50 protein-coding genes and 1 tRNA gene (1 of these 51 running past the window's edge) are annotated in these 57,671 nt (G+C 45.2%); 29 read left to right on the top strand and 22 right to left on the bottom strand.

Annotation, left to right across the window (positions count from 1 at the left end):
• The 15 genes from R7E42_RS20850 to R7E42_RS20780 form a co-directional block, all read left to right on the top strand.
• Window positions 1-699: the 3' portion of a MotA/TolQ/ExbB proton channel family protein gene (locus R7E42_RS20850; RefSeq protein WP_171345943.1), read on the top strand. 669 nt of this gene lie to the left of the window's left edge; only the last 699 of its 1,368 coding nucleotides appear in the window; its start codon lies beyond the left edge, outside the window; its stop codon occupies window positions 697-699.
• Window positions 699-1,253, top strand: a complete 555-nt coding sequence (locus tag R7E42_RS20845) for a MotA/TolQ/ExbB proton channel family protein (protein ID WP_017635540.1) — start codon at window positions 699-701, stop codon at window positions 1,251-1,253. Before R7E42_RS20850 ends, R7E42_RS20845 begins: the two co-directional genes overlap by 1 nt.
• Window positions 1,250-1,654 carry an ExbD/TolR family protein gene (locus R7E42_RS20840; RefSeq protein ID WP_005374257.1) on the top strand — a complete coding sequence of 135 codons (405 nt, stop codon included), beginning with the start codon at window positions 1,250-1,252 and terminating at the stop codon, window positions 1,652-1,654. Before R7E42_RS20845 ends, R7E42_RS20840 begins: the two co-directional genes overlap by 4 nt.
• Complete coding sequence (locus R7E42_RS20835) at window positions 1,654-2,274, top strand: energy transducer TonB (RefSeq protein WP_318072967.1); 621 nt, start codon at window positions 1,654-1,656, stop codon at window positions 2,272-2,274. The genes R7E42_RS20840 and R7E42_RS20835 overlap by 1 nt, the downstream gene beginning before the upstream one ends.
• The gene (locus R7E42_RS20830) at window positions 2,271-3,443 is read left to right on the top strand and encodes a hypothetical protein (RefSeq protein WP_318072966.1); all 1,173 of its coding nucleotides are present in this window, start codon (window positions 2,271-2,273) and stop codon (window positions 3,441-3,443) included. Before R7E42_RS20835 ends, R7E42_RS20830 begins: the two co-directional genes overlap by 4 nt.
• Window positions 3,444-3,576: 133 nt before the next feature.
• On the top strand, window positions 3,577-4,206 hold the full coding sequence (locus tag R7E42_RS20825; protein WP_222711994.1) for a PepSY-associated TM helix domain-containing protein: 630 nt from the start codon (window positions 3,577-3,579) through the stop codon (window positions 4,204-4,206).
• A gap of 21 nt (window positions 4,207-4,227) precedes the next feature.
• The gene (locus R7E42_RS20820) at window positions 4,228-4,767 is read left to right on the top strand and encodes a DUF2271 domain-containing protein (protein ID WP_017635538.1); all 540 of its coding nucleotides are present in this window, start codon (window positions 4,228-4,230) and stop codon (window positions 4,765-4,767) included.
• A 15-nt stretch (window positions 4,768-4,782) separates the two neighbouring features.
• Complete coding sequence (locus R7E42_RS20815) at window positions 4,783-5,613, top strand: DUF4198 domain-containing protein (protein ID WP_005374252.1); 831 nt, start codon at window positions 4,783-4,785, stop codon at window positions 5,611-5,613.
• A gap of 42 nt (window positions 5,614-5,655) precedes the next feature.
• Window positions 5,656-5,976 carry a hypothetical protein gene (locus tag R7E42_RS20810; protein ID WP_005374251.1) on the top strand — a complete coding sequence of 107 codons (321 nt, stop codon included), beginning with the start codon at window positions 5,656-5,658 and terminating at the stop codon, window positions 5,974-5,976.
• Window positions 5,973-6,524, top strand: coding sequence for a DUF6162 family protein (locus tag R7E42_RS20805; RefSeq protein WP_149192199.1), 552 nt, complete (start codon window positions 5,973-5,975; stop codon window positions 6,522-6,524). Before R7E42_RS20810 ends, R7E42_RS20805 begins: the two co-directional genes overlap by 4 nt.
• Before the next feature lie 22 nt (window positions 6,525-6,546).
• The gene (locus tag R7E42_RS20800; RefSeq protein WP_149192198.1) at window positions 6,547-7,473 is read left to right on the top strand and encodes a metal ABC transporter solute-binding protein, Zn/Mn family; all 927 of its coding nucleotides are present in this window, start codon (window positions 6,547-6,549) and stop codon (window positions 7,471-7,473) included.
• Window positions 7,473-8,201 carry a metal ABC transporter ATP-binding protein gene (locus tag R7E42_RS20795; protein WP_025768067.1) on the top strand — a complete coding sequence of 243 codons (729 nt, stop codon included), beginning with the start codon at window positions 7,473-7,475 and terminating at the stop codon, window positions 8,199-8,201. The genes R7E42_RS20800 and R7E42_RS20795 overlap by 1 nt, the downstream gene beginning before the upstream one ends.
• Window positions 8,201-9,076, top strand: a complete 876-nt coding sequence (locus R7E42_RS20790) for a metal ABC transporter permease (protein WP_318072965.1) — start codon at window positions 8,201-8,203, stop codon at window positions 9,074-9,076. Before R7E42_RS20795 ends, R7E42_RS20790 begins: the two co-directional genes overlap by 1 nt.
• Window positions 9,077-9,098: 22 nt before the next feature.
• A complete protein-coding gene (locus R7E42_RS20785) occupies window positions 9,099-9,968 on the top strand; it encodes a metal ABC transporter solute-binding protein, Zn/Mn family (RefSeq protein WP_158155663.1) in 870 nt (289 codons plus the stop codon).
• Window positions 9,969-10,183: 215 nt separating this feature from the next.
• Window positions 10,184-11,179, top strand: a complete 996-nt coding sequence (locus tag R7E42_RS20780) for a porin (protein ID WP_017635534.1) — start codon at window positions 10,184-10,186, stop codon at window positions 11,177-11,179.
• A 215-nt stretch (window positions 11,180-11,394) separates the two neighbouring features.
• Here R7E42_RS20780 and R7E42_RS20775 read toward each other — a convergent pair whose 3' ends face one another.
• The 4 genes from R7E42_RS20775 to speA form a co-directional block, all read right to left on the bottom strand.
• Window positions 11,395-13,560, bottom strand: a complete 2,166-nt coding sequence (locus R7E42_RS20775; protein ID WP_081886414.1) for a S9 family peptidase — start codon at window positions 13,558-13,560, stop codon at window positions 11,395-11,397.
• Window positions 13,561-13,871: 311 nt separating this feature from the next.
• Window positions 13,872-15,077 carry a multidrug efflux MFS transporter EmrD gene (gene emrD / locus R7E42_RS20770; protein WP_005374234.1) on the bottom strand — a complete coding sequence of 402 codons (1,206 nt, stop codon included), beginning with the start codon at window positions 15,075-15,077 and terminating at the stop codon, window positions 13,872-13,874.
• A gap of 409 nt (window positions 15,078-15,486) precedes the next feature.
• A complete protein-coding gene (gene speB, locus R7E42_RS20765; protein ID WP_005374233.1) occupies window positions 15,487-16,407 on the bottom strand; it encodes an agmatinase in 921 nt (306 codons plus the stop codon).
• A 1-nt stretch (window position 16,408) separates the two neighbouring features.
• Window positions 16,409-18,319, bottom strand: coding sequence for an arginine decarboxylase (gene speA / locus R7E42_RS20760; RefSeq protein WP_031778854.1), 1,911 nt, complete (start codon window positions 18,317-18,319; stop codon window positions 16,409-16,411).
• Window positions 18,320-18,642: 323 nt separating this feature from the next.
• On the opposite strand from speA, the gene R7E42_RS20755 reads away from it, so the two are divergent.
• On the top strand, window positions 18,643-19,368 hold the full coding sequence (locus R7E42_RS20755; protein WP_195723061.1) for an MBL fold metallo-hydrolase: 726 nt from the start codon (window positions 18,643-18,645) through the stop codon (window positions 19,366-19,368).
• A 66-nt stretch (window positions 19,369-19,434) separates the two neighbouring features.
• On the opposite strand, the gene R7E42_RS20750 is transcribed toward R7E42_RS20755, so the two are convergent.
• From R7E42_RS20750 to R7E42_RS20740, 3 genes are all read right to left on the bottom strand, one after another.
• Complete coding sequence (locus R7E42_RS20750; RefSeq protein WP_005384193.1) at window positions 19,435-19,863, bottom strand: ATP-dependent zinc protease; 429 nt, start codon at window positions 19,861-19,863, stop codon at window positions 19,435-19,437.
• Between the two features lie 65 nt (window positions 19,864-19,928).
• Window positions 19,929-20,834 carry a 30S ribosomal protein S6--L-glutamate ligase gene (rimK, locus tag R7E42_RS20745; RefSeq protein ID WP_005374224.1) on the bottom strand — a complete coding sequence of 302 codons (906 nt, stop codon included), beginning with the start codon at window positions 20,832-20,834 and terminating at the stop codon, window positions 19,929-19,931.
• A gap of 329 nt (window positions 20,835-21,163) precedes the next feature.
• Complete coding sequence (locus R7E42_RS20740) at window positions 21,164-21,778, bottom strand: TetR/AcrR family transcriptional regulator (RefSeq protein ID WP_025768062.1); 615 nt, start codon at window positions 21,776-21,778, stop codon at window positions 21,164-21,166.
• Between the two features lie 155 nt (window positions 21,779-21,933).
• On the opposite strand from R7E42_RS20740, the gene R7E42_RS20735 reads away from it, so the two are divergent.
• A complete protein-coding gene (locus R7E42_RS20735; RefSeq protein ID WP_262652769.1) occupies window positions 21,934-22,947 on the top strand; it encodes an MBL fold metallo-hydrolase in 1,014 nt (337 codons plus the stop codon).
• 95 nt (window positions 22,948-23,042) lie between these two features.
• Window positions 23,043-23,387 (top strand): DUF5329 domain-containing protein, encoded by a 345-nt coding sequence (locus tag R7E42_RS20730; protein WP_262652602.1) that lies wholly within the window; start codon window positions 23,043-23,045, stop codon window positions 23,385-23,387.
• On the opposite strand, the gene R7E42_RS20725 is transcribed toward R7E42_RS20730, so the two are convergent.
• Window positions 23,355-24,254 carry a LysR family transcriptional regulator gene (locus R7E42_RS20725; RefSeq protein ID WP_017635526.1) on the bottom strand — a complete coding sequence of 300 codons (900 nt, stop codon included), beginning with the start codon at window positions 24,252-24,254 and terminating at the stop codon, window positions 23,355-23,357. The genes R7E42_RS20730 and R7E42_RS20725 overlap by 33 nt on opposite strands.
• A gap of 1,332 nt (window positions 24,255-25,586) precedes the next feature.
• Window positions 25,587-25,925 (bottom strand): YggL family protein, encoded by a 339-nt coding sequence (locus R7E42_RS20720; RefSeq protein WP_005374208.1) that lies wholly within the window; start codon window positions 25,923-25,925, stop codon window positions 25,587-25,589.
• 266 nt (window positions 25,926-26,191) lie between these two features.
• Here R7E42_RS20720 and R7E42_RS20715 point away from each other — a divergent pair, with 266 nt between their 5' ends.
• Window positions 26,192-28,228 (top strand): PhoX family protein, encoded by a 2,037-nt coding sequence (locus R7E42_RS20715; protein ID WP_005384183.1) that lies wholly within the window; start codon window positions 26,192-26,194, stop codon window positions 28,226-28,228.
• An 84-nt stretch (window positions 28,229-28,312) separates the two neighbouring features.
• On the opposite strand, the gene R7E42_RS20710 is transcribed toward R7E42_RS20715, so the two are convergent.
• From R7E42_RS20710 to R7E42_RS20700, 3 genes are all read right to left on the bottom strand, one after another.
• Window positions 28,313-29,704: a glycoside hydrolase family 1 protein gene (locus R7E42_RS20710; protein WP_137282872.1), complete on the bottom strand. Its 1,392-nt coding sequence runs from the start codon at window positions 29,702-29,704 to the stop codon at window positions 28,313-28,315.
• 191 nt (window positions 29,705-29,895) lie between these two features.
• Window positions 29,896-31,023, bottom strand: a complete 1,128-nt coding sequence (locus R7E42_RS20705; protein WP_262652603.1) for a conjugal transfer protein TraF — start codon at window positions 31,021-31,023, stop codon at window positions 29,896-29,898.
• Window positions 31,024-31,235: 212 nt separating this feature from the next.
• Window positions 31,236-33,308: a sensor histidine kinase gene (locus tag R7E42_RS20700; protein ID WP_262652605.1), complete on the bottom strand. Its 2,073-nt coding sequence runs from the start codon at window positions 33,306-33,308 to the stop codon at window positions 31,236-31,238.
• A gap of 178 nt (window positions 33,309-33,486) precedes the next feature.
• On the opposite strand from R7E42_RS20700, the gene R7E42_RS20695 reads away from it, so the two are divergent.
• Window positions 33,487-34,836, top strand: a complete 1,350-nt coding sequence (locus R7E42_RS20695; protein WP_262652606.1) for a sigma-54-dependent transcriptional regulator — start codon at window positions 33,487-33,489, stop codon at window positions 34,834-34,836.
• 43 nt (window positions 34,837-34,879) lie between these two features.
• Here the strand turns inward: R7E42_RS20695 and R7E42_RS20690 are convergent, their stop codons facing one another.
• Together R7E42_RS20690 and brnQ are read right to left on the bottom strand one after the other, a co-directional pair.
• The gene (locus R7E42_RS20690; RefSeq protein WP_053304666.1) at window positions 34,880-36,088 is read right to left on the bottom strand and encodes a GGDEF domain-containing protein; all 1,209 of its coding nucleotides are present in this window, start codon (window positions 36,086-36,088) and stop codon (window positions 34,880-34,882) included.
• 103 nt (window positions 36,089-36,191) lie between these two features.
• Complete coding sequence (gene brnQ / locus R7E42_RS20685; protein ID WP_053304665.1) at window positions 36,192-37,502, bottom strand: branched-chain amino acid transport system II carrier protein; 1,311 nt, start codon at window positions 37,500-37,502, stop codon at window positions 36,192-36,194.
• An 836-nt stretch (window positions 37,503-38,338) separates the two neighbouring features.
• On the opposite strand from brnQ, the gene R7E42_RS20680 reads away from it, so the two are divergent.
• The 5 genes from R7E42_RS20680 (at window position 38,339) to R7E42_RS20660 (ending at window position 43,743) form a co-directional block, all read left to right on the top strand.
• The gene (locus tag R7E42_RS20680) at window positions 38,339-39,349 is read left to right on the top strand and encodes a TAXI family TRAP transporter solute-binding subunit (protein ID WP_017635521.1); all 1,011 of its coding nucleotides are present in this window, start codon (window positions 38,339-38,341) and stop codon (window positions 39,347-39,349) included.
• Window positions 39,350-39,437: 88 nt separating this feature from the next.
• Window positions 39,438-41,561, top strand: a complete 2,124-nt coding sequence (locus R7E42_RS20675) for a TRAP transporter permease (RefSeq protein ID WP_318072964.1) — start codon at window positions 39,438-39,440, stop codon at window positions 41,559-41,561.
• A gap of 8 nt (window positions 41,562-41,569) precedes the next feature.
• Window positions 41,570-42,802 carry an L-2-hydroxyglutarate oxidase gene (lhgO, locus tag R7E42_RS20670; RefSeq protein ID WP_258673672.1) on the top strand — a complete coding sequence of 411 codons (1,233 nt, stop codon included), beginning with the start codon at window positions 41,570-41,572 and terminating at the stop codon, window positions 42,800-42,802.
• Window positions 42,803-42,946: 144 nt separating this feature from the next.
• A complete protein-coding gene (locus R7E42_RS20665) occupies window positions 42,947-43,264 on the top strand; it encodes a GrpB family protein (RefSeq protein WP_033906247.1) in 318 nt (105 codons plus the stop codon).
• Complete coding sequence (locus R7E42_RS20660) at window positions 43,261-43,743, top strand: hypothetical protein (RefSeq protein WP_033906248.1); 483 nt, start codon at window positions 43,261-43,263, stop codon at window positions 43,741-43,743. The genes R7E42_RS20665 and R7E42_RS20660 overlap by 4 nt, the downstream gene beginning before the upstream one ends.
• 46 nt (window positions 43,744-43,789) lie before the next feature.
• Here R7E42_RS20660 and R7E42_RS20655 read toward each other — a convergent pair whose 3' ends face one another.
• From R7E42_RS20655 to R7E42_RS20645, 3 genes are all read right to left on the bottom strand, one after another.
• Window positions 43,790-44,182 carry a cystatin gene (locus R7E42_RS20655; RefSeq protein ID WP_318072963.1) on the bottom strand — a complete coding sequence of 131 codons (393 nt, stop codon included), beginning with the start codon at window positions 44,180-44,182 and terminating at the stop codon, window positions 43,790-43,792.
• Window positions 44,183-44,356: 174 nt separating this feature from the next.
• On the bottom strand, window positions 44,357-45,355 hold the full coding sequence (cydB, locus tag R7E42_RS20650; protein WP_005374173.1) for a cytochrome d ubiquinol oxidase subunit II: 999 nt from the start codon (window positions 45,353-45,355) through the stop codon (window positions 44,357-44,359).
• 10 nt (window positions 45,356-45,365) lie between these two features.
• Complete coding sequence (locus R7E42_RS20645; RefSeq protein WP_005384173.1) at window positions 45,366-46,754, bottom strand: cytochrome ubiquinol oxidase subunit I; 1,389 nt, start codon at window positions 46,752-46,754, stop codon at window positions 45,366-45,368.
• 159 nt (window positions 46,755-46,913) lie between these two features.
• Here R7E42_RS20645 and R7E42_RS20640 point away from each other — a divergent pair, with 159 nt between their 5' ends.
• On the top strand, window positions 46,914-48,158 hold the full coding sequence (locus R7E42_RS20640; RefSeq protein WP_017819725.1) for an NADH:ubiquinone reductase (Na(+)-transporting) subunit B: 1,245 nt from the start codon (window positions 46,914-46,916) through the stop codon (window positions 48,156-48,158).
• Between the two features lie 298 nt (window positions 48,159-48,456).
• The gene (locus R7E42_RS20635) at window positions 48,457-49,857 is read left to right on the top strand and encodes a tryptophanase (protein WP_318072962.1); all 1,401 of its coding nucleotides are present in this window, start codon (window positions 48,457-48,459) and stop codon (window positions 49,855-49,857) included.
• 78 nt (window positions 49,858-49,935) lie between these two features.
• On the opposite strand, the gene R7E42_RS20630 is transcribed toward R7E42_RS20635, so the two are convergent.
• Both R7E42_RS20630 and R7E42_RS20625 read right to left on the bottom strand, forming a co-directional pair.
• Window positions 49,936-50,547 carry a DUF2913 family protein gene (locus tag R7E42_RS20630; RefSeq protein ID WP_005384170.1) on the bottom strand — a complete coding sequence of 204 codons (612 nt, stop codon included), beginning with the start codon at window positions 50,545-50,547 and terminating at the stop codon, window positions 49,936-49,938.
• Window positions 50,548-50,579: 32 nt separating this feature from the next.
• Window positions 50,580-50,663 (bottom strand) — tRNA-Leu (locus R7E42_RS20625).
• Between the two features lie 561 nt (window positions 50,664-51,224).
• On the opposite strand from R7E42_RS20625, the gene R7E42_RS20620 reads away from it, so the two are divergent.
• The gene (locus R7E42_RS20620) at window positions 51,225-52,433 is read left to right on the top strand and encodes a NupC/NupG family nucleoside CNT transporter (RefSeq protein ID WP_017635515.1); all 1,209 of its coding nucleotides are present in this window, start codon (window positions 51,225-51,227) and stop codon (window positions 52,431-52,433) included.
• Between the two features lie 54 nt (window positions 52,434-52,487).
• On the opposite strand, the gene R7E42_RS20615 is transcribed toward R7E42_RS20620, so the two are convergent.
• Together R7E42_RS20615 and R7E42_RS20610 are read right to left on the bottom strand one after the other, a co-directional pair.
• A complete protein-coding gene (locus R7E42_RS20615; RefSeq protein WP_005384167.1) occupies window positions 52,488-53,576 on the bottom strand; it encodes a DUF3541 domain-containing protein in 1,089 nt (362 codons plus the stop codon).
• 69 nt (window positions 53,577-53,645) lie between these two features.
• Entirely contained in the window at window positions 53,646-54,251 is a 606-nt protein-coding gene (locus R7E42_RS20610; RefSeq protein WP_053349380.1) for an alpha-ketoglutarate-dependent dioxygenase AlkB family protein, read from the bottom strand.
• Between the two features lie 132 nt (window positions 54,252-54,383).
• Here R7E42_RS20610 and R7E42_RS20605 point away from each other — a divergent pair, with 132 nt between their 5' ends.
• Window positions 54,384-55,739 (top strand): diguanylate cyclase, encoded by a 1,356-nt coding sequence (locus tag R7E42_RS20605; RefSeq protein WP_021035911.1) that lies wholly within the window; start codon window positions 54,384-54,386, stop codon window positions 55,737-55,739.
• Between the two features lie 387 nt (window positions 55,740-56,126).
• On the opposite strand, the gene R7E42_RS20600 is transcribed toward R7E42_RS20605, so the two are convergent.
• A partial coding sequence (locus tag R7E42_RS20600) for a DUF3612 domain-containing protein (protein WP_318072961.1) occupies window positions 56,127-57,671 on the bottom strand: 1,545 nt, incomplete at its 5' end.

Raw genomic sequence — 57,671 nt, 5'->3', positions numbered from 1 at the left:
GCGAATACTATTTCCTCTGGTGACATTGATGCACTTGTCATTGATCCGTCACGTGGCATTCTTCTTGAACAGCTTGCAAACTCACCGACTTTGGCTGATCGCCTAAATGCGGGTGGCGTTGTCGGTAAAATCATCCTTGGTTTATTGGCTATCGGCCTATTGATCGCGCTCGTACGTGGTGCATCACTGATGATTTCGCGCCAGAAAATCATGAAGCAACTGAAAACCCCAGCGCAGCCAGGAAACAACCCTTTGGGTCGCGTGCTTGCGGTATACCAGAAAGACAAGCATCGCAGCGTAGAAGCGTTAGAACTACGTCTTTTGGAAGCTGTTGTTGATGAGCAAACCCACCTAGAAAAAGGGTTGTCGATGCTTAAGCTTCTTGCTGCTCTAGCTCCTATGCTTGGCCTACTAGGCACGGTAACGGGTATGATCGAAACCTTCCAAGTCATCACTCAATTTGGTAATGGTGATCCGAAAGTAATGGCGGGTGGTATTTCAATGGCACTTGTGACTACCGTACTTGGCCTTGTTTCAGCCATGCCTTTGCTATTAGCGCACAACGTATTGAGCTCTCAAGCAGAAAATATTCGCAGTATCTTAGAAAAACAAGGCATCGGTTTAGTTGCAGAACAAGCTGAGCGTGATATGCCGAGTAACAAAAGTCACTCTAACACCTTAGCGGAGAACGCAGCGTAATGGAGCAGATCCTACTCAGCACATTGGGTTTGATCAGTGAGGATTGGGCCACAACCTTGATGAGCTTTATGCAGCAAGGTGGTCAAATCCTATGGTGGCTGGCCGCCGTCGTGGCGGTGTGCTGGCTGTTGGTTATGGAGCGAGTTATTTATCTCACAACGGTTTTCCCAGGGGTAAAAAAACAGCTTTGTGAGCAGTGGCAAGCAAGATCAGAGCACCACTCTTGGTACGCGCATCAAATCCGTGAAGGATGGATTGCAAAAGCGCAAATCGAACTGCGCCAAAACCTATCGACTATTAAGCTACTTGTGGCGGTTTGCCCAATGCTAGGGTTGTTAGGGACGGTGACAGGCATGATTACGGTGTTTGACGTAATGGCATCGCAAGGCAGCAGCAATCCGAAATTGATGGCTTCTGGTATCTCACTTGCTACGCTGCCAACCATGGCAGGTATGGTAGCAGCGCTTGCGGGCATGTTTATTCATGCTCGCCTTAGCAAAGTGTGTGAACGAAAAGCTATCCAGTTAGAACAATCTTTAAGGAGTCAAAAGTGAGACTCGGACGCAGACCTAACCAACAAGATGAAGCTCAAGTCGATTTAACCTCGATGCTTGATATCGTCTTCATCATGTTGATCTTCTTCATTGTGACCAGTTCGTTTGTACGTGAATCCGGTGTAGAAGTTAATCGCCCTCAGGCTTCTAATGTAGTAAGCCAAAAAGATGCGGGCATTTTTATCGCAGTAACGGCAGCGAATGATGTGTACATCGACAAACGAGTGGTTGATATTGAGCGTGTTGAGGCCTCTATTGAGCACCTGTTACTTGATCAGCCTGATGCCTCGTTAGTTATCCAAGCTGACGAGCATGCTTACAATGGCACTGTCGTGAAAGTGATGGACGCTGCAAAGGCGGCGGGTGTGAAGAACATTGCATTGGCGGCGGAGAAACCTTAATGGGCAGGCTGTTACTTGCACTACCAGCATCACTGTTAATTTCTGTGAGCTTGTTTAGCTTTATGGCGTGGATGGTTGATAAAGGCAACCAGCGTGCACCAGAAGCTTCAGAAGCCGTTCGTTTTGATATGGTGATGGTAGAGAATGAAGCAGACGTGCAGCGTCGTCAACGTTCAGTGCCGGAGCAACCAGAACCACCTCAAGCGCCGGAGCCAATGGAGCTGTCTCAAGCTGACACTCAAATGGAACCAATGAGTCAGATGACGCCAGTCAGTGCTTTAGGTTTAAACACAACCCTTGAAGGCATCGCGATTAGCGCCCCAAACTTGAAGGGAACAATGGGCAACCAGCAAGCACTGCCGTTGTATCGTGTTGATCCTCGCTATCCAAGTAAGGCGCTGAAACGTAGAGTGGAAGGTTATGTCATTATGCGTTTCACGATCGATGCAACTGGACGACCAAAAGATATTGAAGTGATCGAGGCTGAGCCCGAGCGCATGTTTGAAAGAGAAGCAATCCGTGCGCTTAAAAAATGGAAGTATCAGCCAAAAGTTGAGGATGGTGTGTCAATTGAGCAGTTCGGACAAACCGCTAAAGTGGAGTTCAAGTTAGCCAAATGATGAAAAAATTCTTAATCGGTACGGTATTAAGCCTGAGTGCACTCTCAACCATTGCCAGTGAGTTAAGCCAATACACCGCAGCGAGAGTTCAACGAGCACACAACTTGGCTCAAGAGGAGAAACTAAAAGAAGCGATTTCATCTCTTGAAGCTATGGAGCTTTCTCGTGGATATGATCAAGCTTATGTCGCTCGAATGTTGGGTATTTTTTACTGGCAGAATGAGCAAACTCAAGCGGCGATTAAGCAACTTGAGTTGGCAGTCAATAGTGGTTTGCTACAAGATGAGCAAGCATGGCAAACCCGAAAAATGTTGGCTGATATACTGCTGAACGAGCAACGTTTTTCTAAGGCGTTACCTCATTACTATGCCTTGAGCCAAAACATTCCTAAAGGTCAAAAAGCGCATGAGCTATGGCTGCGTATTTCCCAATCTCATTATCAACTGAGTCAGTGGCAAAAAGTGCTTTCAGCAATGGCTCGTTATGAGAAATTTGGTCAGCCAGACAAGCTTGGCGCATTGTCGATAAAGCTTTCTGCTGAGCTAGAACTGAAAAAGTGGAAGCCGGCAATCTCGACCATCAAACGCTTAATCGTGATTGAACCTGAGCGAATTGAATGGTGGCGTCAGCTTGTTGCTCTATACCTACGGGTTGATGACAACAAACGTGCCCTAGACTCTTTGGCGTTGGCAAAACTGAAAGGGTTACAACTTAGCCAAGATGACTTAAAGCTGCTGGCACAATTGTACGCGAAACGAGGTATTCCTGAGAGAGCTGCGTTGGTGATGAACGAGCTAGAGGATGTAAACTCGAATAGTAAGCTAAAAGCTCAGCAAGCAACGTATTGGCAAATGGCAAAAGAGTGGGAAGAGTCTATTGATAGCTGGCGTATTGCAGCTCAGCTAGATAGGCAGTATTACTGGAACTATTCTCAACTGTTGGTGCAAGAAGGCCATTATAAAGATGCCATTGCCGCGCTCGATAAGGTCAGAGGTCGTAAAGCGGATGTTGCACTTATCAAAACTCGCGCTTACTACAAACTTAAGCGGTTTGACGATGCGCTCGCTAATGCCAAAAGAGCGAATGAGATTAAGCCATCGAATCAGGCAAAAAGTTGGGTTAAGTATCTATCTCAGCTACGCAAAGTAGAATCGACGCAGGACTCATAGCGAACATTTTTATTAAATACCCGAGCTCAGTCTCGGGTATTTTTTTGTTTAAAGTAAACAATGTAAATTAAATGCCAATACGAATGATTATCACCTAAATTATGCCCCACATTTATTGGTGATGATTGTTTCTATGTTGCTTAAAAGCAAAGGTGTTCAAACTTGGGCTCGCCGCCTACATATCTATATTTCGATGGCTCTTCTCTTAGTTACGCTGTTTTTTGCAGTAACTGGTATTACCCTCAATCGCCCCGAATTGTTTGAACGCAGTGAACCTATCATTCAACAACATACTCTGACGGTTCCGCACTCAGTTCTATTCTCACATTCAGATACCTTTCAACCTAATCGTGAAGAACTGGTGGCTTTCTTGACTAAAGAAACCGAGCTTCGCGGTATTCCCTCCGCACTAGATGTGTATACCGAAGTTGAGCAAGGTGAGTTGTTACTCGGAGAGCTTTCTATGGATTTTAAAGGCCCGGGTTATAACGCTACGGTCTTTATTGATATGACTACTGGTGCAGCAGACGTCGAAACGACGCACTACGGTATTGTTGCGCTGCTGAACGATCTACATAAAGGACGCAACAGTGGTGGGATTTGGAAGTGGTTTATCGACGTCACTGCGCTTTTGATGGTGTTTTTTGTTCTTACAGGCGTGTGCTTGTTACTGCCTAAGAAGAAGACGCTCAGAACGTCAATGCAATGGATGAGCTTTGGTACGTTACTGTCGCTCGTAATTTATTTTGTTGCTGTTCCATAACAGCTTTTTTAGAGAACACTTATGTTGAACACAGGAAGATTTTTCCGCCGTAATCACTTTTGTAAAGCCGCTTTGATCGCGGCTTTTACTCCTTTCTCTCTTTCCGCGGCGCCTCTACCAGATAACGCGAAGGTCGACTTCGAACTCGAACTTCCAAAGATAGATACCTCAATGTATGCACGCCCTTATGTGGCGGTTTGGGTTGAAAACGATCAGCGTAAACCGGTTAAAACCATCCAGTTATGGGTAGGGAAAGACGAATGGTTAAAAGATCTACGCAGCTGGTGGAGAAAAGCGGGTCGTTATGATCGTGAACTTGTTGATGCGGTGACTTCTGCAACACGTCCTGCTGGTCAATACCGCTTTGTCTGGGATGGAACCAATGACGCAGGGGAGCGTTTGGAACAAGGAAATTACACGTTGTACGTCGAGGTCGTTCGTGAACACGGTGGGCGAAACTACTTACGTCAAAAAATAACGCTAGCGGACAGTGACGTGCGCTATGAGCTTAAACCAACACAAGAGACGGGTGTCATCACCGTCAATTATCAAGTTAAGTGATTAAAGGACACAACAATGAAAACCAAAATGAAAGCAGTGGCATTGGCGAGTGTAATGGCAATGGGATTGGCTGTAACCACCACCGCACAAGCACATCCACGTTGGGTTCTGCCCTCTCACTTTACGGTTTCTAAAGAAGGCGGTGACTGGCTGACATTTGATGTTACTGCCTCTCACGGAACGTTTGTTTTTGATAAGCCTGCGGGTAGTGATCAGGCATTTGTGGTGATGCCGGATGGCCGCTCTGAGCGTCCTAACTTTGTTGTTCGTGGCAAGCGTCGCTCTATGTTTGATTTCTTTTTTACAGAAGAAGGCACGCACAAAGTCGCGATTAATAATCAGCCGAGCTACTACACACAATACAAAGCGGGCCGTCGTGATACGGTGAAATGGGCGCGAGCAAACAAAGCTGAGCGTGGTGACGTGCTTCCTGAGCAAGCGCGTGATGTGGTTACTCAACTAAGTTACACCCGAGCAGAAAGCTACATTACGGTTGGTATGCCAACGGACAAAGCGTTGGAGATTGAAGGCAAAATGCTGGAGATGAAACCGATCACGCATCCATCGGACATCATTGAAGGTGAGCCTGTGACTTTCCAGTTTTTCTTTAACGGAGAGCCACAAGAGGGCGTTACTGCTGAGATTACACGTGAAGGTACCATGTACCGAAACCATCAAGAACAAATCGATGTGGTGAGCGATAAAGATGGCAAAGTGATCTTCACGCCAGAAGTCGCTGGGCGCTACTTAATGAAAGCGAACTACAAAGGTGAATTAAAAGATAATCCATTGGCGGATAAAGCGAGTGCCAATGTTCATCTTACGTTTGAAACTCAACTTAACTAATCGAATTAGGCTCAGCAATTGCTGGGCCATTTTGGAATTATCATGAATAACACTTCTCTTCTAAAAGCTGTTTTGCTTTTTTCTGGATTTGCGTCCTTTCACGCTGCTGCACATTTTCCTCTGATGAGCTGTCACTTGGCGCAAGATAAAGTGATTTGTGAAGCGGGCTACTCGGATGGATCGACAGCGGTCGACTACGATGTCGAAATGTACGATTACGACGACAATCTGATCGCCAAAGAAAAAACAGATAAGCGTTCCATCGCAGAATTTACTCACCCTGAAACAGATTTCTATTTGGTATTTGATGCCGGACATGAAAGCCCGGTGGAAGTGGATATCGTTGAGCTGAAAGAGAAATGAGTGTACAGAAAGTTCGCCCTGATGATGGTAACCGAGAAGGAAAGTGGGTCGCACTGACAATCGCAGCAATTCTCAGTTCAGCAGCCATACTTATGCCCTACCATCAGGTCGCGACTGAAAAGCCAGACATGCAGTCTCATCAAGTGTTAATCACGGATTTACATCAAAATGAGTTGGGGTTGATCGCTGAGCTTAAGCTCGCTCATGAAGAGATTCGTGATTTGCAGCTAGAAACTGGAACTTGGCCTGAGGTCTCTGACATGGAGGCGCTTTGGATTGCTCCATTCGTGAAAGACCAAAACTGGAAGCGTAAAGGTTCTCATCAGTGGCAACGAATTGATGACGGTGTCTACATTGGCGCGAAGACCAGTGCCCAAGGCTCTGCTTCCATGCTGTTGGATAGCCGCAGTTCTCAAGCTGATATTTGGTTTAATGATTCTAGCCGTTCGTTAAATGTGGAGGGACTAAGCGATCTAGCTAAACGCCACGATTTCGGCTGGAAACAAATCGTTCTGTCAGGCTCTTCTTCCCACTCTCACGCCCATTAAGACAACATAATTGATAAGTACTATGATCAAACGCTCTCTTTTACGTCGTATTCTTACAGCCACCGCGTTATTGGCGGTGTCTTCTACAGGCTTTGCTGCCGAAAAACTCAGTATTGGTATTACGCTACAACCTTATTACAGCTATGTTAAAGCTGTTGTTGATGACAAGGCGAACATCATTCCTTTGGTTGATGCTGGTTTTAATCCTCACAACTATTTACCACAACCTAATGATCTTAAACGCTTAAATGAAATGGACGTAATAGTGATCAATGGTATTGGTCATGACGATTTTGCACTGAAAGTGATCAAGGCTTCTCAGCGTGATGATCTCGTGGTTATCGAAGCGAACAAAGAAGTGCCTTTATTGCCCGCTATGGGGCAGTCTGTTGGTCAAGGAGCAGTGAACCCTCACACCTTTGTCGGTCTATCAACAACCATTCAAAAGGTTTACACCATCGCGAGTGAGCTAAGCCAATTGGACCCAGACAATGCTGCGTTCTATCGCCAAAATGCCCGTAAATACGCGAAAACATTTCGCCTGATGAAGCGTGATGCAATGTTGTCTCTTGGTGAGTTGGACACGGCTGGTATGAAGGTGGCGACAACCCACAATGCTTACGGATATATCCTTCAGGAGTTTGGTGTTGACGTTGCCGCTGTCATTGAGCCTGCTCATGGTGTAGAACCAAGTGCAAGTCAGCTACAGGAAACGATAGCGAAAATTCGTGAATCGGGCATTGATGTGCTGTTTTATGAGCTCAATATGCCGAATCGCTTTGTTGATACCATCGAAGAGGCGACTGGGGTGCAGCTTTATCGCTTTTCTCACATGACTCACGGTGAGTATGAGGCTGATAAAGTCGAGGTTGAGATGCGAGATAATGTGGAAACACTAATCGAAGCCATGAAATTTGTGGCGAGTAAGCGAGCAGGGGAAAAGGCGTAATGACTGGACCTTCCGTTTCCTTAAGTAACGTGGGCCTAAAATACGCCGACAATATCATTTTGCAGAACATCAGCGCCGAATTCGAGAACGCGAAATGTCACGTGATTATGGGACCGAATGGCGGTGGTAAAACCTCTTTGCTTCGTTCGGTACTTGGACTCACGCCATTTTCGGGAAACATAGCGCTCAATTGGCCAGAACCATCAGCTGCATCGGGGAAGATAGGGTATGTGCCACAAAAAGCGATGTTTGAAGCAAGCCTCCCGTTAACCGTGATGGATTTTGTACTGCTTAACCAAACTCGTATCCCTCTATTTTGGCGACGTAAAACGAAACAAACTCAACATGCCCTGGCCCAGCTGGATCGCGTGGGTATGGCAACGCGTTGCGATCGTCGTATGGGGCAACTCTCTGGCGGTGAGCAACAGCGTGTTTTGTTTGCGCAAGCTTTACTGGATGAGCCCAATTTATTGGTTTTAGACGAACCTACAACTGGTATGGATGAGCAAGGTGTTCGATATCTTGAAGGTTTGATTCATGAAGTCGTTGGAGAAGGCAAAACGGTACTGGCAGTGCACCATGACGTGACCGCAGTGCGCCGTTTAGATGCGCAGGTCCATGTTGTAAATCGTCAAATTGTGGCGTCAGGTCACCATTCAGATGTGCTAAGCCCTGATCGTATAGAAACATTATTCAAGCACTACACAGCAAAAGTGGAGGCTGCATAATGGATTGGTTGCGAGAGTTAGCGGTTAGCGGCGTTGAAGCTGGATGGTTAAGCGATAGCTTTTCTTATGCTTTCATGGTGAACGCAATCGTGGCAGCGCTGATATTAGGACCATTACTTGGTGGTCTTGGTACATTAGTCATCGCCAAGCGACTGGCTTTTTTCTCTGAAGCGGTTGGGCACGCTGCGCTTACCGGAATCGCGATTGGTGTGTTGCTCGGTGAGCCGCCAGAGAATCCGATCATCGGATTGTTTAGCTTTTGTATGATTTTTGCGCTGTTGCTTCACTTTGTTCGTAATCGTACGAATGTACCTTACGACACACTGGTTGGGGTTTTTCTTGCACTAGCGTTAGCGGTTGGTGCTGCACTGTTAATGTACGTTGCTCGCAAGATCAACATTCACATCTTGGAGAACGTGTTGTTTGGCTCGATCTTGACTGTGACGGACAACGATATCCTTATTTTAGCGATCAGTTGTTTGATCATATTACTGCTTCTTATTCCAACGTTTAACCGCATTTTGCTAACTTGTATCAGCCCGGATATTGCACGTGTACGCGGCTTTAATACCAGCTTTTATGATTACTTATTTGTCATGATGATCACCTTGGTCACCATCGCCGCTGTAAAGATTATTGGCGCGGTATTGGTTGGTGCATTGCTACTGATTCCTGGTGCAACGGCTCGGTTATTGACTAAACACATGGGCAGTTTTGTTCTCCTTTCTTCTTTATTGGCAACCATTGCGTGTTTAATAGGAACCATACTGCCGATGGAGCTTGAGCTACCAGTGCCATCAGGCGCATCCATCATCATTGTTTCTGCGGCATTTTTCCTAACAGCAACGGTTTACCGAATTATCCAAAAAGCGTAACCCTTTTTATAAAGTAATGAACATGAAGATAAAAAAATTAGCGATAACTTTTGGTTTGGTTATAGCGACAACACTTCCATCGTTGGCAAGCGCCAAAGACATTTTAACCAGCACTCCCGTCACGTACATGTTGTCTGAGCAACTCATGAAAGGTACAGGGATAGAGACTCAGTATCTGCCTCCAAAGCGTTACGGCGTTGAGCGTCTTGAAAACTGGTTCGCAAATAAAGGTACAGAGCAAGTTAAGCAAGCGGGTCAAGTCGCGACGGTTGCTATTACTCTTGGTGCGATTTGGAAACAAGACCCGACTTATGTTTACGCTCGACAGGGCAACATTCACTTGATTGAAATCGATGCATCGCAGGCCATTTCTCCTAGAGCTCAAGGAGTTGCAGTACTGACATTGGAAAACGGGTCAACATCGAAGTACGCGTGGCTTAACCCTACAAACTTAATCCGAATGGCGGGTATTGTTGGAGAGGATCTACAACGTGTATATCCTGAACACCAAAAGACGATTCAAACGAATCAACAGGCTCTTATGCTCAATGTGCGTGAACTGATCAACCAACAACAGGCAGAGATCTTCGATAAAGGCATCGATTCAGTGGTACTGATGAGTGAGTCATTAGAGGACTTTGCCTCTGGCAACCAATTGTTTGTGGTTGGGCGCGAATTTAAGCCGGAACTCGAGTGGACAGAAGAAGACAAATTATCTTTAAAAGCTCAGTTTGAACAAGATAAAACGCTATGGTTGGTGACGGATAAACGACCGTCGAAAACCTTGACATCGCTTATTAAACCGAGTCGTATACTGCAAATTGATGTTATTGACCGCTGGGGCAGTAAGGGTATCAAAACTGAGAAGCCACTCGCACGTTGGGAGATGTGACACGTAAAAAGCCACAGATTTTATGATGGGGAATGAAAAGTTCCCTATTTTTTTGTGACTCAGTTCAAAATGTGAACATTAATACCACTGGTTGCATAAGAAAGTGTTTGTTTCATTTCTATTTCATTACTACTTTGTTATGTGTTCGTTGCGATTGATTCGGATTTAATCTGTTTCTAAGCGAACCGGTACAAACAACTATACGGATGTTAACAATGAAAATGAAAACTCTAGCCGTTGCAGTGGCGGCACTAGCATGTGGTTCACAGGCCTTCGCAGCAGAAGTTTACAACAGCGATGGTACATCTTTATCGATCGGCGGTCACGTTTCAGTTGGCGTGGGTGAGTATTTCGAAGAAGATGTAAAAGTTCACCAAGTGTCTCCACGTATTAACGTTGCGGGTAAGAAAGACATTGGCAACGGTATTACTATCGACGCTAAAGGTGAATGGGCGCTTAACTACCTAAACGGTGGCGAGCAATCGTTCAAAACTCGTCTAGGTTACATCGGTGCTACTCATGAGCAGTTTGGCCGTTTAGTAGCAGGTACTCAATGGTCACCTTACTACGATGTCGCTGGCGTTGCGGATCTACCAATCGCGTTTGCGAACGACTTTTTGTACGACAACCACGGCAACCTAGGCTCAGCTCGTGCTGATAAAATGCTTAGCTACCGTAAAGGTTTTGAATTTGGTGAAGGTTTTGCTTTCAACCTAGGTCTAGGTTGGCAAGGTGAGCAAACTTCAGATGCAACAACATACGAGCAACGTGGTCAAGTTGCATTGAGCGGTTCTGTAGCTGGCTTTGGTCTAGGCTACGTATACAGCGGTGGTGATGTTAAAAACGCGACTCTAGGTACTAAGAACGCTGAATCACACCTATTCTCTGTAAACTACGGTCAGTACGGTTCAGGTCTATACGCAGCAGTAGTATACGGTATGAACGAGTACTTCTACCAAATGCGTAAAGACACTTCTCAACTTGAAGCTCTTTTGGCATACGGCGTAAACGATTGGACATTCAGCGTTAACTACGAAGGCGTAGAAGACGAAGAAGACAATAAGACAGTTTCAAGCGAAACTGCGCTACAAGCAGAGTACGCTGTAACTCCTGCTTTCGTAACGTTTGCAGCTTACCAGTTTGATCTAGGTAACGACTACAACAATGAAGAGAACGACTACTGGACTCTAGGTGCTCGTTACTACTTCTAATAAATAGGCCAGTTTCTACTGCCTAAACACATTTATTGTGTTAACGCCTACTCGTTGTGAGTAGGCGTTTTTCTTTCTGCTATCCTTTGGCTATAAGAGACGCTAGTCATTCTGTGCTTAGGTAACCCCACTCTTTGTTTAGAGAGTGCGTCTATAAAAATGCCCGCAACTTGCGGGCATTTTTTGTTGTTAGAGATACAGTTCTATTAATACGCTTATTTTTTATCGAGTAAATCGAGGAAGAAGGCATACTCTAGCGCATCTTCTTTTAAGCGCTTAAATCGACCAGATGCGCCGCCGTGTCCGGCTTCCATATCGGTTTTGAACAATAAGACGTTATCGTCTGTCTTCATTTCACGAAGTTTGGCGACCCACTTCATTGGTTCAAAGTACTGTACTTGAGAGTCGTGCAAGCCAGTCGTTACCAACATGTTCGGGTAGTTTTGCGCCTTGATGTTGTCGTAAGGCGAGTAACTCAACATATAGTCATAGTATGTTTTGTTATTTGGGTTACCCCATTCATCATACTCATTGGTGGTCAATGGAATTGATTCATCGAGCATAGTGGTTACCACGTCCACAAACGGAACATGTGCACCGATACCGCGGTACAGTTCTGGTGCTTGGTTGATGATAGCCCCCATTAAGAGACCTCCTGCAGAGCCACCAACAGCGAAGACTTTATCTTTCGCGCCGTAGCCTTGTTCAACCAAACCTTTAGTCACATCAATAAAGTCGTTGAATGTGTTTTGCTTGGTTAGTTTTTTACCGTCTTCATACCAAGGGCGGCCAAGCATTTCAGATCCACGAATATGAGCAATGGCGTAAACAAAGCCGCGATCCAATAGACTCAAACGTGTCGAGCGGAAAGTTGGCTCAATGGTTGCGCCATAAGATCCATAACCATATTGGTAGAGTGGATTTGTACCATCTTTCTTAAATAAGTCTTTACGATACACCAAAGAAACGGGTACTTCTTTACCGTCACGGGCTGTGACCATGATGCGTTCTGATTGGTAATTGTCAGGATTAAAATCACCAAGTACAGGTGTTTGCTTCATGATTTCTGACCCGCCCGTTTTTAGATCGAAATCGTAGTAGGTTCCTGGAGTGGTTAAACTGCTGTAATAAATACGAACTTTCTCGTTATCCAGCTCTAGGTTACCTGTCAAATAGGCAGCAAACGCATCGTCATTAAATGTGAGGGGGAGTTCTTTTCCTGTTGAAAGCTGACGTACAGTGACGCTTGCTAGGCCGTTAGAGCGCTGCTCATAGACGATGTGATCATCGAATAACTCGAAGTCGACAAGTTGAGTGTTGTCGTCTGCGGCAATCACATCTTGCCATTTAGAGCGGTCATGCATGTCATTTTGATGAACTTTCATCAAACGGAAGTTGACGGCTTGATAGTTAGTATAAATGTAGTACCAATCGCCTAGCTTAGAAATACTGTATTCAATGCCATCTTCACGAGGATAGAACGGTTTCGCCTTTGCTTTAGGGTTGTTCGCATCAATGATAGAGACCCCACTGGTTTCTGTACTCGAATGCCAGATATAAATATCTTCGCCATCTTTGCTTTTGCTTAGTGAGGTGTAATAGGCGCTGTCGGTTTCCTCAAAAATCAGCTCATCGCTGCTTTGTGGTGTGCCCAATACATGACGATAAACTTGGTAGCCCAATAAGGTCTGTGGATCTTTTTTGATGTAGTAAAAGGCGTTGTTATCGTTCTGCCATGCGACAGCGCTTGAGGCCCCTTCGATTTCATCTTGTAGGTAATTGCCTGTTGTCAGGTCTTTGATCTTAAGGGTGTACACGCGGCGGCTTAATGTGTCTTCGCCATACGCCAATAAGTTTTCATTCGGACTAACGTATAGGCCGCCGATACTGAAAAATTCATGTTCTTTTGCTAGTTCATTGACATCTAAAATGATTTGTTTGTCTTTGCCTGCAAAGTCTTTAGCTCGCAAATGGACTTCGTACTCGTTATCTCCGGTCACTTCACTGGAGTAGAAGTAGTTGCCTTTACGAACCGGTACTGAGTTGTCGTCTTTTGCGATGCGCCCTTTAATTTCTTCAAATAGCGTATCTTGAAGTGTTTCAGTGTGCTTTAGAACGGTTTCTGCGTACTGATTTTCTTTCTCTAGGTGCTGTAAAATTTCAGGGTCTTTACGTTCGTCGTCACGCATCCAGTAGTAGTTATCAACGCGGGTATCGCCATGAATAGTCATCGAGTGAGGGACTTTTTTCGCAACCGGAGCTTGAGTTTGTTGAGCAACGATCTGTGTTTGGGAGTATTGAGTCATGCTGGGGATTCCTTGATTGCTGCATCCGGCGACAAGCGCGACCGAGACGGCCAACGTAGTTAAAGTGAAACGCATCTGATTTTATCCTTATTGTACACTCAAGTGGCCTCATCCTGAGGGCTGGGCTTTCATTTTGTTAGTGGTTTTCAGTTGTCCATTCTTTGTTATGGGGTATGCCGAAAAAGTGAGAATCCTCAATATTTTCGAGTTGGCTACTCAATTTGAAGGAAGCTGAAAACACATTGTGTAAGCAGCTGTTATTTTTAACAAATATCAATTCGAAAGTTAAATCATTCTCATCGGGAAATCGATATAGTGTGATATGAAAAAAGGGACACACTTGTTGAGTGTGTCCCTTTTGGATTTTGAAAGTAAGCTGATAATGATCAGATAACTTGCGGTACTTCGTTTGAGTGATTGTGTGCTCGATTCACCCACATTAACCCAAGCATTGCAATTACCGACATTGCCATCATCAAAATGCCCAAAGGCATCTGGTTATGCGCTGGAAATAGTGACGCGAGCAAAGTTGCTACACCTGCCCCCAAGTTTTGCATGCCACCCAATGTCGCGCCTGCTGTTCCTGCATGGTATGGGAATGGCGCAATCGCTCCAGTTGTTGCTGCTGGGAAGAGAATGCCCGCACCCAAAAAGTACACGGTTGCGCCTCCAACCAGCGTTAATGCCGTGGTTAAACCAAACAAGCCTGGGATGAGCACAATAGCAGAGCCTACAAAAATAGAGACCAAGCCTACATTTAGAGCACGACGCTCAGAGCGACGTCTTGCGATGTAGCTAGATAAGCCCGCACCCACCAAGTAACCTGGGATCGGCAATATAAACAGCAAACTTACCGTTGTTGCAGGTAATTCTAATACCCCACCTAACAACACCCCAGCCGCCGCTTCGAATACACCCACACCTGCGAATGTTGCAACCAGGCAAATTAAAAAGCCTTGAAAGCGACGGTCAGACAAAACGTGTTTGTAGCTTTTGGCTACTGGTTCGAATTTGCGTTTCTCTTTTGGTAGCGTCTCCATCATGCTTGTCATCATGGTGATCACAACCGCGATAGCAAATAGCGCTAAGAACAAGTAGCTCGACCGCCATCCGAAAGCTTCTGTTAGGTAGCCGCCTAATACTGGTGCCATTAATGGTGAGAAAATCACACACATGCTAATTAAGCTGTTTGCTCTGTGTAGATCAGAGCCTTCAAAGCAATCGCGAGTCAGAGTGCGTGACATCGCACCGCCGCAACCAATACCTAAGCCTTGGATAAAGCTACCAATCAAGAACCATTCAAATTGATGTGCAAATAATGCTACCAGTGTACCCGCGATGTAGATAAGCAGCCCGACGATGATGATCGGTTTGCGTCCCAAGCGGTCCGATAGTGTGCCATACGCAAATTGCGACAAGCCATATGGGATTAGGTAACAAGCCATCACAGCTTGAAGTGATGACGCAGATACCAAAAACTCGCCCGCCATATGACCGATTGAAGGCACGTACATTGTCTGGGTCATTTGACCCACGGCAGTCAATATAGCGATTAAAAAGGTAAGTTTCGCTAATGGAAACGAAGCAGACATTTGCGTATCTCTCCAAAAAGTTTAAGACGTAAAAACCCTTAGCGCTCTTTTACAGAGTGCCAACTGACTTCTTGTGTTGCGGGGATATTTGCGCGAGATAATAGTGCTTGCTTGTATAATTAGCAATCGAAAAGTGTGAAGTCGAGCAAGATAAAAATCTATGATTTCAATTAGAAAAACTAATCCGATTTTGTTTTCAAAAAGAGGTGCATTTCTTTGTCTATTTACGTTAAATCTTTTGCTTTTCGTGAATAGTATGAGCCTTATAGGTAACTGTTTTTAATGGTTAAAGTGCAAAAATAAAGCGTCTGATCGGTTGAGGTGAGTTCAAGATGAAACGAGTGAATAAAAGGTAGAGGAAGGCATCAGAAAGAAAAGGGAGCCGAAGCTCCCTTAGAAATGATTATGTCTATTCGCGCTCAGATGCATATGCGTAAAGCATTTCTAGTGCGATGGTTGCTCCCGCTAGTGCGGTAACATCACTGTGATCGTATGGAGGCGATACTTCGACAACATCCATACCCACGATATTCATGCCGGCTAAACCACGAATAATTTTCAGCGCTTTGTCTGAGTTCAAGCCACCACAAACTGGTGTACCAGTTCCCGGTGCGAAGGCCGGGTCTAAGCAGTCGATGTCAAAAGTGACATATACTGGCTTGTCTGCGACGGTGCGACGAATTTCTTCTAGGATCTCGTTCACCGACATGTCATTCGCTTGCATCGCATTAATCACATTGAAGCCGTGATCTTGCTGTTTGTACTCCGTACGAATGCCGATTTGTATTGAGTTCTTTGCTGAGATCAAACCTTCTTTCGGCGCATGGTAGAACATCGTACCGTGATCGTATGAACTGCCATTTGCATAGGTGTCCGTATGAGCATCAAAGTGAATCAAAGCCATTTGGCCATGATGCTTCGCATAGGCACGCAGGATAGGTAGCGTAATGAAGTGGTCACCGCCCAATCCCAACATGGTTTTACCACTTTTTAGAATTTCACTGGTTGCCGCTTCAAGGCGGTAAGTAAAATCTTCCGCATCACCGCAATCGAACACGAGATCACCTGCGTCGATCACTTTCAGTTTATCCAATACGTTGAAGCTCCACGGGAACTTCTTACCTTCCCATGCCAAGTTGACTGAGGCACGGCGAATTGCATCTGGACCCATACGCGCACCTGGACGCCCAGATGTTGCCATGTCCAGAGGGACTCCCAACACCACAACGTCTGCGTCTGCCGATACTGGGTTACGAATGTACGGCAGACGTAAAAACGACATAGAGTTGGAGTAAAGCGAATAATCAGTTTTAGTAAACAAATCATTCATATCAGAAGTCCTCTAAATAGGTGTATCCTGCTAGACCTTGTTCTAGTTCTGCTAGGATTTGTGCTTGTTCATTGGCTTCAACTCGCTGTGAAACCAATTGTTTATAATTGTCACGAATCGCATCCACGTCGATATGAACGTAGCGCATCATGTCTTCTACACTATCACCTTCGTTGATGTAACTGATCTCAAATTGACCATGTTCATCAACATTGACTACAGCACTGTGGGTATCACCAAATAGGTTGTGCATGTCACCAAGGATTTCTTGGTATGCGCCTACTAGGAAAAAGCCCATTAAGTACGGTTTGTCTTTGCTCCAAGCTGGTACAGGTAGCGTGCTCTCGATGCCTTGACCATCAACGTAGTGATCGATCGCGCCATCAGAGTCACATGTGATGTCCAACATCACTGCACGACGCTCTTCCGCCTCGCCCAGACCAGAAAGTGGCAGAACAGGGAACACCTGATCAATACCCCAAGCATCTGGTAGAGATTGGAAGAGAGAGAAGTTCACGAAGAACTTATCCGCAAGACGTTCGCTCAACTCGTCCAGAATCGGACGGTGGAAGCGATTCTTAGTGCTCATCTTGCGGCTTAATTCGAAGTAAATGCGCAGTGACAATTGTTCTGCCCACGCACGTTGTTCCAAGTTAAGCACGCCTGTAGCAAATTGAGAGTGCACTTCTGCCAAATCACTTTGGGTATCATTGTAAATCTCAATTAACGCACGAGCATCTGTACCATCTTGTAAGTTTTCCCAGTTTCGCCACATGTTTTGTAGCAAAAGCGGAGCGTCCTCATCAAGCTCATGTACTTCTTCCGGTAGGTACGACTCGGTACCAATTACGTTAGAAATCAATACAGCGTGGTGCGCTGTTAGCGAGCGACCCGATTCCGAAATGATCACTGGCATTGGTTGTTCGTATTGCAGACACACATCGCCCACAGTGTTGACGATATTACGTGCGTATTCTGCAAGGCCGTAGTTCATCGAATTCGATGATTGGCTGCGTGTGCCGTCATAATCCACTGCCAAGCCGCCGCCCACATCGAAGTACTCGATGTTTGCACCGAGCGCGCGTAGTTCGCAGTAGAAACGTGCAGACTCGTTCACACCATTGCGTACATCACGGATGTTTGCCATCTGTGAACCAAGGTGGAAGTGAACCAGTTGCATCGCGTCTAGGTTGCCTTCGCGTTTAAGACGTTCAATAACGCTAAGCACTTGCGATGCTGATAAACCAAACTTCGATTTTTCACCGCCACTTGCTTGCCATTTCCCTGCGCCTTGAGAGGCGAGGCGAATGCGTAAACCAAGGCGCGGTTTTACGCCCAAACTTTTCGCTTCTTCTAGTACCAGATCCAGCTCAGAAAGCTTCTCTAGTACGATGAATACCTTGTGACCCAGCTTTTCACCGATCAGTGCAAGACGCACATACTCACGGTCTTTGTAGCCATTACACACGATCACGGAGCTACCTTGTTGAGCCAATGCAAGTACCGCCAACAATTCAGGCTTGCTACCCGCTTCAAGACCAAGCTGCTTGGTTTCTAGTTGAGCTTGGCTCGCTAGAATTTCATCCACCACTTCACGTTGTTGGTTTACTTTAATTGGGTACACCAACAAGTATTTGTTTGGATATTGGTATTCTTCAATTGCTTGGTTGAATGCGTGGCAAATACCATGCACACGTTGGTGCACGATTTGCGGGAAGCGTACTAATACAGGCAGATTTAACTGCTTCGCTTCTAGCTCATTTACAATAGCGCTGAAAGGGATTTGATGTGCACGATCACTACGTGGTGATACATATACTTCGCCTTGGTCATCAATGCCGTAGAAACCTTGGCTCCAGTAGTGAACGTTGTAGTCCGCGCGGATGCGGTCTAATTTAGTTGCTTTTTCCAACTCGATTCTCACAAAAATGTACTTAACTCCTTAATTAATTAGAAGGAAAAGTACAAAAAAGCAAATCATGAGGTATTTACCTCATACCCTGACACGAACTCCGTGTGCGCGCATTAACGGATAAAAGGGCCCTTGAGTCTAATGATTAAAATCTATCATCTCGATTATGATTTGTTGTCGTCGCTACGTGTGAATATTTGTTTACCGAAGCGTCCATTCTGCTGTTATAGTTGGTCTGACCAGTAAGGATTCGGTCATGAAGCATCTCACTAAAATAAGGACATATTTTGCAGCTGCACAGAATTCAGGGGTACATTCAGACCATGTATCTCGCCGAATATCCCGATAAATTATTGTTGCTTGATGGTGCCAGTCGAGCAGACATTCCTCATCTTAAAGACTTTATTGAACATCAACTCCATCGTCCTTTTTCTGACCTAAAGTTGGTTGTTGTGACCCACATGCATCCAGACCATGCTGGTGGTGCGCACAAACTACGTGATTTAACAGGATGTAAGCTATTGGCCGCAAAGCGAGAGAGCCAGTGGTATAGCGGTGTAGACGGTTGGCTAATGCATTTGACCGATTTAATGTTAGCACGCTGGATGGCGAATCGGATGCGTAAACCAAAGCAAAACCTGTGGTATTCCCGCAAGCTAAAGCCAGATATTGAACTTATTGATGGACAGTTTATTCCTGGATTTGATGATTGGCAGGTGCTAGAAACGCTAGGGCATACCGACCGAGATCTGTCGGTTTATCATTCTGAACAAGATGTGTTGTATGTGGCGGATTTAATGGTGCAGGTGAAAAAGCATCTGATTGCGCCGTTTCCCATATTTCATCCGAATCAATATCGGCAATCATTAAAGCGTGTGTTTGAGATGAATCCGCAATGTTTGCTTTTGGCACATGGGGGAGAGGTGACTTTGGATGAAAAAGCGTATCAGCACATTTTGAATACAGCGCCGACTAAGCCAATGACGCACTGGCGAGTGACAAAAGTTAAAGCGAAGGGATTGTTGTTTGCGTTATTTCGTAGGAAGTAGGCGAGGATAAAGCCAGACGAGTGATGCTCAACAAAAACGTTCGATCACTCATCTGAAGCTACGGGGTTAAGATGCCAATAAGTGAGATTGGCTAGGATCAACGAGCACTTTGTCTGCCATACCCTGACGACCTAACAACATCATGTAAGTCATTTTTTCACGGTTAGTCAACGTAATGTCGATTGGCCATTGTTGGTCGCCCATACGCAGCATCGTTGTGATCACGCAGCGGTGCTCAAAAGTACCGTTAGAAGATTTAACCTTACGGTTTGCTTTTAGTTTCGCTGTGCAGCGAACCACTTGTTCTAAATGGTATACATCTGGGTGCAAATCGAATGCAACATAAGACTGACCATCTTTTTCAAAGCAATCAATATTGTCTACATGTAATGAAGAGGTTTGAGCGCCTGTATCAATACGCGCTTCAAGGTGAGTAATCCCTAACTCTGGCAAGCAAATAGCTTCGGCATTCCCAATGATCATTTTCTGATTCATAGTGTCATCCTAGCGACGAGTAACAAGAGAGCCGGTTTTTGGCTCTCTTGTGCGTTAAACAAAAATCAACCTTTACCGCGAGTACGGTTTGAATTTGGCTTAGCGTTTTTCTCGATAAAATCGAAGATCATACCTGCAATGTTTTTACCAGTTGCTAGTTCGATGCCTTCTAGACCAGGGGAAGAGTTCACTTCCATTACCACTGGGCCATTTTTAGATTGAAGGATATCCACACCACAAAGGTTCAAGCCCATCACTTTCGCTGCATTTACAGCGGTCGCACGCTCTTCTTTGCTCAAACGCACGAGTTGTGCAGAGCCACCACGGTGAAGGTTAGAACGGAACTCGCCTTCTTTTGCTTGGCGCTTCATTGCGGCAATCACCTTATTTCCGACAACAAAACAACGGATGTCCGCGCCTTTTGCTTCTTCGATAAATTCTTGCACCATGATGTTAGCTTTCAAACCCATGAAAGCTTCAATCACACTTTCTGCCGCTTTATTTGTTTCAGCAAGTACAACACCAATGCCTTGAGTGCCTTCTAGCAATTTAATCACTAGAGGTGCGCCACCAACGTTTTTGATCACGTCCTGAATGTTGTCAGGATGGTGAGCAAAGCCAGTGCGTGGCAAACCGATGCCTTTACGTGATAGCAATTGCAATGAGCGCAACTTGTCACGAGAGCGGCTGATCGCGACAGATTCGTTGACACAAAATGTACCCATCATTTCAAACTGACGTACAACAGCAGTGCCGTAAAACGTAATAGATGCCCCAATACGCGGAATAACAGCATCGTATTGCGGTAATTCTTCACCCTTGTAGCGGATCTTAGGGTTGTTGCTCGTAATGTCCATATAACAGTGAAGCGTGTCGATCACATCGATTTGATGCCCACGTTCTTCACCCGCCTGTTTTAGGCGCATGGTTGAATATAAATTCTCATTACGAGAGAGAATAGCAATACGCATGGCAATTCCTTAGTAAGTCAGTACCAAATTAAAATATAAGTATAGAGCATAGAATGCAGTAGGCAGGTGATCATGTTATGACATAACCTACTTACTTCAACGATTTAGAATTGTGGTTGAACAACCACGTCGTCAGAGGTGCGCACCTTAGGGCGTTTTTTTGTGAGATGAAAACGAAAAAGCATCGTCGACACGACAAAAATATTTTATCGAACGCTCACGCCTTGCGGTATGAGACTGTCAAGGGCGAGATAAATAAAATTGAGCAAAAATTTCATCGCTTTGTCACGAATTATCGCTTAAAAAAGCGGCCAATTTGACCGCTGTTTTTAGCTGTTTTGATAGTGACTTAAAAAAAGTTCCGCCGTTTGGGTAGCTAACAGCCTAGATTCTTCATTCGACAAAGAGGGGCGAATTCCCATTAACTGCGGCCAGAATGCACTGCCTTTAAGTAAGTTGTGCAATTGAGTGCTTGCTATATGTACATCATCAATTTGCAAAGCGCCACTGTTCGATTTCTCAGTAAGCCAGCGGTACAGGGCGGTTTCCTGTTTCGACATTTGTTCTGCTTGTTCTTTGAGATCTTCCGGCTTAAATAAGAAGTGCCCAAATGCCACTTTTGCCAGCTCAATATAGTTTGGTTCCGTCACCACAATGATCTCGCTGTAGAGTAATTCAATCAATTGATCTTTGAGTGGCAGAGTGGCCAAGCGTTTAATATCGCTTTCCATCATTGACGAACGCCAAAGCTCAGTCAGCAACTCCGTCACGATCGCTTCCTTAGAAGGGAAGTGATTATAGACCGTGCGCTTAGAGACTTGTGCGATTGCAGAGAGCTTATCCATGCTGGTGTTTTGCACCCCAAACTCTTGGAACGCTTGCCTTGCCGCGCACAAGATGGCTTCTCTTTTGGTTTCGCTACGACTTTTTCTTTTTACATTCATAAGCTTGCTAAATTAAGAAGATCATTTCTTGATCTATTTTACACTAAGTAGTTTACTTTTGATAATTAGAATGTAAACTGCACCGTGTAGTTTACTTTTGTTCGGGTTAACTTTTTATGAAAAAAACTTTGCTAGCCACAGTAGGAGCGTTCGCGATGGGTACATCCATGATTTCTTGTTCTAATGTTGATACTGAAAAAGCGCCAACATACCCGGACAAATTTGCAAATACAGAGTTGGAATACAAAAGCGGTTTGGGCGACATGTTCGAAATCATGAAAGCGTATTTTACGACTGAGCGCTTTAACCCAACACCAACGATTGAAATTCCAGTGCATGCGATCACAGCGCGGCAACTGTTAGAAGAGCAAGATGACGTCATCTATCGTCTGGGTCATTCAAGCGTATTAATGAAGCTCGATGGAAAACTGGTAATGACCGACCCTGTATTCAGTGATCGCGCGTCTCCTGTACAATGGGCAGGGCCAAAACGCTTTCACCAAACCCCCATCACGATAGAAGATTTGCCAACTATCGATGTGGTGGTGATCAGTCATGACCATTACGATCACCTAGATAAAGCTTCTATTAAAGTGCTAGGCGATAAGGTGGGCACTTTCTTGGTGCCGTTAAAAGTTGGCCAATTACTGGTGAATTGGGGTGTACCCAAAGAGAAAGTGATCGAACTAGACTGGTGGGAGTCACACTCTGTTGACGGCATTGAATATACACTAACTCCGACTCAGCATTTCTCTGGTCGAGGTTTGACAGACCGCGATACGACGCTGTGGGGCAGTTGGGTTATCACTGCACAACAACACAAAGTGTTCTTCAGTGGTGACTCTGGTTACTTCAATGGCTTTAAAGAGATTGGCGAAAAGTACGGTCCGTTTGACTTCACCATGATTGAAACAGGTGCGTACAATGAACTCTGGTCAGACATTCACATGTTCCCAGAGCAAAGCGTTCAAGCACACATCGATGTGCAGGGCAAAGTGATGATGCCGATCCATAACAGCACGTTTGATTTATCAATGCACGATTGGAATGAGCCAATGCAACGTGCGTTAGACATCAGTGAAGAGCGCGGTGTTACGTTGGTGAGCCCTGAGATTGGTCAACGCTTGGCGATTGCGGAGCCTCAGCCTGCTAAGGCATGGTGGCAATAATTGCTGAGCTAAACAGCCAAACACCAGAATAGTTAAGTCACTTATCAGTAGTTACTATTAGTAGTTACGTGGTCAGGGATAAGGATAAAGGTGCGATGAAAGCAAAGTGGACGTTGTTACTTACATTAAGCATTCTGCCTACCTTTGCACTAGCAGGAGTAGAGCAAGATATCTCGACGTTGATAACACGAGTTGAGCAATCCTCTTGCACCTTTATCCACAACAGCAAGTCGTACACTAATCAAGAAGCAGCAGAACACATGCGCAATAAATGGGATTACGCCAAAGATGACGTTGATTCCGTGGATGTGTTTATAAAAGAAGTTGCGTCGAAAAGTTGGTTATCTGGCAAACCATATTGGGTGGATTGCCAAGAGGAACGCATTACCAGCGAAGAGTGGCTAACATCATTGATGCGCACCACCGATCACATCCAATAACACTTCTTTGATGGTCTGATAGCGCAGAGGTAGAGCACGACTGCGCTTACGAACCAGAAATAGCTCTTCACATACAGTGTTTTTCAGTTGAGCAATGTATAACGTGTCTTTTAGTGGAAAATTGTCGACCGCACTTTGAGGCAGCACGGTGAAGCCAAGTCCTTTGCTGACAGGCAGCAAAATTTGGCTCAATTGATTTACGTAGCCGGATAATGGTAAATCGCTCATCTTAATTTCTTGGAGCTGTGGTTCTTCACATTGGTCAAAAAACAGCGTCATGTAATGCTCGGCATCAGGGTGGCTAATGACACCACAGTCATGCAAGAGTTGTGGCGTTATCTGCTTATTTTGATAATGCTTTGGCAGAACCAAGCACAACCTCTCTTTACCAATTCGCTCACTGTGAAACAGACCTTTGTTGGGAACATCAGTCACGATACCAATATCGATGTGCCCTTGCGTTATGGCGTTGAGAATAGATTGATTTGGCGCGGCTTCTAAATGTAACGATAAGCTCGGGTGCTGTTTTTGCTTCTCCAAAATGGGCCCATACAACATTAACGCCATTGCACCAGAACAAGCCAGTTTACAGTGGCCTGAAAACGCATCATCAAAACTGAGCTCTTCGAGCAGCTTCTTCTCTCTATCTTCTAACTCGAGCGCATATGCGTAGACAATCCTGCCTTGCTCGGTTAATTCGAAGCTTTTGTTTTCGCGCTTGATCAAGGCATGCTGACAGCTTTGCTCTAATTTTTTGATGTGTTGGCTGACGCCAGGCTGAGTCATAAAAAGTTTTTCTGCCGTTTGCGTAAAATGACCGACTTCAATCAATGTCTTAAATGTATGTAACCAAACAGGATTAAGCATAGTGTGTGATTTTCTGAGAGCTTTGTTGGGAGACGTAAAGAAAATGATAGCACGGTGTTTTATGAAAACAGAGAAGACTTAAACGATAAAAGATGAATCGTTATCAATACATTACAGACAAAATAAAACCCCGCCTGGTTTCCCAGACGGGGCTTATTCTTTTTCGCAGCAATCCAGCTACTAATAGGTGCTCCCTGCATCTATCCTTGATTGTGGCTAAGTCCTTTAACCGAGTTCCTTGTTCATCGCCTTCCTAGCGGTGTCCATTCTTGCCTATCATCCTGACGGGCGAACTCTATCCTAGAGCTTAACTACATCCTTGCTGACAACTCATCCTAAGTTATCAAATCTTCATCCTGAAGATACCCAATCCTTTAGGCTTTTTTCCTGTTCCCGCCAACATCCTGTCGACAAATTGAGTATTGATGTTTTGCTGATTTGACTCAATTAACTTTTCTAAATTATTTTTACTGATTATTTTAAGTGAATTTAAATATTACTTTTAAATCATATATTTAATGTTTTTTTCTGGCATTGCTCTTAGAGGTGATTAATCTATTTGCTTACAACTCTTGTAAGAGATCTCGCACAAGTTTGGTGGTGAATGTATTAATGTGCGCTTTTTGTTCCGAGTTCTGTGGATTGAACTGGATCACAATGCGTTAAAAGGGAGACGATAAAGATGAAAGTGAATTGATCTTGAGTAGAGATTTGTTTGAAAAGAAATAAAAATTCTTGCGGTTTTTATAAACAGTATGGTAAATCTGAAATGCCCACCTTGTTAATCCTTATTAAGATTCAATGACAGTATAAGTAGGGAACTTGATTGCCATTTTTCTGTCATATCTGGTGAGTAAGTTAACTGTGTCAGATAGATAATATGCCGTTTGCCAGTAAAAACAGGCTGCAAGAAATCGGTAATTATCATTATGTTGTGAAATTGGTCACGGTTAAATGATTGATTCCCTTATAGATTGAAGGGGATACGACCTTAGACAATAAGCTCCATGAGGAGCGTTACTTATATAAGATGAGGGACTTTACTATGAAAAAGACTAGAAGAGCTCAGCTACATCGTGTGCGTATTCAATACTGGAAAGACACGAAAGACGCACCAGCTAAAAAATCATAGTTAATTATACCTAAAGGCACGAGCTGGCTGTGGAACGCGGTTTCCCGTTGATTGCCAGCTCAAAAACGCCACAATCACTCCGCGCAACTTCCCAAGCACCCTAATTTACTATCACATTCTTCAAAAAATAAAAAAGCCAGTCTTAAGACCAGCTTTCTCTACCATTTATTGAGCTCTGCGTATTACAGGTTGCCCTTTAGTTACAGGTAGTTGGCGTCAACTAGTTCGCCCGCTTGCGCGCTTTTCACTTCTGGGCGTGCTTCTAACCATTTGATAACTTGCGCTTTCTGTTCTTCAGTCGCACTGCCGTAACGGTCAGTAGAACATAGGAAGCCTTCAAACAGTTCTAGACCACCGCCACCGAAGCAAAGACCAAGCTCGTCAATGTAGTCGATAAAGTCATCAACGAATGCATCGTAACGGTCGAAGTCGTTAATGTCTGTTTCACAGCTGATCTCGAAACCTAGGATTGCGAACTCACCTAAGAACAGCTTTTTACGGATACGACGGCTCTTGTTATCGATCTTGTCTAATTTCATGATTATCTCTCGTAGATGATTTGATTTCGTACACCTTATACCTTCTATCACACTTTAGCCCAAGTAAAATCAGAATGAAGCGATACAGTTGGTGATTATGTGACCAGAATTTAATTGCTTCGTTAGCTGTGTTGGTTGGTTTGCAGTATTGTTGAAACACAAGTTTCATATGTTTTAAGCACTTTTGTCATTTTTCTTATCCAAACTTCTTGCCGTTCAACTAATCACTTATTTATTAATTAAACTATAAGATCGGGAAAGTAAAAATGAGCAAGGAAACCTTTGACGCGACGCGTTATAACCAAAGTGAAAACAAACCATTTGAAGAAGTATTAGAAGCGAGCCTATCTCGACGCAGCATTCTGAAAGGTGGTTTAGGTATCAGTGCGATGACAGCGTTTGGTGCTTTCGGATTGGCTGGTTGTAACTCGTCTGACTCAGGGAGTACAGTAAGCAGTGGTTCGGGCGCATCTAAAGCCGTTCTTAACTTTGAATCTATCCCTGGCTCACTCACTGACGCAGTTTCAATTCCACAAGGCTACACCGCACAAGTACTAGTACCTTGGGGAACACCACTTAATGCACAAGGCAGCGCATGGCAAAATGATGGTACCAACACCAGTACCGATCAGTTAAATGCGCTAGGCATGCACCATGACGGCATGCATTTTTTCCCATTGAACGATAGCACTACAGATGGCTTGCTATGTATTAACCACGAGTACATCGACACATCAGCACTGCATCCAAACGGTCCTACGGTTGAAAATGGCGTACGTACCATTGTAGATGAAGTGCGTAAAGAGATTAACGCGCACGGTGTGTCAGTGGTTCGCATTCAACTGGAAGACAACATGTGGAAGTTGGTTGATACCGATCCACTAAACCGTCGTTATACTGGTGCGACAGTCATGGATTTGTCTGGCCCGGTGGCCCACACATCTTTAACTGTCACTCGTTTCTCGCCAGATGGCAGCCAAGCGCGTGGTACGTTAAACAACTGTGGCAATGGCTACACGCCGTGGGGCACGTACTTAACGTGTGAAGAGAACTGGCCAGGTTACTTTGTTAATGCCGGGACTCGTACAGAAGAGCAAGATCGCATTGGTGTCGATGATCAAAGTACACGCTACTTGTGGGAGACATTAGCAGGAAATGCAGAAGAGCGTCTTGATGAGTTCTCTCGCTTTAATGTGGCTCCAACAGGAGCAAGTGCGATGGATGATTACCGCAATGAAGCCAATGGTCACGGTTACATTGTCGAGATTGACCCTTACACGCAAAACTCACGTGCGAAGAAACGTACTGCGCTAGGTCGTTTCCGTCACGAGGGCTGTACTTTCGGTAAGCTTGAAGAAGGCAAACCAGTGGTATTTTATTCTGGTCACGATTCTCGCTTTGAATACCTATACAAATTTGAATCTGCGGCAGCGTGGGATCCAGCAGATGCTAACCCTGATAACCGCTTGGCGATGGGTGACAAGTACATGGACGAAGGCACACTGTATGTGGCGCGCTTCAATGAAGACAGCACAGGTACTTGGTTACCATTAACGCTTGATAGCGTAACAACCGCTGGTGGTACGTTAGCGGATCACTTTAACTCACTGGCTGAAATTATCATCAATACTGCTGGCGCGGCGGATTTAGTTGGGGCAACACCAATGGATCGACCTGAGTGGTGTACGGTTGATCCATTCACGGGTTCAGTATATTTAACATTGACGAACAATACGCGCCGTACAGATGAAACCAACCCTGCGAATCCACGTTTGAATAACAAGTTTGGTCATGTTATTCGTTGGGATGAAGGTGCTTCAGCAACTGACTTTACTTGGGATATCTTTGTCTTCGGTTCGCCAGCAAATGGTGATGCAGATACCAACCGTTCTGGCTTGAATGAGCTAAACCAGTTTGCGAGCCCAGACGGATTAGCGTTTGATGGCCGTGGTATTTTGTGGATTCAGACTGATAACGGCGCAGATGAAGTCACGTCTTACACCAATGATCAAATGTTGGCTGTTGTTCCATCTAAGCTAACAGATGAGAATGGTGATCAAGCTGTGATTGGTGCGGATAATCAAGCTGAATTGAAACGCTTCTTTGTCGGACCAAATGGTTGTGAAGTAACAGGCTTTACCATCAGCCCTGATTACAAATCATTGTTTGTGAATATTCAGCACCCAGGCAACTGGCCATACAGTGAAGATGCAGCCGAAGAAACGCCTGCTGGTGTTTCTGTGCGCCCACGAGCGGCGACAGTGGTTATTCGCCGTGAAGACGGTGGAGAGATTGCAGTTTAAACACCTTAAAATTCAAGCCCTGCAATTGCAGGGCTTGATGGTTTGGGCGAATGCCTAGTTGCACTTTATACCTAGACAACAGGCTTAGCTTTTCAATGAACCGCCTGAAGTACGAATCACGTCTTGATACCAGAAAAAGCTTTTCTTGCGTTTACGTTCTAGCGTTCCTTGCCCATCATCATGACGATCGACATAGATAAAGCCGTAACGTTTGCTCATCTCAGCGGTTGAGTTTGCGACCAAATCGATTGGCCCCCAGCTGGTAAAGCCCATCAGCTCAACGCCATCCAGAATCGCTTCGTGTGCTTGAACAAGATGGTCGTTCAAGTAAGCGATGCGGTAATCATCTTGAATCTCACCGTTTTCATCGATTTCATCACGTGCACCTAAGCCGTTTTCTACGACAAACAGTGGTTTTTGGTAGCGATCGTGAAGGAAGTTCAGCAGAATGCGCAGGCCTTTTGGATCGATCAACCAACCCCACTGGCTCTTTTCAAGGTATGGGTTTGGTACGCTATCGACAATGTTACCCACTTCCTTCTGTTTCGGATCCGCACTTGCACAGCCACTTGCGTAGTAGCTGAATGAGATGAAATCGACACTTGCCGATGCAATTTCTTCTAAGTCGCCTGCTTCCATCTGAATTTCGATGCCGTTTTCACGGAAGTAACGCTTCATGTAGCCAGGGTACTGACCACGTGTTTGCACATCACCGAAGAACAACCACTTGTTGTTTTCATGCATTGCTGCCAGCACGTCATCAGGATTACAGGTGTATGGGTAGTTGATTGCGCCAAGCAGCATGTTACCAATCTTGCCGTTTGGTACGATTTGCTGACACAGTTTTACCGCTTTTGCGTTTGCGACTAGCTGGTGGTGAATCGCTTGGTAAATCTCTTGTTCACTGGCGTCTTCTTGCAAACCAACACCAGTAAATGGTGCGTGTAGAGACATGTTGATTTCGTTGAACGTTAACCACAGCTTCACTTTGTTTTTGTAGCGTTCCAGCACGGTGCGGGCATAACGTTCGAAGAATTCGATGACGCGACGATCGCCCCAACCGCCATAGTTTTCAACCAGTGCGTAAGGCATTTCGTAGTGAGATAAAGTTACGAAAGGTTGGATGTTATGCTCGGCAAGTTCGTCAAAAATTTTATCGTAGAACGCCAAACCTTCTTCGTTAGGTTCTAGTTCGTCCCCGTTAGGGAAGATGCGGCTCCATGCCAAAGAGAGACGCAGACAGTTAAAGCCCATCTCTTTGAACAGCGCGATGTCTTCTGGGTAGCGATTATAGAAGTCGATCGCCACGTCTTTGATACCCGGTGTACGTTCTTCACGGGTTTGATGCGGACTCAAAATACCGTTTGGCAGCATGTCTGATGTCGATAACCCTTTACCCCCAAGGTTGTACGCCCCTTCTACTTGGTTTGCAGCAATGGCACCACCCCAAAGAAAATGTTCAGGAAACTTAATCATGTTTCTCACTCTTTATATTTAGGAAATGTTTTTGGATTTATTGCTTGAGAATAGTGTAGGAGACACCTCGATACTTGTATCGAGATCGTATTTTTATCAGTTCATCACCAAACGTCAGTAATGATAAACATTGATATATAGGATGGTTGTTAACAATGCCAACCTAAGTGAATTTAGATTGGCATTCATATTCAAAACGTAAATGCTAAATTCGCCGCCGCGCCAAACTGGTTATCGCCAGCGTAAGAGCCAGCGAGGTCTAAACTGATCACATCAAAAGGACTGATGCCAATGCCACCTGTCACTGAGTTATCGAGATTATTTTCTAGGTCAATTTCATAACCAGCGCGAAGTTGTGCCCACCCCCAAGCATTCCCCTCGATACCTACACGAATAAACTGAGTGTCATCGTCGAGCTCTTTAAAGCGCTTTTGTTTGGTGAGATCGGCGTCTAAGCTCAGAGCTACATAGTTCCCGACATAACCGATGCCAACTGTCGCTTGTGGTGTGAGTTCGTAGGTATAGTTGCCCAGTTTTGTTTCAATATCTTGCTCGAAGACGTCTTTTAATGAAAGGCCTGCTCTAAATGCGTTGTGATACCAAGCGACCCCAAGATCCATATTGAAAGTATTCTTTGATACTTCACTTTTGTCGTAATCCTCGATATCAAAGTCGTCTAGTGTTGTACGTTGTGTGTAGGTTTTAAGTTGTTGGTATTTTGGTGTAATACCAAATGCGAATTGTTGTTCGCCTATAGTGTAAGCACGAGATAGAGCAATACCATATTCCACATTACCGAAAGCAGCTAGGTTAACGGCAGAATTGAGGTATCGATCTGCGGTGTTTGTTGAATCTGAGATATCGGGTGCAGCAAGTATCTCCACATAACCAGTGCTAAACAGGTTTACAGACATGTAGCGCGTCGGAATAGCAATTGCGAGGCTTAGCCCTCCGTTAATGACAACTGGGACGCTCTTATCCAACTGATCGAGGAGGCGATTAAGCTCGGCCTCGTTCGCTGGAGTAGGAATGCCCTGAATACTATCATAAAGGTCTTGGGCGTCATCTACGGCTGACAACGCTTCATCCTCGTCGTGGATATTGACCCCGACAGCCGGAATGAGCAGACCGATATCATCATTTTCTCGATAGAGGGCCCCCAAGGCTGGGTTATGTAGGGGCGCGGTCAAATAGTCAGCAGAAACGACGCCTGTATTTCCCATACCATGACTTCGAGCGTCGGCAGCGTAAGGTGCAGAAAAAGCGTGAGGTGATAATATAAAAAGCGCTCCTGCTGCAGCTAAAGTTATTTTTCTCATAACGCATCCATTCTTATTTTAAATAATTACTTATCATTAAATTAGACGGTGGGAGCTAAAACTGGTGTCAACCACCAAAAATTGTTCTGATGAATGGTATGTGGCGATTCATCAAGTTAAGCGTAGGTTAGGCAACTCGCTTTATAAAGTTGAACAGGTTTTATATTGCTCTCTTATTGAGAGAAAAGGATTGAGAGATGGGAGAAGTTAGGTCAGCTTCGGTGAGGAGCGAGTTTAAATACTAAGATGAAGGACATTCCTTCAGTAGTGTTGAGCTGTGCGCTGACTTTCCCTTGCATATCACGCATATTGTTGGCCGTAATCGCTAAACCCAGCCCCAATCCTTCACCAATTTTCTTTGAGGTTTGGAAGGGTTCGAACATGGATTCAAGCATCTCATTCGACACGCCGCAGCCATTATCACTGACGATCAGTTCGACCTGATTGCCGGTTGGGTTGACGATCAAGCTGAGCTGCGGGTTGGTGGCGTTGCTCATTGCGTCTAGCGCATTCGAGACAAGATTACCGAGCACCTGAAGCAGTCGTTGTTCTTCGCCCATGATGTTAGGTAAGTCATGAGGAACTCGAACACGCACATCCACTTTGTCTAATTGGGTTTGATAAACGCGTAAGGTCTCTTCGAGTGCAGAGGTGAGAGAAATTGCCTGTAAGCTTTCTGGTTTGTTGTAGGCGAACGTCTTTAGCTGACTGGTCATGCTTGCCATACGATCAATCAGCTTTTGCACCAAAACATTGTTGGCTTTCATCATCTCGGCTTCGCCGCGTTCCGCCAGCAGTTCGTTCGTGGTGAGCAGGGTACGCAAGCCTGTCAGTGGCTGATTGAGCTCATGAGTAATAGCGCTCGACATGCGCCCCAAGGCGGCCATTTTGCTCGATTCAATTAACTGGCTTTGCGCTTCTTTTAGCGCTTGAGTTCGCTCTTCAACCCGTTGTGCCAGTTCTTGGTTGACCTGTTGCAGTGACTGTTCGGCTTTTTTCCGCTTGCTGATGTCGATGATCGTTGCAAGGAAATACTGCTCGCCATGCCAAGGGAAACTGGTTAGCGAGAACAGGACAGGGAAGACGCTTCCATCGCTGCGTCTGGCAATGGTTTCGACCGTGCTGATCTCTGCGAGCTCTTTATGCTTAGGCAAGTCCTTGAGCAACTTAAGTGTGGTGGAATTGGGGTTGCCTGCGTCGAATAATTCCCAAGCAAAAGCGTGTCGATTGACGCTCTCTGGTAAACAGAACAAACGCTTCGCCATTGGGTTGAGATCGAACAGTTGCCCTTGTTCATCAATCAATAGTAAACCAACGTGGGTCTTATTGATCATCTGTTTCAAGCGGCGTTGGGACTCTTCCAACAGGGCTTGAATTCGTTGTTGATTGATGTGCTTTTGTCGACGTTGTAGACCAATGATGACGAGTAATACAACCAACAAGAGCAGCGCCGCTACGCTCCAACCAATCACGTTGATGGTTTGTTGAATCGGCTTAGAAGGGGTGAGGTAGCTGACGTACCAATTCAAATCATCCAATTTAACGGTGTGCGCAAAATAGCGTTGCTGATTGAGCGTCCACACACTGATATTAGTGTTGTCGTATAAGCGCTGCGTTTCTAACTGAACGGTGTTGCTCGGTTCGTTAAACCAGTCTGCGTTATAAAGCGAGCTGCTTGATAGGAAAAAGCGTTGCTGGCGATTTTGCAACGTAATGATGTCTTGGCTAGTAATGGTCTGTTCGGTCAACAAGCTGAGGTTGATCTGCACCACCACAATGCCTGCGATATCCAGACCGTCGTAGATAGGGGCTGCAAGGTAATACAACGGACTCGAACCTTTGGTTTTGTTCACCAAGGAAACACCACCGCCTTGATTGTGAATTTGTTCCACAATGGCTTTTCGGTCAGACAGGCTAAAGCGCTCTTCGATCAAACTTGAGACCAATACTTCGCCAGAGTTTGACAGGATTAGCCAACCTTCGGTATTGGCGGCTTTATCTAGCTGAGTCAGTTGGGTTTGCAATGGCTCGTAATAAGTCAGATTCCCTTTCACAAACGCGATGGTTTCTGGGTTATTGGTTACGAGGTAAGGTAAGTGGTAGAAGCGTTTGAGTGCACGGCGAACTTCACCAATATAGTCGAGTAGCTTTTGTTGAGCTTCGGTTTGAGTTTGTACACTCAACCACTGACGGGCAACCTCTCTGCTGGCGCTATAGCAAGACAACATCAGCACTGCCGCAATTGCGACCACAAGCCATGTTTTGCCATTCCTTTTGCGCTGCATACCGACTCCATTCAGCTAGTGCGTTCTCACCAACAGTCATTAAAGAGTGCGCCTAACTGGTTGGATGTTAAAGACTTGTAAGCAAGAAGTGAGATCTAGCTCCTTTTCTCCTCAGTGGTTTTTGCTACCGTTAATAAAGATCGATTTCTTTCCCACCCCATAAAGCAGGCAGTAACTCATGGCTTTTGACGACATCCCTAAAATTGCACTTATCGAAGACGATGACATTGTTCGTCAGGCTACCAGCCAATGGCTGCAACTGGCGGGGTTCGATGTGACCGCATTCAGTTTAGGCGAAGAGGGCAAAGCGGCCATTCTGAGCCAAGAATTTGATGCGATTGTCAGTGACGTTCGCCTGCCAGACACCGATGGTTTGTCGATACTAGAAAGCCTGATTGCCAATCACATTCCAACGCCAGTTATCTTGATCACCGGACATGGTGACGTCGATATGGCGGTAGGCGCATTACAAAAAGGTGCATTCGATTTTATCGAGAAACCTTTTCAGCCAGAGCGTTTATCCCAACGAGTGACCGAAGCGGTCGAGAGTTATCGCGCACAAACGTCTACTCAAGATCGCCAAGAGTACCTATCTAGCGTTAGCGGCTTAGAAGAGGTGTTGATTGGGCGAAGCCGAGTGATGCAACAGCTTAGAGAACAAGTAGCCAAGTTAGCACGCATTGATACCAACGTGATCATTTACGGTGAGACAGGTTGTGGTAAAGAGCTGGTAGCGACCAGTTTGCACAATGAAAGCCAACGTAGAACCCATCATTTTGTGCCAATTAACTGTGGTGCTATTCCTGAGAACTTGTTTGAAAGTGAGCTGTTTGGGCATGAAGCAGGGGCATTTACTGGAGCGGGTAAAAAGCGCATTGGTAAATTGGAATACGCGGATAAAGGCACCTTATTCTTTGATGAAATCGAGAGTATGCCGCTGTCGATGCAGGTGAAAGTGTTGCGTTCATTACAGGAACATACGGTTGAGCGCGTTGGGGGCAACCAACAGATCTCGGTTGATTTAAGAGTGATCGCCGCCGCGAAAGAAGATCTCAATGATCATGACGAGTTTCGTCAGGATTTGTACTATCGTCTTAATGTGGCACAGATCTATTTGCCACCACTACGTGAGCGAGAAGAAGATGCGTTGATCTTGTTCGAACACTTTGCTCTGAAAAGTAATCCTGAGAGTCGTCCGCTGAGTGAAGCCGATAGAAAGGCCATTCTTGCTTACTCTTGGCCCGGTAACGTACGTGAGCTTAGGAATGTAGCGATGCGTTTTGCATTGGATGAAACCGTCTCCGTAATGGAAATTCTCTCCTGTCGACCATCCTCAACAACCGAAGAGACGCATGCGGGCGTGCCGTTGGCGATTCAGCTACATAACTTTGAACGTAAGGTGCTACATGATTCTTTAGTCAGGCATCATGGACGCATCAATGAGGTGATGCAGGAGTTGGATTTACCACGTCGAACCCTTAACCAAAAGATGCAGAAGTTTGGTTTGAATCGCTCCGACTATACTTAGTACGATTTCTAGCTAATGTAAAATCATTGGAATAACAAACATGTTATGCGCTTTTGGCAGGAGCTGGGACAAACTTATAATTTAGGTCTTTACCTTCTCCAAACAAGGTAACGAGGTTCCTTCCTGTATGTTTAGAGCTATATAGCGCTTCGTCTGCTTCAGCAAGCGCCTCTTGAAGTGATTGCCCCTCAGATAACTGACTGATACCAAAGCTCATGGTCACTTCAGTTTTAAATGATTGCAAAGCGGTTTCAGTTTCGACCGCAAGGCGAATTTGCTCTGCGAAAATTTTGGCTTGCTGTGCTTTTTCGAGCAAAACAATCATGAACTCGTCACCACCAAATCGCACAATGCAGGCGGACTCAGGAAGATGCTTTTTAAAAATAGTGGAGATCGTTGCCATGACGGAGTCGCCAACCGTGTGACCATAGTGATCATTAATCGCTTTGAACTTGTCGACATCAGTCATAATAATGCTGATTGCTTGGCTTTTTTTATGTGCTTTACTAACCAAGTTTGGAACGATTTCTTCCATGGCTCGACGATTATATAGCCCTGTGAGTGCATCTAAATGAGAGAGATCATTAATGGATTGCACCAAGCGTCCGTTAATTAACCACAGCATACTAAAGCTCAAAGCAACGATCAGGCAGATGCTAAATAAGAAAGTCAGCTGATGGATAAGGCCTGCGACCATAAAACTTGGTAACTCACCTGAAAAAGTACTCCAAAGCGCCCTAAATCCCATAAAAAAACTAAATCCAAAGAAAGAGTAAGCCATTGCTTTAACAGGGAGCTTTAAGTCCTTTTGGGTACCTTTAAGCATGGCGACACCACTAAAGAAGGTGACGATACAAATATACATGCTCAGATAAATAATACGGCTTTTGATAGAAGGATCATGGAAGGTGAAATAGTAAAATGAACCACTGAAAACAGGTGTTAACAAGGTGAGACAGTGAGCCAATTTTAAAGGGTATTGACGAAAAATGCTTACGCTATATAGCGTAAGCAAGAAGCCGACTAATATGAGAGTGTTGGCTATGACGATGGTCAGCCATTCTGGCGCAGAGCCTCTAAAGCCAAGTAAAAAAGGGCCTAAACCAATAAACAGTAGTGATATCGAGAAGGTTTTTAAGCCTTTGACTCTACCCTGAGTGTATTGATAACAAAGCAGACTAATAGAGTAAATGCAAGAGAACAGAATAACGATAAAGTTCAGTGTTCTGATGTCTAGATACTGATTATCCATAGGCGACCCATATCAATCTTTCATTCAGGCAACTCCTTTGCCTGATATCAATAAGCGAGCTACATAGTAACGCACTTATTGAGCGATGTCTTATGTTAAACGGCTATTCATTCACCAGCTCGAATTGTTCGGTTTGGTTGGTTTTCGTCGTAAACAGCAGACCAACAATCATCATAAATACGCTAGGCACAATCCAGCTAGCAAAGTCATTGTACAGAGGCATGTAATTACCCATCCACTCATCAGTGGAACTTGGCATGTAACCTAGGATGTGCAGAGCATCAACACAACCAAACGTTAGAGCAGTGAATGCGGTCGCGACCACCATGATTTGCGACATCTTGTTGCGCACTGGTGCCATGATCATCAACGCAATCGCGACTGGGTGAAGCGCCACAACCGCTGGCAATGTGATCGCCAATAGTTGCTCTAGACCTACGTTGGCGATCAAACCAGCCAATACCATGGTCGTGATAACGCAGCCTTTGTAGTTCACTTTGCTGAAAGTGTTGTCGTAGAACTCACTGCCTGCAGTGGTTACGCCGATAGCAGTAGTCAAACACGCTAATACCATCACGGCACCTAGTAATAGTGAGCCAAATGCGCCGAAGTGGCTGAAGGTGAACGCCGTTAAAATGTCGCCACCATTGCTGAACTCAGAACCCAAGTATGAGCTTGTTGAGCCAATGTAAGCCAATGAGATGTAAACAAACGCCATGGCAACCGCGTACATCAAAGCTGCGATTAGCGTGTATTTTGCGGTGGCTTTCGGACAATCCACACCCATGCTGCGAATCGCGCGGAAGATAATCCAACCAAAACCGATAGAACCTAGCGCATCCATCGTCATGTAGCCTTGGGTCAAGCCTTCAGCAAATGCGCCAGATACGTATGGTCCCGTTGCGGCAGTTAGCTCTCCTACAGGAGAAACCAAAGCAGTCACGGACATGATGATTAAGATAGCCATTAATGCAGGCGTTAAGATCTTGCCTAGGTTGTCGACCAATTTACCCGGATATAGGGCAAATAGAATGGTGATAGCGCAGAAGGCAATAGTGAAAGGCACCAAAGCGGCATCACCAAACATTGGTGCAAAGCTAAATTGGTAAGCGACGGTAATCGCACGTGGGATTACGAACGCAGGGCCAATCACGATAAACACCATCACCCAAAAACTGGTTGCCAAAGGTTTAGGTAGGGCGGCGGTTAGTTTGTCTGAACCGTTTACGATAGCCACCATCACTAATGCCATTGCAGGCAGACCGACGCCCGTTAAGAGGAAGCCAGACATCCCGCTCAGAAAGTTTTCACCTGCTTGGTAACCCAAAAATGGAGGGAAGATCAGGTTACCCGCGCCTAAGTACATGGCGAAAGTCATGAAGCCCAAAGCGGCGATATTGCGTGCGCTTAACATTGTTATTCCTCTTATGTTTCGCTTGGAAGAAACTGAAAGGAATGGGAGGAGTATGTGGTGTTCCCGTCAGCTTCTTCTCAAGCTGACAGAAAGTTTAGATATAGCCTGTCAGCTCTGAATCAGTTCCAGAGAGAGCAGGAGGATCGCAGCAGCAACGCCAGATGGGCGTTTTAAAGCGAATTGTAATTGCGCAGTTGCTGACATGGGTGATCCTTAAAGACGAAAAAATACCAAGGAATACGTTTGCCTTGGCGTGTTGTTACACTAACGAACATAGGGCCATTGGCACAACCCCGAAGTAGAAGATAAGTTGATACGGTCAATGTTTATTTCTTAACTGGTGGATCGAGCTGCTTTTTAAATTAAAAATTAGAATAAATGACTTTTCATTTTTGTAACATGGCTTTCTTTGCTGTATTTTTGTGCTATTTGTAGTCGTTTAGGCTATAAACCTCAGCTGATAAATTGAGCAGTTTAGAATGATGCGCTTTTTCTTCTTATTGTTAAGACGCTCATTAGTTGCAATTCAATCCAAAATTGCATCGGCAAAATATTGCTTATTAGTGAATCGTGCATTTATTTTGTCTTGATCACATTTTATTAACCTTTTGCGTTCTAGGCGTGCAACCTTCTCCTCTTCAATGAGCAAGATCTTGCTCATTACTTTGCTATCAAATCAGCATGATTTTGCTCATTTTTGATGTCTTTCAGTACTTAGTTCAATAAATACAAAGGGTTAAAAGTTGGCATTTCAATTGCTCTAGGGAATGTGTTGTTAATAAAGGTTTAACATGATGTAAATCCCCAATCGTGAAACGACTACACGGAGAGTAATAATGAAAATGAATAAGCTGGTAAAAGCTTTGGCTGTCGCTGTGACTTCTTTTGGTATTGCTGCTAACGCTGCGGCAGAAGATCGTAGCTACATTCTTGCAACGGCATCGACAGGTGGTACTTACTACCCTGTGGGCGTAGCGTTGGCGACGTTAAGCAAAGTGAAGTTGGCACCAAAGCACCACTTCTCCCTTTCTGCAATCAGCTCTGCGGGCTCTGGTGAAAACGTTAAACTGCTGAATGAAAACGAAGCACAGTTCGCGATTCTACAAGGTCTTTACGGTGCGTGGGCTTGGTCTGGTGAAGGTCCTTATGAGAAGAGCGGTCGCCAAGAACAACTGCGCTCAGTCTCTATGCTTTGGCAAAACGTTGAGCACTTTATTGTTCGCTCTGACCTAGCAAAAACGGGCACAGTGACTGATCTGAACAACCTAGATGGCAAGAAGTTCTCTATCGGTAAGAAGAACTCAGGTACTGAGAACTCTGGTCGCCAAATCATGAAAGGTCTGAAGGTCGACCCTGATAAATTCAATCTTGCTTACATGGGTTACGGCGGCAGTGCGAGCGCACTTCAAAACGGCACCATTGACGGCATGAACACGCCTGCGGGTGTACCTGTTGGTGCGGTCACTCAAGCTTTTGCTGCGTTGGGTAAAGACATTTCGATTCTTTCGTTTACTGACGAACAAATCAAAGAGGCGAACGGCAATTACAACCTATGGACGAAGTACGAGATCCCAGCGAACACGTACCCGGGTCTAGATAAGCCGATCACCACCATTGCACAGCCTAACTTCTTGGCAGTTCGTGAAGATATCTCGGAAGAAGACGTTTACCAGCTAACCAAAGCGATCTACGAGAACCTGCCTTTCCTACAAGGCATCCACAAAGCAACAAAAGCAATGGCGATTGAGAAAGCGATCGCTGGCTTGCCAGTGCCTCTTCACCCAGGTGCGGTGCGTTACTACAAAGAAATGGGCATCGAAATCCCATCAGACCTAATGGCGAAATAACGCCAACTTCGCCCCGAGTTTCGGCTCGGGGCATTTTATCCCTACCGATTTCTAAGATGGAAAAAGCCGCCAGAGCTTGGAGTATGAGATGAGCGACTCAATAGAAAAGGAATTGCAGAAGTTTGAGCTGCCCACGCGCACTGATTTTCCGTGGGTAACCACTACAATCACTGTGTTTGGCGTGGTGTTGTCTGCTTTGCACATTTGGTTTAATACCTTATCGACGTTACCAGAGTTATGGATTTCCGCGACCCACTTTGCTGGCTTTGCGGTGATTTGTGTGCTTTGGTATCCGGCTCATATCTCTCTCAAGCAGAGTAAGATTGCACTCAGCATCGATGTGTTGATTGCTATGGGCGCGGTCGCGTGTTTGCTCTACATTCCCTATGCCGAAGATGCGCTATATGAACGCGGTGTGAAGTTCGTGACCAGCGATTGGGTCTTCGCCATCATGGCAATTTTGATCGTGATTGAGCTGATCCGACGCACCATGGGTTGGTTTATTCCAGTGCTGATTGTGGTGTGTTTAAGCTACGTTGTGCTTTGGGGTAAGTGGGCGACAGGTATTTTCCATTTCCCGGGTTTGAGCATGGAAACCTTGCTCTACCGCAGCTTCTATTCTTCTGAGGGCATGTTTGGTTCTATCTCGCGCATCAGTTGGACTTTTGTATTTATGTTCATTCTGTTTGGTGCGTTTCTTGTTCGCTCTGGTGTCGGTGATTATATCATCAATGTGGCACGTGCTGCGGCTGGCAAAATCATCGGTGGTCCCGGTTTTATTGCGGTGATTGGCTCCGGTTTGATGGGCTCAGTATCGGGCTCTAGTGTGGCAAATACGGTTTCCACCGGTGTTATCAGTATTCCTTTAATGCAAAAAGCAGGTTTCCCTTCGCGCTTTGCGGCGGGTGTTGAGGCTGCAGCGTCGACAGGTGGTCAGTTGATGCCACCTGTGATGGGAGCGGGTGCTTTCATCATGGCGTCTTACACGCAAATTCCTTATGTTGATATTATTGCCGTTTCTTTCATTCCTGCTCTTATCTATTTCTTGTCTGTGGCGTTCTTTGTGCGTATCGAAGCCAAACGCAGCGGCGTTCAAAAAATCACGACCAGCGATGAATCTCTACTGAAAGTGTTGATCAGCGGTTGGCACAACCTTATCCCACTGGCGGTATTGGTCACTTTGTTGGTTCAAGGCTTTACGCCAACTTACGCTGCGGGCTTGTCGATCATTTCAGTGGTGGTGGCGTCTTGGTTTTCGAAAGATCATAAGATGGGACCAAAAGCGATCATCGAAGCACTTTCGCAAGGCGCGAAAAACATGGCGACAACCGCTGTATTGCTGGTGGGTATTGGTTTGGTGATCAACGTGATCAGTACAACGGGTATCGGCAACACGTTCTCATTGATGATCGATGGTTGGGCGAATGGTGACTTGTTCATCATGATCGTTCTGATTGCACTCGCTTCTCTTGTTTTGGGTATGGGTTTACCTGTGACAGCGGCGTATATTGTATTGGGTACACTGTCTGCCCCTGCGCTTTACAAGTTGATTGCAGAGAACCAATTGCTTGAATTGATGGTGTCGGGTCAATTGCCTGAACAAGCAAAAGCCATCTTTATGTTGGCGGCGCCAGAAAAGCTGGAACTTCTTAATGCACCAATGGCGTTGGAAACCGCGAAAGAAATGGTGGCGTTAGTACCTGCGGACTTTATGGAAACCCTACTAGAGCAAAGTTTGGGTATGGAAGCGGTAGGCTTGGCATTGCTGGCTGCTCACCTCATCATCTTTTGGTTATCGCAAGACAGTAACGTTACACCACCAGTGTGTTTGACCGCTTTTGCAGCAGCAACCATCGCCAAAACACCACCGATGCGCACTGGTTTGATGGCGTGGAAAATCGCCAAAGGTTTGTATCTTGTACCGCTACTTATTGCCTATACAGGCTTGGTCAGTTGGGATGTGACGTCGGTAATTACCGTAGGCTTCTTTGCCATCATCGGTACCTATGCATTGATTGGTGCGATTGAAGGCTACTTGGAAGGTCCTCTAAACATTCTGACGCGTCTCTTGTTGGTAGTGGTGGGTACATTGCTGGTTTGGCACGACATCCCAATGTTGGTTCGTGTGGCAAGCTGTGCGGTATTTGTCGCGGTGTTCATTTACAGTGGTCGCAAGTTCAAATTGCAACAATCTCAACTATCGGTTTTATAAGAGGTCGTATGAAATCAGTCTATGACTACATCATTGTTGGTGGCGGTATCGTTGGTGTGTCGACAGCATGGCAACTGCAGCAACGTCATCCAGACCAATCCATTTTATTGGTTGAGAAAGAGTCCGGTTTTGCCAAGCACCAAACCGGACACAATAGTGGCGTGATTCATGCCGGGGTGTACTACGCTCCGGGCAGTTTAAAAGCCGACTTTTGTAAGCGTGGGGTAGAGCGAACCATTTCGTTCTGTGCTGAGCACGATATTCCGGTGGAGAACTGTGGCAAGTTGTTGGTTGCGACTAATGAGCAAGAAGTCGAACGCATGAATGCCCTCTATGAGCGCTGCCATGTCAACGGCATCGACGTAAAGCTACTCGATGAAGTTCAACTCAAACTGGCTGAACCAAACATCACAGGCTTGGGCGCGATTTATGTCAAAACCACCAGTATTGTGGACTATCGTTTGGTCACTGAGCAGATGGCGGAAGAGTTCAAAAAGCTCGGAGGTCAAATCAGCCTGAGAACCAAAGTGGTGGCTGCCGAAGAGAAAGACGAAGAAGTTCAATTGACCTGCATTTCAGACGGGCAAACCATGCAGCTCAATGCCAAATTCTTGGTCACTTGCAGCGGCTTGATGGCGGATCGTATGACTAAGATGATGGGTATTCCAACCGATTTCCAAATTATCCCTTATCGTGGTGAATACTACCGCTTAGATAGCAAACACGACCAAGTGGTGAATCATCTTATTTACCCAATTCCCGACCCTGATTTGCCATTCTTAGGTGTCCACCTGACTCGCATGATTGATGGCAGTGTGACCGTTGGTCCAAACGCGGTGCAAGGCTGGAAGCGAGAAGGGTATGACAAGGTTAACTTCAGCTTGCAAGATACCATGCAAATGCTCAGTTTCTCCGGTTTCTGGAAGGTGACACAAAAGCATCTAAAAGCCGGATTGGATGAGTTTAAGAACTCGTGGTGGAAGCCGGGCTATCTCAAGCTGGTCAATAAATACTGCCCAAGCATCAAGGTAGACGATCTCAAACCATATCCAGCGGGTATTCGTGCGCAAGCGGTGTTATCCGACGGAACCTTGGTTCATGACTTCTTGTTTGCCGAAAGCGCAAGAAGCCTGCACGTTTGTAACGCACCCTCTCCCGCAGCGACATCTGCAATGCCGATTGGGGAGTACATTTGCGATAAGGTGAATGAGAAGATAGAGGCGAAAACCGAGACGGTTTAACAGTAGAAAGCCAAACCAAAAGTACACCAGAGATGACTCTATTTGTTGAGTAATTAGTGTCGGGTGTGCCGGAAGTTTGGCTTTTACTTTGGTGATTGGATAATTTCCTTCTTATGATATTTGGATTTATTAGGAGAGGGATGGATGAAATTAGGTTTAGCCAATTACAACGTAGGTGTTGTTAAGCATGATCCTGCATGTCGACAGGATTTTGCACGCAGCCGATCTGAACTGGCGTTAGTGACGGAGATGATGTCAACTCAAATCGAGCATATTGGCAGTACTGCCATTTTGGATATGCCTGCCAAACCTATTATCGATATGGTACTAGGTATTGCGCACTTTCCTCATGTTTCTCTAAAACTTTCTTTGATGGAACAAGCTGAAATTACCATCGAAAAATATACGGATGCTAAGGCAAACTTCGTACGTAAAGTCATAGATGAGTTGAAGACAAAATGAAGAAACGGCTTGGATTCATTTTACTTTGTAGTGCATTTCATTCTTTTGCGTATCAACTGCATGAGCGCGACGAGAGCTATGTATTAATTGGTCATGAGCTCAGTGCTGGCTATATCGTTTATGTACCAGGCTCTATGGAAGCAGAAATTACCAATGTGTTTAAATTTGATTGTGAAGGCAGTCGTGTTGAAGCTGTGAAAATTGGTAGCGAGATTAATAACGCTGCGACATATGGCGAGCATCTCCAATACTATTTCTTTCTCGTGAGAGATCATCAGTTTCACGTTCCTCTAAGAATTATTGAATCTTTTAAAACGGTTGATAAAAAGTCAAAAGAGGTTCTATCAGAACATTTACCTTTCACAAAAAATGATGACCTTGGGTTAGCTTGTGATTTAGTTAGGCCTCAGGTTGAAAGCTATTACTTTTCCCAAGCTTTTGAAGCGATACCTAAACATACCAACAATAAAGGCGACTGAATCAGTCGACTTTATTGTGTCGGCTGTAGAGTCGTAGTGTCTATTGCTATTTAGGGCAGAGTTCACCTTTCTTGGCGTGTCTTTCTATCATGTAATCGCCTCGGGCACTGTGCAATACAATTGCATTCCAGACTTGACCATCTTGCAACTCGAACTCAAACGCATAATGGGTGCCGCCGACCATTTTCGTTCTCACCTCATGAATTGCTTTCAATTTATCATCGGCATTCATTTGATAAAGCACCATGTTGAGTGAGCGTCTGGCGTCAGGAGTTGCCTCAGCAAGTTGCCAACGGCCCTGCTCGTTTGTTGCGGAGCAAATAGACCGCATTTTACTTTTCATGGCGGATGACATCTGCTTGTCTACGGCCAATGCATTTGGTGAAAACAGTGGAACCGTCAAAGTAATCAAAGTTACCAGAAACCGCTTTAAGGTCATAAAAACACTCCGTTGTTTTACTCTTGCTTGAGTATAGACCTCAATGGCTTCAGATGTGGTGCAGTAGACTCTGGGCCTACAATATCGCAGTTCGTATCAACGAACTGATGATAAACAAGGCGACCACGCTTACCAGCCAAATGCCAATTAACCACAAAATGGGTTTTAGTTTCATCAGTGATATCCTTCTCCACGTTTCATCTTGCCGCGGAAAACCCAGTACGAATAAGCCGTGTAGGCTATGATCAGAGGAAGTAATACCACCGCACCGGCAAGTAAAAATGCCAAACTCTTATCTGGCGCGGCGACGTCTTGATAAGTGAGTGCGAATGGGACCAAGTAAGGGAATGTACTGACACCGAAACCCATCGCGGACACAAGAAACAGGCCGATCGCAAGAACGTAGGCTCGGACGGCTTTGTGGTCGAGTAAGGCTTTGAATAGCTGCCAAATAAGTGCCGCTGCAATAATTGGTAAAATGAAAAACAGTAGCGAGTTTGGTAATGAGAACCAACGTTCAAATACGATATTTTGGCTCAATGGCAGCCACAAACTGGCGATGAATATACAGGCTACCATCGCTAGCCCCCATCGTCGCGCGACCACGTAATAGCGCCCCATCAGCTCTTCTGGAAGCTTGATTAATAACCAGCATGAACCGAGCAGAATATAAGCACAAACAAGCGCCAGGCCACAAAATACGCTAAATGGTGAAAGCCAATCAAACCATCCACCTGCGTATGCTCGTTCACTAACCTCTATACCTTGGAGCAGGGTTCCGAGCATAATGCCTTGCATCAATGCCGCGGTGAGTGAACCAATGAAAAAAGCGCTATCCCATAAAAACTTTCCGCGTTGTGTTCGGAAGCGATACTCAAAAGAAACCCCGCGCAGAATTAACCCGAGCAGCATTAAAATCAGGGGAGCATAGAGTGCTGGCATAATGACCGCGTAGGCGAGGGGGAACACGGCAAAAAGCCCACCTCCGCCAAGAACTAGCCAAGTTTCATTCCCATCCCAAACAGGAGCGATGCTGTTCATCATCATGTCGCGCTCTTCATCGTCATTAGCGCTGAGAAATAGGATACCAATACCGAGATCAAAGCCATCTAACACGACATAAATCAGAACAGCGAGCCCAATCAAAGCGTACCAAATTAATGCGTAATCCATGAGTAAGCTCCTAGGTTAGATGGTTAGAGTGTGTGATGGCATCGGTTTTCGTGCCATCAGGAAGTCGGCTATCTAGACCTTCTTCATATCGAGTTGGAGACTTGCGCATCAAACGTAGGAGATAGAAGAAGCCAGCTCCAAAAACCACAAAGTAAACCACGATGAACGCCGTCAGGGAGACGCTCACCGCGGCGGCATCAATAGGCGATGCCGAATTGGCTGTGGTTAAAAGACCGTATACGGTGTAAGGCTGTCGACCGACTTCGGTAGTTATCCAGCCTGCTAAAACTGCAATGAACCCCGCTGGGGCAAACAGCACACAAATACGTTGAAGTGCCCTCGAATCAAAAAGTTTGCGACGTTTTCTTAGCCAAAGGCTCCACAAACCAATAACAAGCATGCCAAAACCAAGCGCGACCATGACTCGGAAAGACCAGAAAACGATAGAGACAGGAGGGTGTTCCTCCTCTGGAAAAGCATCTAATCCCTTCACTTCACCGTTGAGGTCATGAGTTAAAATCAAACTACCGAGTTTGGGGATTTCCAGTGCGTATTCCATACGTTTTTCTTCATCGTTAGGGATACCGAAGAGGATCAATGGCGCGCCTTGGTGAGACTCATAGTGCCCTTCCATCGCGGCGACTTTGGCGGGTTGATGTTCAAGGGTGTTTAAACCATGCATGTCTCCAGCAACGATTTGAATTGGTGTCACGATGGCAGCCATCCACATTGCCATCGAGAACATAATTCTGGCTAGAGGGTTATGGTTTGCTTTTAGCAAGTGATAAGCGGCAACGCCGGCTACAACAAAAGCAGTAGTAAGGTAAGAGGCGAGCAACATATGAACGAGCCGGTAAGGGAAGGAAGGGTTGAAGACAATCGCCCACCAGTCTTCTGGGATAAACTGTCCGGCTTCGTTGATACTGTAGCCCGCTGGTGTTTGCATCCAACTATTAACAGAAAGTATCCAAAACGCAGACAAAAACGTCCCGAATGCAACAATACAAGTCGCGGCGAAGTGAAGCTTCTTACCCACCTTATCCATACCGAAAAGCATCACGCCTAAAAACCCCGCTTCGAGGAAAAACGCAGTAAAAACTTCATAACCCATTAGCGGGCCTAGGATTGGGCCTGTTTTGTCGGCAAACACGCTCCAGTTAGTACCGAATTGATAGCTCAACACGATGCCACTCACCACACCCATACCAAAACTGATGGCAAAGATTTTGAGCCAGTACTTATAGATTTGCATGTACTGTTTGTTGCCCGTTTTTAAGTACAAGCCCTCTAATACAGCGAGATAACTTGCCAAACCAATCGTAAAAGCTGGAAAAATAATGTGGAAAGAGACAGTAAAGGCAAATTGGAATCTAGCTAGGTCAATGGCGAGTGTGTCCATGAGCGGTCCCTTTTTCGTTGGATAAACTGTTCGCTGGATTTAAAGAGGAGACAGAAGAGTGGCGAACAAGGTGAAATACGAAGAAGGAAGACGAAGAGATTAAAAAACGATCGCTTTTTACACATGTGCGTACCATCTTTTAGATAAAGGAGGAGTGTTATGAGCCTTAAACATTACTTTGAGAAAGCGACACCTAAGTTTGGTCCAGGTGGGAAGTATCACAAGTTCTACCCACTTTTCGAAGCTGTCGAAACCATTTTTTACACGCCTGGTAAGGTAAACCAGGGCATGACTCACGTTCGAGATAGCATCGATTTAAAACGTATTATGATCATGGTGTGGTTGGCGGTCTTCCCTGCCATGTTCTGGGGTATGTACAACATAGGCCAGCAAGCGAGTGATGCCTTGTTGTATGGAATGGAACAAGCCTCAGCTCAGCAAGCGCTTGTTTCTTCATGGCAACTGAGTTGGGTATGGGGTTCGTTAGATGCGGTTTCACAAGCGGGGTGGGAAAGTAAAATGTGGCTTGGTGCTACTTACTTTCTCCCGGTTTATGCGACGGTGTTTATCGTTGGTGGTTTCTGGGAAGTTCTGTTTGCTATTGTGCGAAAGCATGAGGTGAATGAAGGTTTTTTTGTCAGCTCTATACTCTTTGCGCTGATCCTTCCTCCGACAATTCCACTATGGCAAGCGGCTTTAGGTATCACTTTCGGTATTGTTGTGGCGAAGGAGATTTTCGGTGGTACTGGACGAAACTTCCTAAATCCAGCTTTAGCAGGGCGAGCGTTCTTATACTTTGCCTATCCTGCCAACATGTCCGGTGGTGCTGTGTGGGTCGCGGCTGATGGTTACTCTGGCGCTACTCCACTTAGTCAATGGTATGAAGGCGGGCAAAGTGCTTTGATAAATAATATGACAGGACAAACAATTTCATGGGGAGATGCTTTTGTTGGTAATTTACCAGGCTCGATGGGTGAAGTCTCCACGTTGTTGATCGCACTAACAGGCTTGGTTCTCATCTTTATGAAGATTGCATCGTGGAGAATTGTTGCGGGCGTGTTGGTCGGTTTAATCGGAGCTTCACTACTATTGAATGCGATCGGTTCAGACTCTAACCCCATGTTCTCCATGCCGTTCTACTGGCACTTCGTGATTGGTGGGGTTGCGTTTGGTACCTTCTTTATGGCGACAGACCCTGTCTCGGCAGCTTTTACCAATAACGGGAAATGGGCATACGGACTATTAATCGGTGTGATGACGATTTTTATCCGAGTGCTGAACCCGGCTTATCCAGAAGGCATCATGTTAGCGATTCTATTTGCTAACTTATTCGCGCCACTTTTCGATTACCTAGTCAAAGAAAGTAATATCAAACGCAGAATGAAAAGGGCGAGACCTTCTTAAAATGAGGGTGACCTCACTGAAAATTGATTGAAAACTGCACTATATTGAAAAGGTCAGAGACATAGGGTTTCTGACTTTTTATTTTTATCAGGAGGACGAAGACGATGAGAATAAAGGATATTCTCGATAGCCGTTTGGTGCTGTCGTTCTGGTATAACCTAGACTACTGCTTGTCTCTTCTTAGTAAAATCTCTTCTCGTTGATTTCCTCAATGCAATCGCATTGAAAAGCATTCTATCTATTTGTTTTTTAGTCTTACGTGAAACTGCGTAGGGCAATGCGTATAAGGAAATTAACAATGAAACGTATTCCAGAACCTTTCCGTATCAAAATGGTTGAGCCAATCAAAATGACGACTTTGGCAGACCGTGAAGTCGCGTTAAAAGAAGCGGGCTATAATCCATTTCTTCTTCGTAGTGATGATGTTTATATCGATTTGCTGACTGACTCTGGCACTGGTGCCATGAGTGATAATCAGTGGGCTGGCATCATGATGGGGGATGAATCCTATGCGGGGAGTCGAAATTACTACAACCTGTGTGATGCAGTGGAGCACTTCTTCGGTTATAAGCTCACCGTGCCTGCACACCAAGGGCGTGGTGCCGAGCAAATTTTGTTCCCAGCTTTGATTGAGCGTATGCGTCAGGTGCGTGGTGGCGAAACGCCAGTATTTATCTCGAACTACCATTTTGATACCACAGCGGGTCACATTGAACTCAATGGCGGTAAAGCGATTAACGTGGTAACGGAAGAAGCATTCGACACCACTACGCCTTATGATTGGAAGGGCAATTTTGATATCGATAAGCTGGTGGCAACAATTGAAGCGTACGGTTCGCATAACATTTGTGCAATTATCACCACGATTACTTGTAATAGCTCCGGTGGTCAGCCTGTGTCGATGGAAAACATGCGCAGTGTGTACGAGATTGCAACCAAGTACGATATTCCAGTGGTGATTGACTCGGCTCGTTACTGTGAGAACGCCTACTTTATCAAGCAGCGTGAAGGGGGTTACGAGAATAAATCGATTCTGGAAATCATCCGTGAGATGTACCAGTACGGTGATATGCTCACCATGTCAGCTAAGAAAGACCCGATGGTAAACATTGGTGGCATGTGTTGTATTCGTGATCATAAGGAGTTGTTCCAGGCGGTGCAGACGCGCTGCGTACCCATGGAAGGATTTGTAACATACGGCGGCATGGCTGGGCGTGATATGGAAGCGCTCGCTCGCGGTTTGTATGAAGCCGCGGATGAGGATTTTCTTCACTATAGAATTAGCCAAGTTCAATACTTAGGTGAGCGCTTACGTGAAGGCGATATTCCGATTCAATACCCAACGGGTGGTCATGCGGTGTTTGTGGATGCCGCTAAGATTTTGCCACATATTCCAGCGGATCAGTTTCCTGCGCAGGTATTGTGTAATGCTTTGTACTTGGAAGCGGGTATTCGAGCAGTAGAGATAGGATCGTTGCTGCTTGGTAGAGATCCGGAAACGGGTAAACAAAAAGTGTCAGAGCTTGAGTTGATGCGTTTGACCATTCCACGTCGTGTCTACACAAACGATCATATGGATTACATTGCGGATGCGATTATCGAACTGAAAAATCGTGCACATGAGTTAAAAGGGCTCACTTTCGAGTACGAGCCACCAGTGCTGCGCCACTTTACCGCTCGATTTAAAGAGATCGATTAACTCAAGTTTAAATCTAGATAAGCAAAAGGCCGCGAGTTTCGCGGCCTTTTTCGATTCGTTTATTTCTTAGCGTTACAGTTACGCTAACTCTAATGTGATGCGAACGAACTGGTCGTCTTGATACTGCACTTCATAATTGAAGGTACCACTGGCGTAAATGCTGCCAAGGAAAAGTGAGCGTTGACTCATTGGTCCGCGGAACAGCATCGAAATAGGAGCGATTAGGGCGTTATTATCATCGAAGTGCTGATTTAAGTTCTCAGAAAGCACACACAGCAAACAGCCGTGTTGGTCGTGAGATAAGTCGACGTCTTCCGGTCGCGATAATAACACGGTAGTCCCCAGTTTCTTCTCAATCTCGTTGATCAGCAGCAAGTAGCTATCTAGATCGGGTTGAGGATTTCTGGGTTTGTCTGCACCGACGCAGCGCTCGAGTAATTCTTCCAGATTTCCGTTCTCACCTTTTGCCTGCTGAGTCAAAGACTTTAACGGCTTTTTAATCAGCTTATAGCGATTACTCTTCAGTTTTGGTTTCAGCCATTTCTGAAGTAAGTCATTACGTTCTTTAAGGGAGAGGCCATGCGAGGACGCGTGAATTTTAAAGTGCAGGTGTAATAAAGCGTGAACCGCAAGCTCACTCAGAAGTTGATTAGCATCTGTAGACTGTCTTGCCTGCTTAGAACTTTGCATTACACTCGAACAAAATTAGGGAAGAAGGATAATGGTGCCGAGAGAGGGACTCGAACCCTCACACCAAAGGCACTAGCACCTCATGCTAGCGTGTCTACCAATTTCACCATCTCGGCATCATGATGCTCTGAATACTCAGAGGCCTCGAAAGAAGCAACGCGAATTGTATAACCAAAATCCACCTGTTGGCGAGAGCAAAATGACGAATTTTGGCTCTTTCGAGTTTGATTGCATATTTATTGGTCACTTTTATGTTTTTTACCATCAACGCCTATCCTTATGCCCTTACTTTTATTAATAGTATGACGACAAAAGAGTACTTTTGCCTAAATTTTGAACGCTTGAACGTTTGCGTAAATAAATGTGATGAATATCTCTTTTTGTTGGCTATACTTGCGTCCCGTTTAAGCGGGAATTAGGGTTTAGTTGTTCAGGACCCTTACCCATACAAGCCGTCACATGGAGCAGGCCAAGCAACATGCTCGCCAGCAGTGAATGACCCCACGGACCGGACCAGCTACGTTCAATTGCTTGTATAAGGTAAAAATAAGATGTCGAACTATTCGTTCTGTCTACATTCTGGATCTAAAAGTGAGTTATCACTCGCTGCGTTGTCCCTTTCTTCTGCCAATTCCTTTGGCTCTTTTTTCTTTTTCAACGTTTAGTAGGTCCAGCTCATGAGTGTTCTATTTAGTCTATTTGGTATTGTTGCACTGCTAGGTTGTGCTTTCCTACTTTCTGAGGGTCGTTCTTCCATTAATTGGAAAACTGTATCTCGCGCCTTGATGCTACAAATGGGGTTTGCTGCGTTAGTGCTCTATTTCCCGTTGGGTCAAGCGGCGCTGGCGAGTTTAAGTAATGGTGTCGCGGGGCTACTCAGCTTTGCTGATGAAGGGATTAAATTCCTCTTTGGTGACCTCGCTTCTTCTGGCTTTATCTTCGCTATTCGTGTCCTTCCTATCATCATCTTCTTCAGTGCTCTTATCTCCGCCCTTTACTATTTGGGCATTATGCAAAAAGTGATTCAATTTATTGGCGGCGCTATCCAGAAGTTCTTGGGTACGAGTAAAGCAGAGTCTTTGGTTGCAACAGGGAACATCTTCTTATCTCAAGGCGAGTCACCACTTCTTATTCGTCCATTTCTTTCTAACATGACTCGCTCTGAACTGTTTGCTGTGATGGCTGGTGGTATGGCTTCAGTGGCGGGCAGTGTGCTTGGTGGTTATGCTGGTTTGGGTGTCGACCTCAAATACTTGATCGCGGCAAGCTTTATGGCAGCGCCAGGTAGTTTGATGATGGCAAAAATTATCGTTCCTGAGCGTCAAACGCCAAGCGATTACAACAATATTGAGCTAGATAAATCAGAAGAAAGCAACGTAATTGATGCGCTAGCAAGCGGTGCTATGGGCGGTATGAAAGTTGCTGTTGCTGTTGGTACCATGCTTATCGCTTTCGTGAGTGTTATCGCGATGGTGAACACGGGGCTAGAAAACTTGGGTGAGATACTTGGTTTCTCTGGCGTAACGCTACAAGCGATTTTTGGTTATTTGTTTGCACCTCTAGCGTGGTTGATTGGTGTGCCAAGCCACGAAATTCTAGCTGCGGGTTCATACATTGGTCAGAAAGTGGTGATGAATGAGTTTGTTGCGTTTATCGATTTTGTGCAGCACAAAGCGACACTGTCTGAGCATACTCAAATTATTATCACTTTTGCGTTGTGTGGTTTTGCGAACATTGGCTCAATTGCGATTCAGTTGGGTTCTATCGGCGTGATGGCACCTGAGCGCCGCAAAGATGTTGCAAGTCTAGGCCTAAAAGCGGTTGCTGCTGGTACACTCGCTAACCTGATGAGTGCGTGCTTAGCGGGCATTTTTATCTCTCTCTAATTTAGATTGAAGATACACACTAAAAACCCGCCTAAATGGCGGGTTTTGTTATTTCTAAGGCTTGGGCATTAAGCCGTAAGGTATCGATTTAAAAGCCTCTGGGTGCTCTTGATAAGTTGGCGCTTTATGTACCCCTTTCCAATCGAGCAGCATGATGGCTAGTACGTTACGGTGTTCGCCGTACTTGAGATCAAAGTTACCGTCGACCGACGGAATCATCCCTTTTTCTGCGTTGATTGCGTGACGAATGGCTTGGCGGGTTTTCTTTACGACCGGATCATGGTCCAAGCCTGCTAACAAAAACGAAATGCCGACTTCCGCAATCACGTCTTCTTTGGCGCGCAGTAGGATAGTGTCGATATTGTTGCGAAAGTAATCATAAATCCATTGGTGTTTCTTCTCGCTTACTCGCTCCTGATAATACTGTGAATCGGCAAAGATGATGTGCGTCATACCATAGAGTTTGTTCCAATACTGCTGAGCTGAAAGCATCTTATCTTTATCGTCGGGGTAGGTGTCACGGAAGGTTTGAGTGAATTCCTCGACCACATCTTGCTCTCCTAACTGACGAAGCCAGTAGACTTGGTTTGCAAGCTGAGCTGCCCATGCTTCTATCATCTCTTTGTCCGTAACGTAACGCGAGAAATCGTAGCGCCTAATAATTTTTCTCAGCGTTTTGTCTTGTTTATGCTTTAGGCCGTATTCGTTTGCTCTTGCCATTGCGCCAAGCAAATCCACACCAAGATAAAGGTACTCAGGATGGTGTTTAGTCACGGTATAGCGTCGCTGACCTCGTTCGGTTTCTTTCTCTTGATACGTGGTCAGCCTTTGAGATGAATAGAGAATGATGTCTTCTGGTTCAACGACTTCATTAGCAAATTGGTTTAACCGGCTGGCTACTTGTGCCATGTCGGTCCAAATGGCAGCGTGATATTTCTCATCTAATGTTTGGCGGTACATGCGTAAGCCAAAATGGCCCTCTTTAAACGCCGGGAAAGTGAACAGTTCTTGTTCGTAGGTACTACGAATCAACTGCGCTGATTGAGTATTATCGAGAAGCGGTACCTCTTCCTGTGATGCCTGAGCAGCAAAGGTAAGTGAGCAAGAGAGTAAGACCGCTAAGCTAAGAGGTTTAATACGCATAAATCCATTCCCTATGAAGTCCTGAACCTAAACCTACCATCAATATTAATTGAGAATGTAAAAGCTGAGTCAATAGTTAAAAATTTGCCTAAAAGTCAGGTTGATACGTTCATCTTTGGTTTTCGCGGTTTTTGGTACGCAGTGCTTCCAGTGATGCTGAAGCTCGCCAGCCATAATCAGTAAGGAGCCATGAGAAAGCTCGTATTCAATCTCAGTTTTACAATGTAAATTTCTAAGCAAAAATCGACGTGTTTCACCTAAGTTCAAAGATGCGATAACAGGGTTTCTACCTAACTCTGGTTCATTATCTTGGTGCCAGCCCATTGAGTCTTGGCCGTGTCGATATAAGTTAGCGAGAACAGAATTAAAAGTGACATCAGCAACTGATTCACAACGCACTTTCAGCTGAGTTAACTCAGGAGTCCAAGGGTGAGGCTGCATGGTTAAGCCTGAGTAAGTATATGCTGCATCACCGTGCCACGCTTGTAAGCGAGGTTGAAGTACTGACTTGCCGAACATAGTAATGTGTTCTTGGTGCCATGGCAGTGTCTTTCGAAGTTGGTCAAAGTAATTATCCGCCTCAAGATGGTTAAGAAATTGAGGATCATAATAAAGTTTTCCTCTTTCTACTTCTTGCCATAGATCGCCGCCAAATAAATCGCCTTGTTGATGCATCATCTCACACCTAAAACATAAAAGTTGTCAATCACTGTTACCTTTCTGATTATGATTGGTTATTCTTGTGATAATAAGAATTTTAACAATAAATAAAAAATCTCGTAGTTGTATACGAGTTGTGGGGAGAAAATGCGTTATTTACCCAGAAAACGATGCTATTTTGCATTGTTCTTCCTCACCTTTTTCGCTTTGTGTATTGGGGTTATCGAGCTGTTAAATCGAAACCAGCAAGAGCTTCACAAAGAGCGAGTTCAAGTTGAGGCCAAAGAACAACTTTCCATTCTCCGTTCCAATTTGGAAGCGGTACTTATGGCGGATATCTACAAAGCCAGTACTTTAGCGACACTCATTACGTTACTTCCTAAAAATCAAGAAGAAGAATTGAGTATCGCCGCTCACCGAATCCTAAATAAAAGTAAACATATTACAATCATCGGTATCGCGAAAAATGATGTAATTAGTCACGTATTTCCACGCCAAGGTAATGAGCGCCTAATCGGCCTTGATTACCGCGCAGTGCCACAGCAGTGGGTACAGGTGCAAAAAGCCAAGGATGTACAAGAAATTTTCATCGCAGGGCCAGTGACATTGATCCAAGGTGGCCGAGGTTTGATCGTGCGTGTGCCTGTTTTTCTTGATCCTCCAATGAATCAGGACTACTGGGGAGTGATCAGTGCGGTGATTGATTTCGATGCTCTGATGAGAGAAACCGGCGTAATTGATTTCTCGTATCGTTACCCTTTAATGATCCGTGGTTACGATAGCGGTGGCTCATTTGGTGATGCTTTCTTTGGCGCGCAAAGTGTAAATAGCATGGTATATGCAAAAGAGATGGTTCATTTTCCTTATGGTGGGTGGAGTATGGTGGTTTTCTCTGGAGGCAAAGCTGATCGCCAAATCTCTTGGCATCAGTTGCATTTAGCTAGAGTAATCGGCTATCCCATTATATTCGCACTTAGCCTCGCGCTGTTCGCCATTTATCGACTGTATACCATTGCAGATGACAGAGCTTTACACGATGAACTCACGAATTTACCAAACCGTCGCTATTTTATGAAGTTTTACAAGCAGCAGTTCGAAATAGCGAAACGTTATAAAAAGCGTTATAGCTTCGCCTTAATTAATATTGACCTAGATAGGTTTAAACACATTAACGACACCTATGGTCACGACGCAGGTGACAAAGTTTTAATCGCTACGGCTGAAAGGGTAAAAAGCTCTCTGCGTAAATCAGACATCGTGGCCAGAATGGGCGGTGATGAGTTCTTAGTTGTAGTTCATCACCCAGGAACGGAAGAAAATGTTCAGTCCCTTCTACAAAAACTTCGATTAGCGCTATGCTCGACGCCCGTCATTTACGATGAAACGCTTATCTATTTGAAAGCCAGTATTGGGTACGCGATATTTGACCCGAAAATGTCATCTCCTGAGCAAATGATGAAAATAGCCGATGAGAGAATGTATCAACAAAAGCATGGCGGATGAGCCTGAACCCAGTTTCAATAAGGGGTTAGAAGAATGGTAAAGTTGGGAGCCCGAAATCTCATCATCATTGAGGTGCAAGAATATGTGACTTCATATGTTCACAGACACTTTGCTGAGAGAGTCGTTATTAGCAGTGCATTCAGTGGCATATTTGCATAATGTTGCATTTTGCAAATGCAGTTTGCGAAATTAATGGTTAATAAAGCAACGATATGCATCTGGATCTACTAAAAAACGGCTTTTTTAAAGTTGGCACGCATCGTGCATTACTTAGAGTGACCCTTATTAAGCCGAGGGTCACCTAGCCAACTGACGTTGTTAGTGAATACAAATTGTTCACAAGTATATACCGCCAATCACGTTTATTGTGATTGGCGTTTTTTCTTTCTAAAGCCCGATGATATTCACGTCGCTGCCCGTCTCATCAGCTTCTCCGCACTTGCTGTAACAACTAGGTTGTCTTGGACAAACCGCCCCTCTGGAGCAGATCAACCTTGCTTGGGTTTGAATCCCGCGCTCTATCCAGTTGATGTTTAATATCTTAGCGATAGTCGTTAAGTCTTTTTTGATGTGGGGAGGAATAACACTACTTCCGCCGGAAGCGACACAAAGGGACTTAAGTTCTTCCGCTATGGAAACGGCATCGCCACCTTGTGCAGAAATGGCAGGGTTAAGATCAATACCGGCACATAGCACGCGATTATTCCCCGCAGGATCAAATACGTTGACCGATTCGCAGCAGTAGATACGTGGCTCGTCGCCAACATTTAAAATCGAAATTTGCGCTGAACTGGTATCCAAAGGCTGGGAAAGGCGTCGGAATACGGCCCAGTGCTGGCAAGGGTCGTTCACTTTGCGCATGTTGCCCCAAGGCAATGGAATACCATTTCCGCGATACACGGCTTTTAACTTGCCAGGGCCATAGGCATCAAAATAGTGCCAATGAGGGTAAGGCGAGACCACCGTCATGCGACGCATTGCAACGGAAGGAGAAACCCCCGCCTTTTTGTGAACATCAATCTCGTAACCAGAACGGTCAAGCAACTGACGAAAGGGTACTTTGGGGCAGAGTAGGGCACCGGCAAAGAAGCTGGACTCAAAATCACGCCAAGCTTGCAGGATATCTTGCGAATTGAGTTCAGAGTTCGACACAGGGCTGTCCATTTGCTCCCAATTGTTTTGATGCCCGATAGATAAAACGTTATTCATTGCATCGCTGCTATGGAGCACTCGATGGCCGATATATACCGCCAAGTCATACTTCAATCGGGTTGGATAGTCACGCATTCGTTTATTGAGATAAATAGTCCCAGGTGGCTCCATGAAAGACGTAATCAACTGTTTGGCGCTGACGCCCAGTTCATCAATCACATCTTGTGGCGCTCGGTCTACCCAGCGAATATCCAACCCCATACTCTTTGCAATGTCGATCAGATCTTCCACTGACAGATTAAGTCGCTTTAAGCCCACTTCTTCCGCTGCCCGTTCTAAGTCTGGGAAATGGTTTTGGTGGTTCTCTTGGTGTGCGCGGATCAGTAAGTGGGCGAATTGACGCCCTGTGATACCTGTTTGGGAGAGCATTTCTGGTATCGCGATTTGAAGAATATCATTGGAGAACAGGAAGCTCGGCTCCAGCGCCATGCCACTAATCCCACCACGATTCCCTTTGTTGGGTGTGATGGCTTCTAATTCGGGTTCATCATCTAAAAACCACGCAGGATCTTTTTGAAAAACTTCCGCGATCACTTCGAGCATATCGATACTCGGTACGCGTTTTCCGCGCTCAATCATCGAAAGGTAAGAAACCGAAGGAGCGTACTCTGGATTAATTCTTACACAACGGGCAGATAAATCCTCCATCGTTAAATGGTTGTTTTTTCTTAGATTACGAATTTTCGTACCAAGAAAATGAGACTGACGAATAAGGCTTTT

The organism is Vibrio sp. Vb1337 (assembly GCF_033338715.1).
GTDB classification, from domain to species: Bacteria; Pseudomonadota; Gammaproteobacteria; order Enterobacterales; family Vibrionaceae; genus Vibrio; species Vibrio alginolyticus.
This window is presented reverse-complemented; position numbering and strand designations above follow the sequence as displayed.

Bases quoted from the DNA above. Each gene is read 5' to 3' on its own strand.
- R7E42_RS20845 (WP_017635540.1), top strand. From the start codon at position 699: ATGGAGCAGATCCTACTCAGCACATTGGGTTTGATCAGTGAGGATTGG.
- R7E42_RS20835 (WP_318072967.1), top strand. From the start codon at position 1,654: ATGGGCAGGCTGTTACTTGCACTACCAGCATCACTGTTAATTTCTGTG.
- R7E42_RS20830 (WP_318072966.1), top strand. From the start codon at position 2,271: ATGATGAAAAAATTCTTAATCGGTACGGTATTAAGCCTGAGTGCACTC.
- R7E42_RS20825 (WP_222711994.1), top strand. From the start codon at position 3,577: ATGTTGCTTAAAAGCAAAGGTGTTCAAACTTGGGCTCGCCGCCTACAT.
- R7E42_RS20820 (WP_017635538.1), top strand. From the start codon at position 4,228: ATGTTGAACACAGGAAGATTTTTCCGCCGTAATCACTTTTGTAAAGCC.
- R7E42_RS20815 (WP_005374252.1), top strand. From the start codon at position 4,783: ATGAAAACCAAAATGAAAGCAGTGGCATTGGCGAGTGTAATGGCAATG.
- R7E42_RS20810 (WP_005374251.1), top strand. From the start codon at position 5,656: ATGAATAACACTTCTCTTCTAAAAGCTGTTTTGCTTTTTTCTGGATTT.
- R7E42_RS20805 (WP_149192199.1), top strand. From the start codon at position 5,973: ATGAGTGTACAGAAAGTTCGCCCTGATGATGGTAACCGAGAAGGAAAG.
- R7E42_RS20800 (WP_149192198.1), top strand. From the start codon at position 6,547: ATGATCAAACGCTCTCTTTTACGTCGTATTCTTACAGCCACCGCGTTA.
- R7E42_RS20795 (WP_025768067.1), top strand. From the start codon at position 7,473: ATGACTGGACCTTCCGTTTCCTTAAGTAACGTGGGCCTAAAATACGCC.
- R7E42_RS20790 (WP_318072965.1), top strand. From the start codon at position 8,201: ATGGATTGGTTGCGAGAGTTAGCGGTTAGCGGCGTTGAAGCTGGATGG.
- R7E42_RS20785 (WP_158155663.1), top strand. From the start codon at position 9,099: ATGAAGATAAAAAAATTAGCGATAACTTTTGGTTTGGTTATAGCGACA.
- R7E42_RS20780 (WP_017635534.1), top strand. From the start codon at position 10,184: ATGAAAATGAAAACTCTAGCCGTTGCAGTGGCGGCACTAGCATGTGGT.
- R7E42_RS20775 (WP_081886414.1), bottom strand. From the start codon at position 13,560: ATGCGTTTCACTTTAACTACGTTGGCCGTCTCGGTCGCGCTTGTCGCC.
- emrD (WP_005374234.1), bottom strand. From the start codon at position 15,077: ATGTCTGCTTCGTTTCCATTAGCGAAACTTACCTTTTTAATCGCTATA.
- speB (WP_005374233.1), bottom strand. From the start codon at position 16,407: ATGAATGATTTGTTTACTAAAACTGATTATTCGCTTTACTCCAACTCT.
- R7E42_RS20755 (WP_195723061.1), top strand. From the start codon at position 18,643: ATGTATCTCGCCGAATATCCCGATAAATTATTGTTGCTTGATGGTGCC.
- R7E42_RS20750 (WP_005384193.1), bottom strand. From the start codon at position 19,863: ATGAATCAGAAAATGATCATTGGGAATGCCGAAGCTATTTGCTTGCCA.
- rimK (WP_005374224.1), bottom strand. From the start codon at position 20,834: ATGCGTATTGCTATTCTCTCTCGTAATGAGAATTTATATTCAACCATG.
- R7E42_RS20740 (WP_025768062.1), bottom strand. From the start codon at position 21,778: ATGAATGTAAAAAGAAAAAGTCGTAGCGAAACCAAAAGAGAAGCCATC.
- R7E42_RS20735 (WP_262652769.1), top strand. From the start codon at position 21,934: ATGGGTACATCCATGATTTCTTGTTCTAATGTTGATACTGAAAAAGCG.
- R7E42_RS20730 (WP_262652602.1), top strand. From the start codon at position 23,043: ATGAAAGCAAAGTGGACGTTGTTACTTACATTAAGCATTCTGCCTACC.
- R7E42_RS20725 (WP_017635526.1), bottom strand. From the start codon at position 24,254: ATGCTTAATCCTGTTTGGTTACATACATTTAAGACATTGATTGAAGTC.
- R7E42_RS20720 (WP_005374208.1), bottom strand. From the start codon at position 25,925: ATGAAATTAGACAAGATCGATAACAAGAGCCGTCGTATCCGTAAAAAG.
- R7E42_RS20715 (WP_005384183.1), top strand. From the start codon at position 26,192: ATGAGCAAGGAAACCTTTGACGCGACGCGTTATAACCAAAGTGAAAAC.
- R7E42_RS20710 (WP_137282872.1), bottom strand. From the start codon at position 29,704: ATGATTAAGTTTCCTGAACATTTTCTTTGGGGTGGTGCCATTGCTGCA.
- R7E42_RS20705 (WP_262652603.1), bottom strand. From the start codon at position 31,023: ATGAGAAAAATAACTTTAGCTGCAGCAGGAGCGCTTTTTATATTATCA.
- R7E42_RS20700 (WP_262652605.1), bottom strand. From the start codon at position 33,308: ATGCAGCGCAAAAGGAATGGCAAAACATGGCTTGTGGTCGCAATTGCG.
- R7E42_RS20695 (WP_262652606.1), top strand. From the start codon at position 33,487: ATGGCTTTTGACGACATCCCTAAAATTGCACTTATCGAAGACGATGAC.
- R7E42_RS20690 (WP_053304666.1), bottom strand. From the start codon at position 36,088: ATGGATAATCAGTATCTAGACATCAGAACACTGAACTTTATCGTTATT.
- brnQ (WP_053304665.1), bottom strand. From the start codon at position 37,502: ATGTTAAGCGCACGCAATATCGCCGCTTTGGGCTTCATGACTTTCGCC.
- R7E42_RS20680 (WP_017635521.1), top strand. From the start codon at position 38,339: ATGAAAATGAATAAGCTGGTAAAAGCTTTGGCTGTCGCTGTGACTTCT.
- R7E42_RS20675 (WP_318072964.1), top strand. From the start codon at position 39,438: ATGAGCGACTCAATAGAAAAGGAATTGCAGAAGTTTGAGCTGCCCACG.
- lhgO (WP_258673672.1), top strand. From the start codon at position 41,570: ATGAAATCAGTCTATGACTACATCATTGTTGGTGGCGGTATCGTTGGT.
- R7E42_RS20665 (WP_033906247.1), top strand. From the start codon at position 42,947: ATGAAATTAGGTTTAGCCAATTACAACGTAGGTGTTGTTAAGCATGAT.
- R7E42_RS20660 (WP_033906248.1), top strand. From the start codon at position 43,261: ATGAAGAAACGGCTTGGATTCATTTTACTTTGTAGTGCATTTCATTCT.
- R7E42_RS20655 (WP_318072963.1), bottom strand. From the start codon at position 44,182: ATGACCTTAAAGCGGTTTCTGGTAACTTTGATTACTTTGACGGTTCCA.
- cydB (WP_005374173.1), bottom strand. From the start codon at position 45,355: ATGGATTACGCATTAATTTGGTACGCTTTGATTGGGCTCGCTGTTCTG.
- R7E42_RS20645 (WP_005384173.1), bottom strand. From the start codon at position 46,754: ATGGACACACTCGCCATTGACCTAGCTAGATTCCAATTTGCCTTTACT.
- R7E42_RS20640 (WP_017819725.1), top strand. From the start codon at position 46,914: ATGAGCCTTAAACATTACTTTGAGAAAGCGACACCTAAGTTTGGTCCA.
- R7E42_RS20635 (WP_318072962.1), top strand. From the start codon at position 48,457: ATGAAACGTATTCCAGAACCTTTCCGTATCAAAATGGTTGAGCCAATC.
- R7E42_RS20630 (WP_005384170.1), bottom strand. From the start codon at position 50,547: ATGCAAAGTTCTAAGCAGGCAAGACAGTCTACAGATGCTAATCAACTT.
- R7E42_RS20620 (WP_017635515.1), top strand. From the start codon at position 51,225: ATGAGTGTTCTATTTAGTCTATTTGGTATTGTTGCACTGCTAGGTTGT.
- R7E42_RS20615 (WP_005384167.1), bottom strand. From the start codon at position 53,576: ATGCGTATTAAACCTCTTAGCTTAGCGGTCTTACTCTCTTGCTCACTT.
- R7E42_RS20610 (WP_053349380.1), bottom strand. From the start codon at position 54,251: ATGCATCAACAAGGCGATTTATTTGGCGGCGATCTATGGCAAGAAGTA.
- R7E42_RS20605 (WP_021035911.1), top strand. From the start codon at position 54,384: ATGCGTTATTTACCCAGAAAACGATGCTATTTTGCATTGTTCTTCCTC.